52 protein-coding genes (2 of these 52 running past the window's edge) are annotated in these 57,671 nt (G+C 74.5%); 26 read left to right on the top strand and 26 right to left on the bottom strand.

Features of this window, described 5'->3' with window-relative positions:
* From AC6JBM_RS30405 to AC6JBM_RS30390, 4 genes are all read right to left on the bottom strand, one after another.
* Positions 1–2,487, bottom strand: the 5' portion of a protein-coding gene (locus tag AC6JBM_RS30405) for a DUF5682 family protein (protein ID WP_497977465.1). 1,107 nt of this gene lie to the left of the window's left edge; 2,487 of the gene's 3,594 nt are visible here — the first part of the coding sequence; its start codon is at positions 2,485–2,487; the stop codon falls past the left edge of the window.
* 130 nt (positions 2,488–2,617) lie between these two features.
* On the bottom strand, positions 2,618–3,775 hold the full coding sequence (locus tag AC6JBM_RS30400; protein WP_350609296.1) for an ATP-binding protein: 1,158 nt from the start codon (positions 3,773–3,775) through the stop codon (positions 2,618–2,620).
* A gap of 40 nt (positions 3,776–3,815) precedes the next feature.
* Positions 3,816–8,630: a hypothetical protein gene (locus AC6JBM_RS30395; RefSeq protein ID WP_497977464.1), complete on the bottom strand. Its 4,815-nt coding sequence runs from the start codon at positions 8,628–8,630 to the stop codon at positions 3,816–3,818.
* Entirely contained in the window at positions 8,627–9,421 is a 795-nt protein-coding gene (locus tag AC6JBM_RS30390; RefSeq protein ID WP_497977463.1) for a DUF4132 domain-containing protein, read from the bottom strand. The genes AC6JBM_RS30395 and AC6JBM_RS30390 overlap by 4 nt, the downstream gene beginning before the upstream one ends.
* A 172-nt stretch (positions 9,422–9,593) precedes the next feature.
* Here AC6JBM_RS30390 and AC6JBM_RS30385 point away from each other — a divergent pair, with 172 nt between their 5' ends.
* From AC6JBM_RS30385 to AC6JBM_RS30330, 12 genes are all read left to right on the top strand, one after another.
* Complete coding sequence (locus tag AC6JBM_RS30385; RefSeq protein ID WP_350609302.1) at positions 9,594–9,872, top strand: DUF2277 domain-containing protein; 279 nt, start codon at positions 9,594–9,596, stop codon at positions 9,870–9,872.
* 5 nt (positions 9,873–9,877) lie between these two features.
* Complete coding sequence (locus AC6JBM_RS30380) at positions 9,878–12,394, top strand: ATP-binding protein (RefSeq protein WP_497977462.1); 2,517 nt, start codon at positions 9,878–9,880, stop codon at positions 12,392–12,394.
* A gap of 96 nt (positions 12,395–12,490) precedes the next feature.
* Positions 12,491–12,742, top strand: a complete 252-nt coding sequence (locus AC6JBM_RS30375; protein WP_497977461.1) for a nickel-binding protein — start codon at positions 12,491–12,493, stop codon at positions 12,740–12,742.
* A 5-nt stretch (positions 12,743–12,747) separates the two neighbouring features.
* Entirely contained in the window at positions 12,748–12,990 is a 243-nt protein-coding gene (locus tag AC6JBM_RS30370) for a nickel-binding protein (RefSeq protein ID WP_497977460.1), read from the top strand.
* 190 nt (positions 12,991–13,180) lie between these two features.
* The gene (locus tag AC6JBM_RS30365; RefSeq protein ID WP_497977459.1) at positions 13,181–14,344 is read left to right on the top strand and encodes an ATP-binding protein; all 1,164 of its coding nucleotides are present in this window, start codon (positions 13,181–13,183) and stop codon (positions 14,342–14,344) included.
* Positions 14,329–15,138, top strand: coding sequence for a response regulator transcription factor (locus tag AC6JBM_RS30360; protein WP_497977458.1), 810 nt, complete (start codon positions 14,329–14,331; stop codon positions 15,136–15,138). Before AC6JBM_RS30365 ends, AC6JBM_RS30360 begins: the two co-directional genes overlap by 16 nt.
* A 111-nt stretch (positions 15,139–15,249) precedes the next feature.
* Positions 15,250–16,911, top strand: coding sequence for a DUF6311 domain-containing protein (locus AC6JBM_RS30355; protein WP_497977457.1), 1,662 nt, complete (start codon positions 15,250–15,252; stop codon positions 16,909–16,911).
* A gap of 35 nt (positions 16,912–16,946) precedes the next feature.
* A complete protein-coding gene (gene pyrE / locus AC6JBM_RS30350; protein ID WP_497977456.1) occupies positions 16,947–17,474 on the top strand; it encodes an orotate phosphoribosyltransferase in 528 nt (175 codons plus the stop codon).
* Positions 17,475–17,552: 78 nt separating this feature from the next.
* Positions 17,553–19,478, top strand: coding sequence for a branched-chain amino acid ABC transporter substrate-binding protein (locus tag AC6JBM_RS30345; RefSeq protein WP_497977455.1), 1,926 nt, complete (start codon positions 17,553–17,555; stop codon positions 19,476–19,478).
* A gap of 165 nt (positions 19,479–19,643) precedes the next feature.
* Positions 19,644–21,482 carry a hypothetical protein gene (locus AC6JBM_RS30340; RefSeq protein ID WP_497977454.1) on the top strand — a complete coding sequence of 613 codons (1,839 nt, stop codon included), beginning with the start codon at positions 19,644–19,646 and terminating at the stop codon, positions 21,480–21,482.
* 94 nt (positions 21,483–21,576) lie between these two features.
* Positions 21,577–22,062 (top strand): hypothetical protein, encoded by a 486-nt coding sequence (locus AC6JBM_RS30335; RefSeq protein WP_497977453.1) that lies wholly within the window; start codon positions 21,577–21,579, stop codon positions 22,060–22,062.
* Between the two features lie 158 nt (positions 22,063–22,220).
* Positions 22,221–22,508: a hypothetical protein gene (locus AC6JBM_RS30330; RefSeq protein WP_497977452.1), complete on the top strand. Its 288-nt coding sequence runs from the start codon at positions 22,221–22,223 to the stop codon at positions 22,506–22,508.
* An 11-nt stretch (positions 22,509–22,519) separates the two neighbouring features.
* Here AC6JBM_RS30330 and AC6JBM_RS30325 read toward each other — a convergent pair whose 3' ends face one another.
* Genes AC6JBM_RS30325 through AC6JBM_RS30310 form a run of 4 tightly spaced genes read right to left on the bottom strand, consistent with a single transcriptional unit; the run spans position 22,520 to position 25,360 of the window.
* On the bottom strand, positions 22,520–23,158 hold the full coding sequence (locus tag AC6JBM_RS30325) for a GNAT family N-acetyltransferase (RefSeq protein ID WP_497977451.1): 639 nt from the start codon (positions 23,156–23,158) through the stop codon (positions 22,520–22,522).
* The gene (locus tag AC6JBM_RS30320; RefSeq protein WP_497977450.1) at positions 23,155–23,550 is read right to left on the bottom strand and encodes a hypothetical protein; all 396 of its coding nucleotides are present in this window, start codon (positions 23,548–23,550) and stop codon (positions 23,155–23,157) included. The genes AC6JBM_RS30325 and AC6JBM_RS30320 overlap by 4 nt, the downstream gene beginning before the upstream one ends.
* Before the next feature lie 12 nt (positions 23,551–23,562).
* Positions 23,563–24,672, bottom strand: a complete 1,110-nt coding sequence (locus AC6JBM_RS30315) for an APC family permease (RefSeq protein WP_497977449.1) — start codon at positions 24,670–24,672, stop codon at positions 23,563–23,565.
* Between the two features lie 34 nt (positions 24,673–24,706).
* On the bottom strand, positions 24,707–25,360 hold the full coding sequence (locus tag AC6JBM_RS30310; RefSeq protein WP_497977448.1) for a GOLPH3/VPS74 family protein: 654 nt from the start codon (positions 25,358–25,360) through the stop codon (positions 24,707–24,709).
* Positions 25,361–25,696: 336 nt separating this feature from the next.
* Here AC6JBM_RS30310 and AC6JBM_RS30305 point away from each other — a divergent pair, with 336 nt between their 5' ends.
* Positions 25,697–26,749 carry an NAD-dependent epimerase/dehydratase family protein gene (locus AC6JBM_RS30305; protein ID WP_497977447.1) on the top strand — a complete coding sequence of 351 codons (1,053 nt, stop codon included), beginning with the start codon at positions 25,697–25,699 and terminating at the stop codon, positions 26,747–26,749.
* On the opposite strand, the gene AC6JBM_RS30300 is transcribed toward AC6JBM_RS30305, so the two are convergent.
* Positions 26,697–27,239 carry a GNAT family N-acetyltransferase gene (locus tag AC6JBM_RS30300; protein WP_497977446.1) on the bottom strand — a complete coding sequence of 181 codons (543 nt, stop codon included), beginning with the start codon at positions 27,237–27,239 and terminating at the stop codon, positions 26,697–26,699. The two genes, AC6JBM_RS30305 and AC6JBM_RS30300, sit on opposite strands and share 53 nt — an antisense overlap.
* Positions 27,236–28,651: an NsdA family TPR-like regulatory protein gene (locus tag AC6JBM_RS30295; protein WP_497977445.1), complete on the bottom strand. Its 1,416-nt coding sequence runs from the start codon at positions 28,649–28,651 to the stop codon at positions 27,236–27,238. The genes AC6JBM_RS30300 and AC6JBM_RS30295 overlap by 4 nt, the downstream gene beginning before the upstream one ends.
* Positions 28,652–28,823: 172 nt before the next feature.
* Between AC6JBM_RS30295 and AC6JBM_RS30290 the strand changes: the two genes are divergently transcribed.
* From AC6JBM_RS30290 to AC6JBM_RS30250, 9 genes are all read left to right on the top strand, one after another.
* Complete coding sequence (locus AC6JBM_RS30290) at positions 28,824–29,657, top strand: class I SAM-dependent methyltransferase (RefSeq protein ID WP_497977444.1); 834 nt, start codon at positions 28,824–28,826, stop codon at positions 29,655–29,657.
* Positions 29,658–29,662: 5 nt separating this feature from the next.
* On the top strand, positions 29,663–30,619 hold the full coding sequence (locus tag AC6JBM_RS30285; protein ID WP_497977443.1) for a hypothetical protein: 957 nt from the start codon (positions 29,663–29,665) through the stop codon (positions 30,617–30,619).
* Positions 30,620–30,627: 8 nt separating this feature from the next.
* Positions 30,628–31,176 carry a DEAD/DEAH box helicase family protein gene (locus tag AC6JBM_RS30280; protein WP_497977442.1) on the top strand — a complete coding sequence of 183 codons (549 nt, stop codon included), beginning with the start codon at positions 30,628–30,630 and terminating at the stop codon, positions 31,174–31,176.
* Complete coding sequence (locus AC6JBM_RS30275; protein WP_497977441.1) at positions 31,173–32,357, top strand: NUDIX domain-containing protein; 1,185 nt, start codon at positions 31,173–31,175, stop codon at positions 32,355–32,357. The genes AC6JBM_RS30280 and AC6JBM_RS30275 overlap by 4 nt, the downstream gene beginning before the upstream one ends.
* A gap of 7 nt (positions 32,358–32,364) precedes the next feature.
* Positions 32,365–33,003 (top strand): nucleoside/nucleotide kinase family protein, encoded by a 639-nt coding sequence (locus AC6JBM_RS30270; protein WP_497977440.1) that lies wholly within the window; start codon positions 32,365–32,367, stop codon positions 33,001–33,003.
* 91 nt (positions 33,004–33,094) lie between these two features.
* Positions 33,095–33,340 carry a hypothetical protein gene (locus AC6JBM_RS30265; RefSeq protein WP_497977439.1) on the top strand — a complete coding sequence of 82 codons (246 nt, stop codon included), beginning with the start codon at positions 33,095–33,097 and terminating at the stop codon, positions 33,338–33,340.
* A gap of 54 nt (positions 33,341–33,394) precedes the next feature.
* Positions 33,395–34,345, top strand: coding sequence for a hypothetical protein (locus AC6JBM_RS30260; protein WP_497977438.1), 951 nt, complete (start codon positions 33,395–33,397; stop codon positions 34,343–34,345).
* Between the two features lie 41 nt (positions 34,346–34,386).
* Positions 34,387–35,913, top strand: coding sequence for a hypothetical protein (locus tag AC6JBM_RS30255; protein WP_497977437.1), 1,527 nt, complete (start codon positions 34,387–34,389; stop codon positions 35,911–35,913).
* Positions 35,914–36,039: 126 nt separating this feature from the next.
* Positions 36,040–37,101, top strand: a complete 1,062-nt coding sequence (locus AC6JBM_RS30250) for a hypothetical protein (RefSeq protein WP_497977436.1) — start codon at positions 36,040–36,042, stop codon at positions 37,099–37,101.
* A 147-nt stretch (positions 37,102–37,248) separates the two neighbouring features.
* Here AC6JBM_RS30250 and AC6JBM_RS30245 read toward each other — a convergent pair whose 3' ends face one another.
* The 10 genes from AC6JBM_RS30245 to AC6JBM_RS30200 form a co-directional block, all read right to left on the bottom strand.
* Positions 37,249–37,656 carry a hypothetical protein gene (locus AC6JBM_RS30245; RefSeq protein ID WP_497977435.1) on the bottom strand — a complete coding sequence of 136 codons (408 nt, stop codon included), beginning with the start codon at positions 37,654–37,656 and terminating at the stop codon, positions 37,249–37,251.
* A gap of 231 nt (positions 37,657–37,887) precedes the next feature.
* Positions 37,888–39,069, bottom strand: coding sequence for a hypothetical protein (locus AC6JBM_RS30240; protein ID WP_497977434.1), 1,182 nt, complete (start codon positions 39,067–39,069; stop codon positions 37,888–37,890).
* 42 nt (positions 39,070–39,111) lie between these two features.
* On the bottom strand, positions 39,112–40,527 hold the full coding sequence (locus AC6JBM_RS30235) for a glycine hydroxymethyltransferase (protein ID WP_497977433.1): 1,416 nt from the start codon (positions 40,525–40,527) through the stop codon (positions 39,112–39,114).
* A 66-nt stretch (positions 40,528–40,593) separates the two neighbouring features.
* Positions 40,594–42,066: an arabinofuranosidase catalytic domain-containing protein gene (locus tag AC6JBM_RS30230; RefSeq protein WP_497977432.1), complete on the bottom strand. Its 1,473-nt coding sequence runs from the start codon at positions 42,064–42,066 to the stop codon at positions 40,594–40,596.
* A 205-nt stretch (positions 42,067–42,271) separates the two neighbouring features.
* Positions 42,272–43,117, bottom strand: coding sequence for a MerR family transcriptional regulator (locus tag AC6JBM_RS30225; protein WP_497977431.1), 846 nt, complete (start codon positions 43,115–43,117; stop codon positions 42,272–42,274).
* Positions 43,118–43,150: 33 nt separating this feature from the next.
* A complete protein-coding gene (locus AC6JBM_RS30220) occupies positions 43,151–43,909 on the bottom strand; it encodes an endonuclease/exonuclease/phosphatase family protein (RefSeq protein ID WP_497977430.1) in 759 nt (252 codons plus the stop codon).
* Positions 43,910–43,972: 63 nt separating this feature from the next.
* Positions 43,973–44,419, bottom strand: a complete 447-nt coding sequence (locus AC6JBM_RS30215) for a group II truncated hemoglobin (RefSeq protein WP_497977429.1) — start codon at positions 44,417–44,419, stop codon at positions 43,973–43,975.
* A 55-nt stretch (positions 44,420–44,474) separates the two neighbouring features.
* Positions 44,475–45,410 (bottom strand): LysR family transcriptional regulator, encoded by a 936-nt coding sequence (locus AC6JBM_RS30210; protein WP_497977428.1) that lies wholly within the window; start codon positions 45,408–45,410, stop codon positions 44,475–44,477.
* Between the two features lie 32 nt (positions 45,411–45,442).
* Entirely contained in the window at positions 45,443–46,819 is a 1,377-nt protein-coding gene (locus tag AC6JBM_RS30205) for an FAD-binding oxidoreductase (protein WP_497977427.1), read from the bottom strand.
* Positions 46,816–47,613 carry an alpha/beta fold hydrolase gene (locus AC6JBM_RS30200; protein ID WP_497977426.1) on the bottom strand — a complete coding sequence of 266 codons (798 nt, stop codon included), beginning with the start codon at positions 47,611–47,613 and terminating at the stop codon, positions 46,816–46,818. Before AC6JBM_RS30200 ends, AC6JBM_RS30205 begins: the two co-directional genes overlap by 4 nt.
* Positions 47,614–47,661: 48 nt before the next feature.
* Between AC6JBM_RS30200 and AC6JBM_RS30195 the strand changes: the two genes are divergently transcribed.
* Complete coding sequence (locus tag AC6JBM_RS30195) at positions 47,662–49,299, top strand: DUF6461 domain-containing protein (protein ID WP_497977425.1); 1,638 nt, start codon at positions 47,662–47,664, stop codon at positions 49,297–49,299.
* On the opposite strand, the gene AC6JBM_RS30190 is transcribed toward AC6JBM_RS30195, so the two are convergent.
* From AC6JBM_RS30190 to AC6JBM_RS30165, 6 genes are all read right to left on the bottom strand, one after another.
* Positions 49,296–50,063 (bottom strand): SDR family oxidoreductase, encoded by a 768-nt coding sequence (locus tag AC6JBM_RS30190; protein ID WP_497977424.1) that lies wholly within the window; start codon positions 50,061–50,063, stop codon positions 49,296–49,298. The two genes, AC6JBM_RS30195 and AC6JBM_RS30190, sit on opposite strands and share 4 nt — an antisense overlap.
* The gene (locus tag AC6JBM_RS30185; RefSeq protein WP_497977423.1) at positions 50,060–51,118 is read right to left on the bottom strand and encodes a pyridoxal-phosphate dependent enzyme; all 1,059 of its coding nucleotides are present in this window, start codon (positions 51,116–51,118) and stop codon (positions 50,060–50,062) included. The genes AC6JBM_RS30190 and AC6JBM_RS30185 overlap by 4 nt, the downstream gene beginning before the upstream one ends.
* Entirely contained in the window at positions 51,115–52,560 is a 1,446-nt protein-coding gene (locus AC6JBM_RS30180) for a M81 family metallopeptidase (RefSeq protein WP_497977422.1), read from the bottom strand. Before AC6JBM_RS30180 ends, AC6JBM_RS30185 begins: the two co-directional genes overlap by 4 nt.
* Positions 52,557–53,819 carry an aspartate aminotransferase family protein gene (locus tag AC6JBM_RS30175; protein WP_497977421.1) on the bottom strand — a complete coding sequence of 421 codons (1,263 nt, stop codon included), beginning with the start codon at positions 53,817–53,819 and terminating at the stop codon, positions 52,557–52,559. Before AC6JBM_RS30175 ends, AC6JBM_RS30180 begins: the two co-directional genes overlap by 4 nt.
* On the bottom strand, positions 53,816–54,196 hold the full coding sequence (locus AC6JBM_RS30170; protein WP_350609367.1) for a RidA family protein: 381 nt from the start codon (positions 54,194–54,196) through the stop codon (positions 53,816–53,818). The genes AC6JBM_RS30175 and AC6JBM_RS30170 overlap by 4 nt, the downstream gene beginning before the upstream one ends.
* A 192-nt stretch (positions 54,197–54,388) precedes the next feature.
* A complete protein-coding gene (locus AC6JBM_RS30165; RefSeq protein ID WP_497977420.1) occupies positions 54,389–55,180 on the bottom strand; it encodes an IclR family transcriptional regulator in 792 nt (263 codons plus the stop codon).
* A gap of 166 nt (positions 55,181–55,346) precedes the next feature.
* Between AC6JBM_RS30165 and AC6JBM_RS30160 the strand changes: the two genes are divergently transcribed.
* The 3 genes in view from AC6JBM_RS30160 to AC6JBM_RS30150 are tightly spaced (each overlapping or abutting the next) and all read left to right on the top strand, a layout consistent with a single transcriptional unit that may run on beyond the window.
* Positions 55,347–56,252 (top strand): dihydrodipicolinate synthase family protein, encoded by a 906-nt coding sequence (locus tag AC6JBM_RS30160; RefSeq protein WP_497977419.1) that lies wholly within the window; start codon positions 55,347–55,349, stop codon positions 56,250–56,252.
* A complete protein-coding gene (locus tag AC6JBM_RS30155; RefSeq protein ID WP_497977418.1) occupies positions 56,249–57,001 on the top strand; it encodes an MBL fold metallo-hydrolase in 753 nt (250 codons plus the stop codon). The genes AC6JBM_RS30160 and AC6JBM_RS30155 overlap by 4 nt, the downstream gene beginning before the upstream one ends.
* Positions 56,998–57,671, top strand: the 5' portion of a protein-coding gene (locus AC6JBM_RS30150) for an SDR family NAD(P)-dependent oxidoreductase (protein WP_497977417.1). Its footprint extends 70 nt past the window's final position; the window shows 674 of its 744 coding nt (coding positions 1–674); its start codon is at positions 56,998–57,000; the stop codon falls past the right edge of the window. The genes AC6JBM_RS30155 and AC6JBM_RS30150 overlap by 4 nt, the downstream gene beginning before the upstream one ends.

The raw sequence follows: 57,671 nt of genomic DNA, 5'->3' as shown, positions 1-57,671 counted from the left end.
GGCCTTGTCTAGCTTGTCGGCCTTGTCGGGTGCGGTCGTGGCGGGCTCGGCCTTGTCGGGTGCGGTCGCGGCGGGCTCGGTGGCCTCCGGTGCGGTCGCGGGTGGCATCAGGCCGAGCGACTCGGCCGCGGCCCGGCCCGCCCGGTCCGCGAGCAGGAGTCGCAGCAGGGCCGACGGGTCCACGTCGGCGACGTCGGCCGGGGTGGTGTCGCCGAGGCGGTCGCGTACGACCGCCAGCAGCCGGTCCCGCCCCGCCGGGCTCACCGCCTGGAACCCGCCCCGCAGCGCCGGCAGCCGGGCCAGGAACGCGTCGTCGGGCAGCGTCGCGACCCGGTCGAGCAGCCCGTCGAGCGCATCGGGGCCGGACTGCAGCAGCGGCTCCGCGGCGGCCAGGAGCCCCCGCAGGTGCCCGAGCAGCCGCCGCCGGGCGTCGTCGTCGGCGGCCGCGTCCACCCAGGACGCGACGCGCGCGCCGAGCACGGCCGGCTCCGCGAGCCCGAGCAGCACCTCGACCGCGCCGGCCGCGGCCGCCATGGTCGGCGTGCCGTCCGCGGCCAACCGGCGCAGCGCGTCCGCGAGCCGCAGCCCCACCCCAGCGGCGTCGGCGCGCCGGCCCAGCGCCACGAGCGCGTGCACGTCCGCGAAGTCGTCGGAGCCGGCGAGGCCGTCGACCTGCCGCACCGCCGCCGCCTCCAGCGCATCGCCCAGCGTCCCGAGGTCGGCCAGTCCCGCCGCGACCGCGGCCGGCAGCCCCGGGACGTGCCCGAGGCGCAGCCGGTCGAGCAGGCCCAGGGCGGCCATCAGCTCCTCGAGCGTGGCGCTCGCCGGGACGTGCTCGGCGACCTCGGCGAGCCGCTCGGCCGCCAGCCCCGCCAGCCCGCACTCGGCCGCCGCCGCCAGCCCGCCGATGATCTGCGCCGCGGTCGCGCCCTCCGCGCCCTCCTCGCGCCGCCGCCGCTCCCGCAGCGCCCCCTCGGCCGCCTGGGCGAGCGTGACCCCGCGCACCCCGGCGACGTCGAGCATCGCCTCCGTCCCCGCCGTCCACTCCACGCTCCACCGCGTGGTGAGCGCGTCGACCCCGGCCGTGCCCTCGACCCCGGTGGACTCGGCGTAGGGGATCCGGCACGCGGCGAGCTGGCGCAGCGCCACGTCCCGGCGCCGGTCGAGCTCGGAGCGCAGCGGGTCGAGCCGCAGATCCTTGACCGCCGCGCCGGCCACGGGCAGCCGCAGCTGTTCGAGCAGCGCGGTCACCGCCGGGCGCAGTCCCGACCGCGGCGCCCCCGCCGCCAGCGCGCCGCGCACGTCCCCGACGAGCACCGCCTCCATCGCGGTCGCGACGACGCGCCCGCGCCCGAGCACCTCCCCGTGCGCGAGCACGCTCTGCAGCGCCTCGACGAGCTCTCCCCGCCCGGGCGCGGGCAGCCCCCGCAGCCGGGCGAGATCGCCGGCCAGCCGCACCACCTCCCGCGCCTCGGCGGGCCCGGCGGGATGCCCGCCGGCCCGCACCCGCGCGCAGACCTCGACGACGGAGGCCAGCGCGGCCGCCTCCACGCCCTCGGCCCGCCCGGCGGCGTCGACCACGGCCTGCTGCCACCGCGGGTCCCGAATCCCGGCCGGGTACCCGGACCGCGAGTCGAGCAAAGCGAAGCTGTACGGCACCAGCGACGTGACCACGCCCGAACCCGCGTCGCCCCGCTCGCTCGCGAACGCCTCCTCCGCACCGGGGCCGGTGCCGGCGGCGTCCGGGCCGGTGAGCAGCGCCGCGGCGTGGAACGAGCCGACGACGGCCGCCACCCGCCGGTCCCCGGCCGCGGCCAGGCACCGGCGCATCCAGGCCTCGCGGCGCAGGTCGAGCTCGGACACGCCCGGCCCGGTCGCCGCGTCGGTCCGCATGGCCCACCCGACGAGCAGCGCCGCCCGCCGCACCGCCTCGGGATCCGACCCGGGCGCGCGGGCCTCGACGACCCGGTCCCACATGTCCTCGTCGGGCCGCCCGCTGGCCGCCTGCCGGAGCGCGTCGCCGAACGCCGACCCCGGCGCCGGCGACCCCGACTCCGACTCCGACTCCGGGGAGTCCACGACCGCGAGCGACGCCGACGCGGGATCGTGCCAGACACGGGACGCGAGCGGCAGATCGCACGGCACGACCTCGACCCCGTGCTTCGCCGCCCACCGCACGGCCACGAGCTCCGGCGAGAAGTCCGCGAACGGGTAGAACGCCGGGCTCCCGTCGGCCCCGCGCACGCCCGCGAGCGCGACCGGCGCGGCGGTGCCCGGGTCGGCCAGCCAGGGCAGCCAGGACGCGAACTCGGCCGGCAGTTCGAGCAGCAGCACCTCGGGCCGGAACCGGTCGAGCAGCTCCCCGATCACCACCGACAGCGCGGGGGAGTGGTGCCGCACCCCGATGAGGAACGGCACCGTGGCCCCCGCCAAGGCCGCGATCGCCTCGTCCGGATCGACCCCGGCCCCCGCAACGCCCGACGCCACCGAGCGCAGCGCGGCCGAAGCGGCACCAGTCAAGCGCGGCGGAGGCGCGCCATCCCCGTAGGGCGAAGGCGTGCTGTCCCCGTGGGGCGACGGCGCGCTGCCCGGGAGCGGCGTGCCGTCGCCGATGGCGTCACGGCTTGAGGACATCGCGCAGTTCCCACAGCCGGCTCCACAGACGGGCGCCCTCCTCGGCGCGGCGGCGCACCGCGCCGTCCCAGTAGCCCAGCAGCTTCGCGCCGTCGGCCGGGTCGTCCTTGCACACGACGCCCTGCAGGTGGGCGGGGAGCAGGGAGAGGACGTCGCGGTCGCCCGGGAAGTATGCGGCGGCGAGGCCCAGCGACGTCGCCACCGCGACCGCCTCCGCCGTGCTCATCACCGTCGACGGGCGCTCGACCTCCCAGCCCTCGACCGATCGCCCGGCCCGCAGGTCGCGGAACGCGGTCACGAGCGCCTCGAGGACCGCCTCGTCCACCTCGAACGGCGTCTGGACCCGGTCCAGGGCCGCCCGCGCCTGCCGGCCGACCAGCGCGGTCTCCTGCGCGAGGTCGGGGATCGGGCCGACGGTCTCGAAGTTGAAGCGGCGCTTGAGGGCCGCCGACATCTCCGACACGCCCCGGTCGCGCAGGTTCGCGGTGGCGATGAGCGTGAAGCCCGGCGCGGCGTGGACGGTCGCGCCGTCGGTGCCGGACAGCTCGGGCACCGCGATGCGCCGGTCGGACAGGATCGACACCATCGCGTCCTGCACCTCCGGCAGGCACCGCGTGATCTCCTCGATCCGCGCCACCTGCCCGGCCCGCATCGCGGTCAGCACCGGCGACGGCACGAGCGCCTCCGGGCTGGGGCCGTGCGCGAGCAGCAGCGCGTAGTTCCAGCCGTATCGCAGCTGGTCCTCCGTCGTGCCCGCGGTGCCCTGCACGACGAGCTCGCTCGTGCCGCACACGGCGGCCGCGAGCAGCTCCGACAGCATCGACTTGGCGGTGCCGGGCTCGCCGACGAGCAGCAGCCCGCGCTCGCCGGCGAGGGTGACCACGCACCGCTCGACGAGGGCGCGGTCGCCGACGAACTTCCGGGCGATCTCCAGCTTCGCCGGCACGCCCTCGGGCCGCTTGCCCTTGGGCAGGGCCAGCTCCCCGTCGCTGCCGACGATGAAGGTGACGACGGCCCGCGGGGTCAGCCGCCAGCCGGGCGGCCGCGCCCCGCCGTCGAACGCGGCGAGGAACGCGAGCTCGGTCGCGTGCGCGTGCTCGGCGGGATCGACCTGCCGGGGAGCGGTCACAGTGGCGGTCATGAACGGCCCTTCCAGAAGAACGCGGACAACGAAACAGCACTCATCGACGGCCCCGCGTCTGCAGCTCCTCGAAGCGCGGCGTGTCGCCGGACGTGATCCGCTCCCAGGCGATCGCGAACAGCTGCGGCGCCGGCGCGACCGGGACCACGGCCCCGAGCGCGGTGCCGTCCTCGCCCGCCCCGATGAGCAGCGGCAGCTTCCACCGCTCCAGCGGCGGCAGCGGCGCCTTCCACGCCATCCACCCGCCGGGCAGGAACAGCGACCGTCCCGCGCGCGGCCGCTTGGCCTCCACGACGAGGTCGGTGCCGATCAGCTCGGCGCGGGCGGCCTTGAGCCGGGCCGGCTTCCATCCGGTCCACCCGGCCACGTTGCGGTCGGTGGGGTCGGGCAGGGTCAGCAGCTGCAGGTAGAGCGTGGCGGCGTCGGCGCTGAGCCCGTGCCGGTCGGCGACCTCGGCGACGAGCTGCGGCGCCGAGCGTGACGGGTCGTGCGGCGCCTCGACGTCGGGCGCGTCGAGCCAGCGCGCGATGTCCTCACCGAGGATCGCCCGCAGCGCCACGATGCCCTGCGGCGCGCCGTCGAGGGCCGCGATGAGCGCGTCGACCCGCCGGTCGCCGGGGCCGTCCATGCGGGCCGTGCGGACCCGGGCCCGCCGCCAGTAGCCCTGGGCGGAGATCACGAACAACCCGGCGTCGAGCTCGTGCTCGCCGCGCTCGACGTCCAGCCCCAGCTGGGCGAGGGCCTTGTCCATCGCGGTCTCGTCGGAGCCGGCGACGGCCACCTCGAAGGCCGGGTCCCGCGTGAGCCGGCGCACGGCCTCCAGCACGCCGGGCAGGTTGGCCCGGATCGGGTCACCGGCCGGGAGGCGGCGCACCAGCCAGGGCAGGCCGCGGGCGACGGCGAGGAGCAGCTCGGCGCCGTCGACGCCCTGGTCGGGCGCCTGCAGCCACTTGCACGTGCCCGGATTGGCCACGCCGTGCAGGAACGACGACGGGCTCAGGGTGGACTGGGTGACGGCCCGGCGGAACTCGGTGATGAGCTCGTCGCTCACCGGGGTGCGGGCGCCGACCTGCTCGGTCCGCCAGGCGCCGAACCGCACCGGGTCGGGCCCGGTGGTCCACAGCTGCGCCGGGTCGGCGGGCACCAGCGCCGCGTGGGCGCCGCTGATCTTCGGGGCCAGCGTCGGGTCCCGCCGCAGGTGGTCGATCGCGGTCTCGATGGCGTAGTCGGTGACCGTCGGGTCGGCGGGCTCCCAGCCCTCCTTGGTGGCCGACCACTGCCGCGCGTCGGCCGCGCCGGACAGCAGCACCGTGGCCTCGGCGAGGCTGATCCCGCCCGCGGCCGACAGCGCGCGGACCGTGTCCGGGTGCAGCAGCGCCGCGGACCCGCCGCCACCGCCGGCGGCGAGGGCCCGGCCGGCCGCGACGAACCGCAGCACGCCGTCGCGGTCGATGCCGTGGCGGTCGTATTCGCGCGCGAAGCGGATCTCGTGCCCGTGCACCGCCCCGAACCGGCCGTCGGCCGAGTGCTCGACGCCGTTGGCCGCGCCGTCGTGCGGCGAGACCTGGAACGGCAGGAACGTGCGGCCGGGGCCGGACTCGTAGGGCTGCCCGACCGTCATCTCGGGCCGCCCGCTGTCCGGGGCGACCCCGACCCGGCGGGTGCGCCCGGCGCCGTCGAGCAGCCCGGCGCCGGCGATCACCCCGAGCGCGTCCAGCAGCGCGGCGCGGTGCTCCGGCTTCGTGGCCGGGGACGCCGCGCGCAGGATGACCGAGGGCAGCACGCCGAGCGTGTCCCACCAGTCGAGGTCGCCGTTGGGGCACCAGGCCTCGAGCGGGGTGCGGGGCTCGCCGCCGGTGAGCGCGGCGCCGCAGTCCATGAAGTGCCTGACCCACTCGCGGCCGTGGTCGTAGCAGCTCGGGATCAGGCCCGAGAGGGCGTCGTTGAGCACGCCGTCGGCGGCCAGATGGGCGTCGGGGTCCTGCAGCGCGGCGGCCGCGGGGCCGCCGGCCAGGATCTCCTCGGTGACGCCGGTGAGCCGGGCCAGCCGCAGCGCCGCCCGGGCCGCGTGCCGCACGACCCCGCCGACGCCGGCGAGCAGCGCCGGGTGGCTCAGCTCCGGCAGCGCCGCCCGGACCGCGTCGCGCACGGCCTCGTCGGCGATGGTGGCCCGGTCGGCCTCGGCGCCGGCCAGGGCCGCCACCGTGGCCATCAGCGTGCCGGCCGCGTCGTCGCCGAACGCCCGCAGCGCCCGGGAGCCGGCCTCGTCGCGGGGGCGCAGCTGGTGCCAGAACGCCACGTGCGGCACCAGCGCGGTGGCCTCCGCGAACGGGCCGCTCTCGCCGGTGGTGCTGGTCCGGGCGAAGCAGAACCCGTCGGGCGTGTAGAGCTGGACGACCACGGACCGCCAGGCGCGCTCGATGTAGAGGCCGTGCACCGTGTCGGAGCCGGGGAAGCGGATGCCGCCGCCCAGCACGCCGGCGTTGCCCGAGCGGGACGAGGGCGGGTCGGCCATCGCGAACGCGCGGCCGTCGACGCCCTCGCCGGCCTGGCCGCCGCCGGTGCGCCGCACCCGCCAGCCGACGAGCCCGTCGTGGGCGCCGAGCGGGCTCTGCGCCATGCGCGGCGAGGCCGGCCGGATGCCGCAGTTGCCGGCGTCGAGCTGCTGGCCGTCGGCCGCGCCGTCCTCGAAGAAGCGCGGCAGCGAGGCGCGGCCGCGTTCGCCCGTGGCGGCGTCGTACTCATACCACCGCGACGAGTAGTCGGGCTCGTGCCGCAGCACCCAGTGGTGCCGCCCGTCGCTCACGACCGCGCCGAGCTCCTGCGCCTTGCGGTCACCGGCCCGCAGCGGCCGCCCGCCCGCGGTGCGCCCGCCGCCGGGCAGCGCGAGGGAGTGCTCGCCGAGGTCGTTGAGCCCGTCCTCGGCGGCGGTGAACACGTCGTCGGGGGCGCCGCTCCAGTAGCCGGCCCGATCCCCGTCGCGGTTCCAGCCCACCAGCAGCTGCCCGTCGACGTAGCGGACCGCGACGTGCCACGAGTAGCGCAGCTCCTCGGCCGGGACCCGCAGCGTGTGGTCGAGCTCGACGCCCTCGTCGCCGATCACGAGCACCCGGTCGTTGCGCCGCAGCACCAGTGCCGGCCACTGCGGGGTGATGAACAGGTTCTCGGTCAGCGCGCCGCGGTCCAGGCCGCCGAGCATCTCGGTGGCGGCCTCCAGCGCGGGCCACCCGAGCTCGTCGAGGACCCCGGCCCGCAGCGTCCGGCCGAGCACCGGGCCGAGGTCGAACGCGGTGATCCGGGCGATCGCCTCCGGGTTGACCGCGAGCCCGTCCGGGGAGGCGACGAGGGTGAGCCGGTCGAGCTCGTGCCCGATCGTGGTGAGGCCCTGCGCCTCGACCCGGTCGGCGAGGCGGTCCAGCCACCAGTGCAGCGCGGTGCGCAGGCCGGGCACCGCGACCACCTGGGTGACCTTGGCCGCGTCGACCTTGGCCTCCTGCGAGCGGTACCACGTGTGGAGGTGCCCCTCGATGCTCGCGGCGACCAGCGCGCGCAGGCGCTCGTGGCCAGCCACGGCGCTGAGGTCGCGACGGCCCTCGCCGTCGTCGCCGAGCCAGACCCCGACGTCGCACCGCGCGTGCTCGTGGGCCTCGGCCAGCGGCACGTCCAGGCTCAGCAGGAGGTCGGCGAGGTCCAGGTCGACGCGGCCGTGCGAGGTGGCCAGCTCCAGCGGCGTGCCGTCGGCGATGAGCCGCGGTGCCATCCGCTCGGCCAGCGCGAGGTAGCGCGCGTTGCGCCGCTTGCGCCAGCCCCGGCTCCGGTCGGCGCGCACGAGCCAGCCCGCGGGACCGTCCGGCGACTCGGCGGCCGCGTCGACCGTGCCGGCCGCGCCGGCGAGCGCCTCGGTGGCCCCGGTCTCCTCCAGGATCTCCAGCCACGTCTCGAACGGGCAGTCCTGCGGGAACATGCCGAGCAGCTGGCCGCGGACCTTCGGGTCGCGCCGGGCGATGCGCAGCAGGGCCGGGCGATACGCCTTCCAGAATCCGCCCGGCGCCCGCAGCAGCGACGGCGCCGCGAGCAGCTCGGTCAGCAGCGCCTCGTCCTCCTCCGGGCCGAGCTTGGCCGCCTTGGCCAGCCGCCCGAGGTCGACGTGCATCTGCGCGTAGGGCGGCATCCCGCCCAGCGTCCGCTCCAGGCACAGCCGCCGGAACCGCTCGTAGGCGACCGCGGGCGTGCACCGCCCGGCGAGGTCGCGGGCGTGCTGGGCGAGCGACTTGGCGGTCAGCGCGCCGGCGAGGGCGAACTCGAGGAAGACGGTGTGCTGCCGCTCCTCGTCGATCTCCAGCGCGTAGGTGCGCTCGGCCTCGCGGGCCTTGCCGAACATGCTCGCCGCGTAGGTCTGGCTGTCGGCGGCCAGGAACGCACGGGCCGCCTCCTCGTAGAACGTCGGCAGGAAGTGCGGCACCGCGCGGGCCAGCCGGTCGCCGAGCTCGTTGAAGCCGTCGCGGGCCGGGCCGATGCGGGACTTCGCGACCCGCACGAGCCGCTCGATGTCCTTCACCAGGGCCAGCGCGTGGTGGCCGTTGGCGGGGTCGTGCACGAGCGCCCAGGCGGGGAAGCCCAGCGCCTGCTGGCGGACCAGGCCGACCTCGGCGACGGTCTGCGGCGCGGCGAAGCCCAGGAACTCCATCGTGAGGTCCTCGGCCTGCCCGAGCGTGCCCGGCACGAGCCGGACCACCTTGCGCTCGCCGAGCACCGGGTGCGCATACTCGCGCGTCGTGAGCGTGTCGACGGTGTCCTTCTCGACCTCGGACCCGAGCGGCAGAACCGCGCCCGCATCCAGCAACGCCTCGCTCACGCGTCCTCCTCCTTGCTCTCCTCGACGACCCGGCCGGCGTAGAGCGCCGCGGCCATGCGCATGCCTTCGGACCACGCGACCGGCCCCACCTCGGCGAGCGGGATCGACTTGCCGTCGGGGTGGACGAACACCAGGTCGCCGGTCTCGGCCTCCGTGTAGGGGTCGTCGGCCCCGACCCAGCTGCGGGCCTCCAGGCCGCGCCCGTCCTCGAACACGCGGCAGACCGCGTAGCCGCCCCGCACCGGATAGCCCAGCGAACCGGCCCGGGCGAGCAGGTGCCGCAGCTCGGCGAAGCGGCCGCCGGCGTAGTCGCGCACGCTCGCCGCGCCCGGCTCCAGCTCCGCCGGGCGGGTCCAGGTCTGGCGGAAGAGCTGGTCGACGGACTGCTTGACGCCGAGGTCGGCGGCGAACTCGCGCAGGTCCTCCAGGTCCGGCAGGCGCGTCGGGTGCGGCACCGCGACCCGCTCGGCCGGGAGCCGGACCGTCTCGCCGTCGAGGTTCACGACGCCGATCCCGCCGGCGGTGGCGTCGCGCAAAAACCCGGCCTCGTCGGGGTCGAACGAGCCGTCCTCGTCGAGCACTGCGACCACGAGGTCGGTCAGCGCCGCGCGCCACGTCTCGTCGGCCCAGACCCGGGCCAGCAGCTCGGCCGGCACCGGCAGGGAACGGATCATCCACAGGTCGACCTGCTCGCGGACCTCGGCCTCGTGCCGGCCCAGCCACTCGGTCAGCTGCCGCAGCCCGGCCACCACCGGGTCGTCGCGCAGCACCGGAGGCAACGACCTGAGCACTTTGCCCTTCTGATTACGGCACGCTATGCGCCCTGCATCCAGGGTCACCTCATAGCCGCCGCCGGCCGCGAGCCACGCCATCCGGGTTGCCTCCGTTCCCTCGTCCATCGGATGCCCGGCAGACTAGCGAGGGGGTGCGACATTTTTCCGCGGGCCTGGCATCGTGGACGGCATGTGCAGGAACATCCGCGTGCTGAACAACTTCGAGCCGCCCGCGACCGAGGACGAGATCGAGGCCGCCGCGCTGCAATACGTGCGCAAGGTCGCCGGCATGACCCGCCCGGCCGCGGCGAACCAGGAGGCCTTCGACGCCGCCGTGCAGGCGGTCACCGAGGCGACCCGGACACTGCTGGACAATCTGGTGACCCGCACCCCGCCGCGCGACCGAGAGGTCGAGGCCGCCCGGGCCCGGGCGCGTGCCGAGCAGCGCTACGGTCCGCGCGACCGGTAGTAGCCGTGCGGTTGCTGGAACGGGAGTCCGCGCTCGCGTCGCTGACCGAGTACGCCCGCGAGGCGCACGCCGGCGAGGCCCGCCTGGTGCTCGTCGGCGGCGAGGCCGGCGTCGGCAAGACCGCGCTCGTCGAGGCGTTCACCGAGGGCCGGCCCAACGTCGTGTGGGGCCTGTGCGACGGTCTGTTCACGCCGCGGCCGCTGGGCCCGCTGTTCGACATCGCCGACCAGCTCGGCCTGGACCTGCGCACGGCGGACCGGGACGAGCTGTTCGCCGTGACCCTGCGCGCGCTGCGGGACGTCGACGTCCTCGTGGTCGAGGACCTGCACTGGGCCGACGAGGCGACGGTCGACTGGATCCGCTACCTCGGCCGGCGCCTGCGCGGCACCGTCGCCGTGCTCACCTACCGCGACGACGGCCTGTCGCGGGGTGACCCGCTGCGCCTCGCGCTCGGCGACCTCGGCACCCAGCGCGGCACCCGCCGCATCGGCCTCGCCCCGCTGTCGGAGCCGGCCGTGCGCGCCCTCGCCCGGGAGCGCAGGGTCGACCCGGCCGAGCTGTACCGCCTCACCGGTGGCAACCCGTACTTCGTGACCGAGCTGGTTCGCGACGGTACCGCCGGCATCCCCGCGTCCGCCGCCGACGCCGTGCTCGCGAGGGCCGCGCGCCTGCGGCCGCAGCCGCGTGCCGTCCTGGACACCGCCGCGCTGATCGGCACCCGCGTCGACCCGCGCCTGCTCGCCGAGGCCACCGGCGCCACCCCTGAGGCGCTCGACGATCTCGTCGCGTCCGGCCTGCTGACCGGGGACGGCGCGGGGCTGCGATTCCGTCACGAGCTGGCGCGGCTGGCGGTGGAACAGGCCGTACCGCCGCATCGAACCGCACCCGCGCACGCCACGGTGCTCGCCGCGCTGCAGCGGCTCGGCTCCGGCGACGACGCGAGCCTGGCCCACCACGCCGAGGCGGCCGGCGACCGGGCCGCCGCCCTGCACCACGCCGTGCGCGCGGCCGGGGCCGCGGCCGGGCTCCGCTCGCACCGGGAGGCGGCGGCGCAGTACCACCGCGCCGTGCGGGCCGACGGGAACGATCCGGAACTGCTCGACGCGCTCGCCTTCGAGCTGTCGATGATCGACGCCTGGGCGGGCGTGGCGGAGGCGGCCGAGCGGGCCCGGGTGCTGTGGCGCGCGGCGGGCAACGGCCTGCGCGAGGGCAACGCGCTGCGGATGCGCTCGGCCGCCGGGGTCAGCCTGTGCCGCGGCGAGGAGGCGCTCGCCGACGCCGAGGCGGCCATCGCCGTGCTCGAGCCGCTCGGCCCGAGCGGCGAGCTCGCCCTCGCCTACGGGCACCTCGCCAAGCACCACATGCTCGCCGACCGCCACGCCGAGGCGATCGAGCTGGCCCGCCGCGCGCGGGCGATCGCCGCCCCGCTGGGCCGCTTCGACCTGGTCAGCGACACCCTCAACACCGAGTCGGCGGCCCGGCTCATGCTGGGCGGGGAGTGGATGCCGCTCATGCGCCGCGCGCTGGACGTGGCGATCGAGCACGGTCACGACGAGAAGGCCGGGCGGGCGTACACGAACCTCTACGGCATGCTCTGCCGGGCGCGCCGGTACGCGGAGGCCGAGCCCGTCTACCACGAGGCGATCGCGTACTGCGACGAGCACGACGCGGACACGTACGGCACCTGCCTGCGCGGCGAACGCGCCTCCTCGCTCGCCCGCACCGGCCACTGGGACGAGGCGATGGCGCTGTGCCGGCAGGTGCTCACCCGGGTCGAGGAGGCGTCCCCGATCAACCGGATCTATCCCTTGTACGTCCACGCGACGATCCGCGCCCGGCGTGACGAGGACGGCGTGTGGGTGGCGCTCGACGAGGCCGCCGAGGCGGCCGACGGCACCGGCGAGCCCCAGTGGATCATCAAGGCGCGGCTGGGCCGGGCCGAGGCGCACTGGCTCGCGGGCAAGCACTCCGACGCGCGCACCGAGGCGGAGCTCGCCGACGACGTCTGCGCCCGCGCCGACGGCTGGCTGCGCGGCTGGGTCGCGACCTGGCTGCGCCGCACCGGCTCGGACCGCCCGGCGCGCGGCGAGCTCGCGGAGCCGTTCGCGCTCGAGCAGGCCGGCGACCACGCGGGCGCGGCCGCCGTGTGGGACGCGCTCGGCTGCCCGTACGACGCCGCCCTGGCCCGCCTCGGCGCCGGGGACGAGGACGGGGTGCGCCGCGCCCTGGCCGCGTTCGACGACCTCGGCGCGACGGCGGCGGCGCGGGTGGCCCGGCAGCGGCTGCGTGACCTCGGCGCCCGCTCGATCCCGGCCGGCCCGCGCACCGCGACCCGGGCGCACCCGCACGGCCTGACGCGCCGCGAGCAGCAGGTGCTCGACCTGGTCGCGGAGGGCCTGACCAACGCGGAGATCGCCGCGCGGCTGGTCCTGTCGGTGAAGACGGTGGACCACCACGTGTCCGCGGTCCTGGCCAAGCTCGGCGTGGCCACCCGCGCCGAGGCCGCGCGCAAAACCGGGTAGGCACCGACCCAAACCTGGGGAATGCTTCCCGATTCGCGGGCACCCCCGCCATCCGTACGGTCGGTGCATCGCTCGAACCGGAGGAGGCGCTGGCAAATGCCGCTCTACATGGACATCCACAGCATCGAGGGCGGCGTGTCCGTCGACGACGTCGTCAAGGCTCACATGGCCGACCTGCGCACGCAGGGCCGGTACGACGTGAGCTACCTGCGGTACTGGGTCGACGAGGCGCACGGCAAGATCTTCTGCCTCGCCGAGGCGCCGACGGCCGAGGCGGCCGCGGCCGTGCACCGCGAGGCCCACGGGCTCGTCGCCGGCGAGATCTACCAGGTCCAGGAAGGCTCCTGACGCCGATGCCGACGTTCATGGACGTGCACGCCGGCTACGCGGACGTCACCCCGCAGGAGCTGATCGCGGCGCTGGACGCCGACCGCGAGCACGCCGTCGCCGAGGGTGTCCGGTTCGACCGGCACTGGCTCGACCGCGCCTCCGGGCTGGTGTTCCGGCTGGCCCACGGGCCGGACCGGGAGGCCATCCTGCGCGTCCATGAACGCGCGGGACATCCGGCCACCGATGTGTACGAGTTGCCGCAATAATGTCGTTGCACCTCTCCCGCCTGTGCCGTACTGGGGGCACGCCGAGGGGGCGGGAGCGCGCCGGCCGTGTCACCTTGAGGTCCGCCCTGGAGGCCCCTTGGTGACACGGCCTGGACGCGACCCGGACACGGAATGGATGGGCCGACGTGCCGATGCCCGGCGATGGCGAAGACGGGCACGATAGGCGTCGATGGGGTTGACGGAGCGGGTGCGGGCCGCGCTGGACTGGTCGCGGATCCCGGACGGGTCCGGCGAGGAGATCGTCCGCGCCAACGAGCAGCGCCTCGCCCGCATGGTCGCCTACGTCCGGCTGGCGACGGTGCCGTTCCTGGCCGTACCGCTGGTGGAGTGGCGCGACCTCCCGAGACCCTGGCTCGTGCTCCTGGCCCTGCTCGCCGCGGCCGCCTGGGCCCTGTTCGTGCTGCGCCGCGTCCGCCGCAACGAAGGGCTGCGCGACGACCAGCTCCTGGCCTTCGCCGACGCCGCGTTCTGCGTCGCGCTCATGGCCGCCGGCTCCCGGGCCGGCGTGCCCGAGCAGCGCAACGCCGTGCTCACCGAGCTCGTCCCGGTCAGCCTGGTCAGCCCCGTCGTGCTCGCCTTCGCGGTCGGGTTGCGGTGGCGGGCGGCCGCGGCCGTCGCGCTGCTCGGCGCCACCTGGGTGGCCTCGGTCTGGCCCGACGTCTCCCAGAAGCTGGGCTCCGACCTGCTCGGGTTCGTGGTCTGGTACGTCGCGGGACTGGCCGTCGCGACCCTCATGCGCGGCATGGCGGCGCAGACGGCCGCGGCCGTGGCCCATGCCCGCCGCCTCGACCTCGCCCTGCACCGGGAGGGATTCCGGCGCTCCCTGCACGACGGCGTGCTGCCGATCTTCGACGGGATCGCCCTGGACGAGCGCGTCGGGCGTGACACCCGCCGGGCCGCCCGCCGCGGCGCGATCCGGGCCCGGGCGCTGTTGTCCGCCGACGCGCCCGCCGACGGCTTCGAGGCCCGCGTCTTCGAGCTCGCGGCCACCTTCGCCGACCTCGGGCTGCTGCTGTTCCCGCGGGTGTACGTCCACGAGGAGCCCCCGCCCGAGGTCGCCGCCGCCCTGCTCTCCGCCGCGCACGAGGCCCTCGCGAACGCGCTGAAGTACGCCGGTGCCGACGCCGAGGTCGTCCTCTTCGCCGAGGCGACCGCGGACGGCGTGGAGATCTCGGTGCTCGACAGCGGGGCCGGCTTCGACCCCGGCAGCACCCCGCGCGGGCGCGGCTACACCTCGTCGCTGCCGGCCGTCACCGCGGCCGGCGCCGGCTGGGACGTCAGCTCGGAACCCGGCCAGGGGACCAAGGTGGTGCTGCGGTGGCCGGCCCCGTAGTCGTGGTCGACGACCACCGCCTGGTCGCCGGCCCCCTCGTCACCGTGCTCACCCCGCTGCTGGCCCGGCACGGCTTCACCCTCCGGCCCCTCGCGACGAGCGTCGCGGCGTGCCTGGCGTCCGGGCCGCCGGGCCTCGCCGTCTGCGACGTGATCCTCGAGACGGGGCTGTCGGGCGCGGAGGCGGTCAAGGCGCTGGTCGCGCACCGGTGGCGGGTGCTGCTCATCTCCGGGTACGCGCCCGAGGAGCAGACGCTGGACGCCATCGCCGCCGGGGCCGCCGGCTACGTGGAGAAGTCCGAGGACGCGGCCGGCCTCGTCGCCGCCGTGCGCGCCGTCGACGCCGACGGGCTGCACCTGTCCGCCGCCCTCGCCGCGATGTTCTACGCCGACCTGCGCCGCCGCCCCCTACCCTCCGGCGCCGAGCTGGCCGCCGGTGACCTGCGGGTGCTGCGCGCGTGCGTGCAGGGCGAGCCGCTCGGGCGCGCCGCGCGGGGCTGCGGGCTCACCCCCGGGCAGGCCCGGGAGGCCGTGGCCCGGATCTTCGCCGCGGCCGTGGCCCGGCGCCAGCAGCACCAGCTGACCCCGCGCGAGCTGGAGGTGGTGCGGCTGGTCGGCTGCGAGCACCTGTCGACGGCGGCCGCGGCCCGGCGCCTCTTCGTCTCGATCGACACCGCGAACACCCACCTGCGCTCGATCCGCCGCAAGTACCACCTCGTGCACCCCGAGGCCCCGCGGAACCTGCCCCAGCGCACGGCCGCCCAGCTCTGGGCCCGGGAGCTGAACCTCTGCTGACCCCGCTCACCAGGACTGGGGAGTGCGACTCCTACCCCCGAACCGGGAGAATCGAGGACACGGCGCGGTGGTCGCGCGGGGGGTGTGACCACCGCCCGGTTAGACTCGCCCGTGACCCGCCGCCGGGCCGATCTTCTCGCCGTGGCGAGCTACGTGCTCGCCGCCGTCGTGCTCTGCGGGCGGCTGCTGGCCCATCCGGGGCAGCGGCTGCCGTACACGCCCGGCGACCGCATCCAGGCCGAATGGCACCTCGCGCTGGCCGCCCGGCTGCTCGGGCGCGGCGGGAACCCGCTGCTCATCGACCGGATGAACGCGCCCGTCGGGGTCAACGCGATGGCGAACACGACGCAGTACGGCCTCGGGGTGCCCATGGCCCCGATCACCTGGCTGTTCGGCCCCGGTGTCGCGTTCGACGTGCTGATCGTGCTGGCCCTGAGCGGTACCGCGGCCGCCTGGTTCTGGCTGTTGTCCCGGCACGTCGTGGACTCCCGGCCCGCCGCCTGGGCCGGCGGGCTGGTCGGCGGGTTCGCGCCCAGCGTCGTCGGCCACGCCACCTTCCACCCCAACCTGGCCGCGCAGTTCCTCGTGCCCGTCATCGCGTGGCGGGTCGTGCGGATGCTCGATTCGCGGCGGTACCTGCGCGACGGCCTCGTCCTCGCCGCGCTGGTCGTGTGGCAGGTCTTCATCAACGAGGAGACGCTGTTCATCACGGCCCTCGCGCTCGGCGTGTTCCTGCTGCTGTGGCGCGGTGTGCGCTGGCGTCCCCTGCTGCCGGGCCTCGGCGTCGCGGCCCTGGCGGCGACCGCCGTGCTCGCGTACCCGCTCTGGTACCAGTTCTTCGGCACCGGCGCCTACCGCGGCGGCGAGCGCCAGATGACCGCCTTCCACACCGACCTGCTCGGTGTGACCTCGTTCTCCCGCACCTCGGTCGCGGTGCGCTGGAGCGAGTACCCGCCGGCCCCCGGCTTCTCCGCCGAGCAGCACGCGCACCTGGGCTGGCCGATCATGCTGGCCGCGCTCGCGTTCGTGCTCTGGCAGCGGCGCGACCGCCTGACCCGCTCGCTCGCGATCACCGGCGCGGTCTTCCTCGCGCTCTCGCTCGGCACCGGCCTGACCCTCGGCGGCCGCTCGCTCGGCATCCCCGGCCCCTACGCCCCGCTGGCGCGCCTGCCGCTCTTCGACACCCTGCTGCCGACCCGGCTCGGCGAGGTCCTGACCTGGTGTCTCGCCCCGCTCGCGGCCCTGGCCGCGGCCCGCTGCCGCCTGCCGTCCCGCCTGCTCACGATCGGCCTGGCCGCCGCCCTGCTCGTCCCCGCCGCCCCGACGCCCACCCCGGTCGAGCCCCGCCCGGCCGTCCCGTCGTTCGTCAGCGGCGGCGCGTGGCGCGGCTACGTCGACGCCGATCATTCGGTACTGGTCGTGCCCCTCGCCGACTTCGAGCACTGGACGGCGCTGTCCTGGTCGATCGCGACCGGCCTCGACATGCGCCTCTCGCACGGCTACTTCCTCGGCCCCGAGGGCGGCGTCACCGGCCACCACGCGATCGTCGGCCCGCCGTCCCGCCCGCTGGACCGGCTGCTGCGCGATCCCCGGCCGGTCACCGCCGCCGACCGCGCCGCGGCCCGGGCCGACCTCGCCTACTGGCGCACCGCCATCGTCCTGGCCCCGCCCGGCCCCGCGTACGCGGCCCAGCGCCGGCTCCTCGACGACCTCTTCGGCCCCGGCCGGCTGATCGGTGGCGTCTGGCTGTGGGACGTCCGCGGGGTGCGGTAGGAAGCCCCGGGCACGGCGTACGCGACACTGATCGCATGACCAGCCCGCTCGCGCGCCGCGTGTACGAGACCTGCCACCTGACCGGCTCCTTCCGCCTCCGTTCGGGGCAGGTGAGCGGCGAGTACTTCGACAAGTACCTGTTCGAGGCCGAGCCCGTCCTGCTGCGCGAGGTCGCCGCGGCGATGGTCGAGCTGCTGCCCGAGTGCGACGCCCTCGCCGGGATGGAGATGGGCGGCATCCCCATCGCGACCGTGATGTCGCAGCTCACCGGGTTGCCGACGGTCTTCGTGCGCAAGGAGGCGAAGGCGTACGGCACCGAGAAGGCGGCCGAGGGCTTCCCCGTCGTCGGCCGCCGCATCGCGGTGGTCGAGGACGTGGTGACCACCGGCGGCGCGCTGCTGGCCTCGTGCCGGGCGCTGCGGGCCGAGGGCGCCGAGATCGTCGCGGTCGTCTGCGCGATCGACCGCGAGCAGGGCGGCCGCGACAACCTGGCCGCCGAGGACCTGCAGCTGCGGCCCGCGCTCACCCGGACCGATCTGGAGGCGGCCGTCCGGGCGTCGTGATGCCCTGCCGGCGTTGAGCTCGCGACTGGCGCGGCGGCGGTACCGTCGTGCTCCACGGCAGACGACAGTGGAGCGATCATGATCGGTCCGTGGGAGATCGGGCTGGTGGCGGCCCTGGCCATCGCCGGCGGCTACGCGCTGTGGCGCATCGCCGCGCGCGTGCGGTTCCGGCGGGCCGCCGGCGCGCGGGGCGGGCCGGCGGGGCCGCCCAAGGCCGAGGCGGTCACCGCGGACCGGCTGGTCAAGCGGGCCGAGGCGGCCGTGGCGCGGCTGCGCGAGCAGACCGACTCGCCCCGCGACCCGGTGCTGCGCGCGCAGATCGGCGACGTCGACGACCACGCCGCCGAGGTGCTCGACGACCTGCGCCGCTTCGCCGAGCAGGTCAAGGCGGTCGAGCGCTCGCTGCGGGAGATCCCGGTCGACCGGCTGCGGCGGGACCTCGGCACGGCGACGGCCCAGCGCGACGAGGCCGGCGACGAGGCGCTGCGGGCCGAGCTCGGCCGGTCGGTGCACGCGCTCGAACAGCAGCTCGCGGTGGCCGACCGGCTCGACACCACCCGGCGCACGCTGCTGGCCCGCATCGAGGCGGCGGTCTTCGACCTCGAGGGGCTCGGGGCGCGCGTCGCCGAGCTGATCGTCATGCACGACGCGGCCGGGGCGGGCGACACCGAGGCGCGCCTGTCCGAGCTCACGGGCGACCTGGAGGGCATGCGGGCCGGCCTGGCCGAGGCGCGCGGCCTGTCCAGCACCGTCCTCGGAGGCTCGCAACCGGCTCCCAAGGAGCGCGCGTCCGCGCCGGCCCCGCCGCCCGAGCCCGAGCCCGCGCCGGTCAAGCCGGGGCGGGCCCGCTGGGACCTCGTCGCCGTGGCCGTGGCCGTCGTCCTGGGGCTCACCTGCCTCGCCAACGACGTCATCCCGCACGCGAGCAGCCCGTCGGGCGGCGCCACCTGGGGGCCGGACGAGTGCGCCCGGACGATCGCGTTCCTGGGCGAGCTGACCGGCGACGACGCCGGGGACGGGCCGGGGGAGCTCGACGCCGTCACCCTGGCCGTGACCCAGGACAACGCGGCGCACCCGGACGAGTGCGAGGTGCGGCTGCGGCAGTACGACACAGCGATCACCGGCGACGTGGCGGAGTCGGCGAGGCAGATCGCCGGGGACGCCTCGATCGTCGCGGTCGTCGGGCCCACCTACGGCCACGAGGCCGAGTCCGCGGTGCCGGTCCTCGAGCCCGCCGGGCTGGCCGTGATCAGCCCGTCCGCGAGCGACTCGGACCTCACGGCGAAGGGCTGGACCGTCTTCCACCGCACGCTGCCGAGCGACGACGACCAGGCCGACTCCGCGGCGCGGTACCTGCGCGACACCCTGAAGGCCGGGCACGTCTTCGTCATCGGCGACGACACCGCCTTCGGCAAGGACGTCTCGGCCCGCGTGGCCGCCACGCTCGGCGCCCCGGCCGTGGCCGGGCAGGCCGCCGTCGCCGAGGACAGCACCGACTGGGCGCCGGTCGTGGACCAGATCCGCAACAGCGGCGCCGACGCGGTCTACTTCGGCGGCTGGGCCGACGACACCGCGCCGTTCGTGCAGCGGCTGCGGGCGGTGCTGCCGAAGATCCCGCTCGTGACCGGCGACAAGGTCATCACCGAGACCTTCCGCAAGACCGCCGGCGACGCGGGCCACGGCACGTACGCCACCTGCCCCTGCCTGCCCGTGACCCAGGGCCTGGAGACGTTCCGCTCCCAGTTCAAGGCCCGCTTCGGCGACACGCCCGAGTACTACGCGCCGGAGGCGTACGACGCGGCCCGGATCGCGCTCGCGGGCCTGCGCGCCGGGAAGACCACGCGGCCGGCGATGCTGCAGTTCGTGGACGCCTGGGACGGCGACGGGCTCGGCCGGCGCATCCGGTTCGGCCGCGACGGGGGCCTGGCGGGGCCGGCGCTGAACGTGTGGGCGTACCAGTCCGGCAGCGACGGCTACTTCGCCCCGAAGGGCCCCGTCGCCTGACGCCGCCTGGCTCCTTTTAGCGCACCGCAAATCCCCGTTATGCCTTCCTTCGCCGCCCGCTGCGGCCCCTGACCCGGCAGTACGGTCGGGCCGTAGCCGTCGAGGTTGCCGCACGGGCTCCCGGCCACGCCGATGCCCGTGTTCCGCCAGGACAAGGAGCGCGGCGTGTTCGACCAACGCCCGGCCGGTCGGCCGGGTCATCGCAGCCCGGGGCCCGAGTCCACCGGTCTTCGCCGGTGGCTGGGCCGGCCACTGCTGACCCTCGGCGTGCCCGCGCTGATCGCGGCGCTCGGCGGCATCGCGCTCACGTCGCAGGCCGCCCTCGCCGGGCAGGACGCGCCCGAGGTCGCGTGCACGCTCACCGTGCCGGCCGACCCGCTGAGCGCGAAGGGCCTGGCGACCCCCTACCGCCTCGAGGCGCCCTGCCACGAGGCCGACGCCGGCTCGGCCGCCTTCGTCCAGGCCACGATCGTCGACCCGGCGACCGGCGCCATGTCGGTCTACAACCCGCTGGTCGTCGACGCCGGCGCCCGCCCCGCCGTGCCGCCGGCCCCGCCGAAGCTGCCCGCCGGCGCGGTCGTGGGCCTGTGGTTCGGCTTCAACGGCGACCAGCTGCGCCTCGCCGGCGACCACGGCAGCCTCGCGGCCGGCCGGTGCGTCAACGGCGAGCGGGACTCGATCTTCGGCCAGTTCGCGTACTGCAACGCCCCCGCCGTGTTCACCGCCGCCGGCAACGCGATCGCCGCCGGCAAGCTGAAGGTGCCCGGGCTCGGCACCGCCGCCGACGGCCGCCCGTGCCCGTCGACGCGCGACTTCGGCCTGGTCGACATGGACCAGAGCGACAACGTCACCACCACCTACCTGGTGCTCGCCGACGGCACGACCGCGCAGAACACCGCGGCGAACCGCGCCGCCCTGGCCCGCCGCGGCGCCCGTGTCGCGGTCAACGGCAGCGACAACGCCCTGCTCGACGCGCACGTCTTCCCGGCGCTGGGGTGCACGCCGTACCGCGCGCCGGACCTCGCCGACGCCGGCGCCCCGGCCACGGCGCTCGCCCTGAACGAGCTGCAGGCCGCCGCGCACCAGGCCGCCCCGGTGGCGCTGGTGCCGACCTCGGACCCGATGACGCGGGTGGCCGGCAAGCCGAGCGTCGCCAAGACCAACCTGTACCGCGCCGGCGTCGGCCAGCCCGCCGTCGCCGCCGCGACCGAGACGCCCAAGGCCTACTGCGCCGACCTGCTGCGGGTCGGCCCCGACCGCATCGAGCTCGACCGGAGCCTGACCGTCCGGGCCGCGTCGCCGGACCCGGCGGCGGCGAACAGCCTGTTCACGTTCCTGGCCCAGCGCTTCAGCGGCGCGTACGACGCGCTGGACTGCCCGCGGCTGCTGCACACGAAGAACCCGGTCGCGGTGACCACCGACGCGAAGGGCATCGTGGTGAGCGCCCGCTTCGGCGGTCCGTCCCGGCCCTCCGCATCCCCGCCGGCCTCCGCCGCTTCGCCGGCCCCCGCCACCACCCGGCCGGCGGCGGCCGGACGGCAGCCCGAGCACGGCCGGGCGTCGGCGCCCGCGACGACGACCGAGCCGCCGCAGACGGCGGTGCACACCACCGAGCCGCCGCAGACGGCGGTCCAGACCACGCAACCGCCGCAGCCGGTGCGCACGGCCACGCAGGCGGCGCACCCGGTCCAGACCGGTCAGGCCGGCCCGCCGGCCGCCACCCAGCCGGCGACCACCGCGACGACGCCGGCCCCGCCGCCGGCCGCCGACGCACCGGGGGACGACGCCCCACCGGCGGCCGACGCGGGCCAGCCGGACCTGGCCGTCGACGCGATGCGGCTGAAGGCCCCGGACCCGAAGGCGAGCGTGACGGGCACCTCGGTCGCGAGCACCACGGTCGGCGTGGTCCTGCTCGTCGGCGGGACCATCGGCTGCACCGCCGCGATCGTGCGCGCGTACCGCCGCAACCGCGGCAAGTACTTCCCCGAGCCGGCCGCGGAGTAAGCCCGGGTGCCGCGCGGGCGTGCTTGCGATCGAGAGTGATGAGTCTCAATATGTGAGGCGTTGGCTGCTTCCCGCCTCCCGAGAGGACTCGGTGATGATCAGAGCTCGCTCCGCCACGCTGCTCGCGGCCGCCGCCACGGCCGCGGTCGTCGGGGTTCCCGCCGCCGCGCACGCCGCCGTCGTCAGCCAGGCGTTCGCCGCCGACTCCGGGGACAGCTGCCGCTACGGCTCCAGCAGCGGCACGTTCAGCTGGCCGCAGGGGCCGGTCTCGCCGCTGCCCGCGCCCGGCGTCGGCGTGTCCGGGAAGGTCGCGGACCGGCCGCTGCCGATCGATCCGGGGCCGGTGTGCCGCGACGACGGGTACAGCAGCACCGTCACGTTCGTCGCCTACCTCGGGACGACCGAGGTCGCGAGGCAGAGCCGCACCGCCGACAACGGCACGGTGTCGTTCTCGTTCGTGCTGGGCGGCGCCTCGGCGGACAAGGGGATCGACCGGATCACGGTGCAGGTCTGCCGCAACCCCGTCGTCACGCTGCCGCCGAGCTACTGCGGGCGGGCGGTCACGTACGTCGCGCCCTGACCCCGCCGGCCCGCGGCCCCCGAATCGGCGTGCAACCGATTCGGGGGCCGCGGCGCACCTATGGGGCAGGGAGATGGAGGCGGGGATCCCGCCGGGGCCGCGCGGCCGGATCGGCGACGACGCGGTGACCGCGTGGGCAGCGCTGGGCGATGAGGTCGGTGAAGCGGGACATCATCAACACGGTGGCCGACATCCTGCTGTTTCGGGCGGGGAAGGGCGCGCAGGCCGTTCGGGCGGCACCGGCTGGAGTGGACGTGGAAGTTCGGTCGGCAGACCGGCTCGCCGCAGCAATCAAGATCTGCAGTGCAGTGCAGTGCCGCGACGTGCACACCCTCACTGCCTGCACCGCGCCGGGCTGCGAGGTGGACGCGGCGCAGGCGGCCCTGGTGTGGCGGGCGGCCTCCTATCGATCCCGAGATCGACAAGGCGGCGCGGCCGCCATATAGCCGCACCCGACTCAGGACGGGCTGTGTCGGCCGTGCGGCGGCTGGCGCGGCGCCGGGTCGGGTTCGCGGTACATCGGGTGCAGTGCGACGTCGTCACCGATCGGGATCGGTGCGAGCTCCCGGAAGCCGTGTCGCTGGTACAGGGCGGCGTTGCGGTCGCCCGTGGCTTCTAGATAGGCGGTCCGGCCGGTCGCGTCGAGGTGGGTCAGCCGATGCCGCAGCAGCCGAGAGCCGATGCCTTGGCCCTGGTGTTTGGGGACGACCGCCAGGTAGGCGAGATACTCGTGCGGTCCCAGGGGGTGATGGCGCTCCATCGCCGCGTCGAGGACGGCGAATCGGTCCGTGTGCGGGTCGCAGCAGGCGGCGAGGCGCCGACCGTAGTCGTGGATGGGGAGGCTGAACCGGGTCGTGACCTCGGCCCAGATCGCCACGCCGTGGAAGCTGCCGGCCACCTCGATTTGTACGTTCGGCCGTGCGAGGAAGCCGTCCAGCAGCAGCCCGAAGTAGCCGGGGTAGATGGCGGCGCGCTCGTGCGGGTCGGGGACCAGCCAGCCGGCCAGGTCGCCGTCGTGGAACGACTCGGCCAGCGCGGCGGCGAGCAGGCTGTGATCGGCCCGGTCCGCGGTCCAAACCGCTTCGGTCTCGTTCACCGGCTGCATCCCTGCTCCCCGATCTGGTCCCCGGCGCCGAGGTCTGGGGCGCCCTGGCCGATGCCGGCGTACACCGAGGGCCGAGCGGCGCGCAGGTAAACGGCACGAGCGGCGCCCATCGCCGCCGCGACGGCGAAACTCACCGGCAAGGTATACCGCCACGTCGACGTCGCCGGTACGCCGACCAGCAGGTCGAAATGCCACACCGTCAGCATGGTCACGAGCGCGAGCAGGACGGCGGACACGACCGGCGCCACGAACGTCGGCCAGCTGCCGAAGTTGTCGCGGCGAGAACGCTGGCGAGTGAAGTAGACCATGACCGCGACCGACGTCATGGTCATGAGCAGCAGCACCCCGAACCCGCCGAGGACAGTGCCGGCGAAGAACAGCACAAGGAACGGATCCTAGCCCTGCGCTGCGAACACCACGATTGCGGCGGTGGCCAGGAGCGTCTGGGTCAGCGATCCCCACACCGGTGCCCCGGCGCCGTTGAACCGTTCGTACCCGGCCGGCAGCACCCGCTCCCGGCCGAGGGCGAAGGTGTAGCGGGCGGCGGTGTTGTGGAAGCTGAGCATGGCCGCGAACAGGCTGGTGCAGAACAGGATGTGCCCGGCGTCCAGCCACACCGCGCCCAGGTACGGCTCGGCCAGGACGAACGGCAGTTCGGAGAAATGGGTGGAGGCCAGGGTGACGACCTGATCCGGTCCGGCGGCGTCGGCCATCGCCCAGGACCCGATCGCGTACACCACCATCGCCACGGTCAGCGTGATGAACGTGGCCCGCGGCACCGCCCGGCGGGCATCACGCGCTTCCTCGGAGTACACCGGTGCGGACTCGAACCCGACGTAGCCGGCGATGGTGACGCACGCGGCGACCGCGAGCCCGGCCAGGGACAGGTGCGCCGGGGACAGCGCGTCGAAGGTCGTCGTCCCGCCGGCCGGGTGGGCGACGTGCACGGCGGCGAAGACCAGCACGATGACCAGCTCGGCGGCGAGGAGGACGGCCAGGATCGTCCCGGACAGGTCGACACGCAGCAGGCCGAGCACGGCCACGACCAGGCACGCCATGCCGGACAGCAGCCACCAGGGGACGTCGTGGCCGAAGGCGAGGAGGGTCTGGTGCAGGCCGTAGCCGAATCCGCCGGCCAGGCCGATCTGCATCACGGTGTACGCCTGCAGGGCCGTCAACGCCGCGGCGACGCCGGGTATGCGGCCCAGACCGGCCGTGATGTAGCTGTAGAACGCGCCGGCGTTGACGATCTGCCGCGACATTGCCACGTACCCGACCGAGAACAACGCCAGCACGACCGCGACCGCGATGTACGCCAGGGGCATCTGCACGACCCCGGTGACGGCCCAGCCTCCCGTGGCGCCGCCGAACACGACGGTGGCCGGGGCGACCGCGGCGAATGCCGAGGCGACCAGCCGGCCCAGGCCGAGCCGGGTGCGTTCCAGCGACGCCAGAACGTTGCTGGGCCGGCCGCGCTCGACCGGCGCCTGCATAGGGACGGACACGAGGTACTCCATTCGACTCGGAGGATTGACTGGGTCAGCGGCCGGTCATGACTGCGGACCCGACGACGGCCGCGGTGTGCGTGAGCAGCTGTCGGTACATCGGCTGGAGCGCGGCGAGCTGCGCGTCGAGGTACCGCTCAGCTGCGGGTCCGCCGCCCTCCAGCGCTCGGACGTGCAAGCCGGTGACCTTCGCCAGCCCGGCCAGGATCAGGTCCGCATCGGTGAACACCCGCTGTTCGAGCAGGAAGATGTGCAGCCGCGCCGCCGGCCACCCGAAGGCATTGGGGTCAACCGGTCGGTAGACAGTGCGCGAGCGGCCCAGCAGCCGGCGATCCTCGACCCGCACGACCAGCCCCTGCCGCACCATCCGTCCCGCGACCGACTCGTACGCTGTCTGCGCCAGGTGCCGCAGCCATACCGGCACCGGCAGCCGATCCTCGCCGTACAACTGGTCGAGCACGTGATGCGCCACCGCGTCCCGCGGCGGAAACACACTGACCGGCACGACTCGGTACTCCTGGTCGAACCCGATCAGGTCCTCCGCGAGCAGCTCGGCCAGGAGCGCCGCCGCCAACCCGATCGCCACCACCCGCCGCGGGATCAAGAGGTGGCCCGAGCGTTCGTGATGGCTCAACATCCAGTAGTCGGTAGCCGCGAGGGCCGCGGGCGACCGGTACGCGTGCGTCATCGCAGCTCCATGTTCCTGCCGCGGCGAAGCGCCGACTCTCCGCAGCGGTGAATGGGACGTCGTGGGTGGCGCCGAGGCGGGTGGGCCTTGCCGAACGGGCCGCGGGAGGCATGGGGTCCGTGCGACGCCGCACCCGCCCCGGGCCGGCTCTGTCGGTCGGCCGCCGAATGCATGTGGCTGGCGGCGGCGTTCGCGATGACCAGTTGATCAGGAGTACGCGAGCCGGGGAACCATTGATGCTCGTGAACAACGGGAACGCTGCAGACGTCCGCATGAAGTCCGTGAACACGTCGCCCGGACGCACTGCTGGCCGAGGTCAGCGACGAGAATGGAGTGGTGCGGGTACTGGTGTTGGGCGGTTCGTGGTTTGTCGGCCGGGCCGTGGTCGAAGCGGCGGCGACTCGAAGTCACGATGTGACGGTGTTCAACCGGGGCTTTACTCCAGCAGCGCTCCCGGTCGCGGTGCAGCGCATCGCCGGGGACAGGGAGTCAGCGGCTGATGTTCGGACGCTGGCGCGGTATGGGCCCTGGGACGTCGTCATCGATGCGAGCGGGAGCATTCCGGCAGTGGTCCGGCGGAACGCGCAGGTGCTCGCCGACGTTGCGGAGCATTGCGCGTTCGTCTCAACAATCTCGGCCTACCGAGATTGGCCGCACGCCGAAGTGGACGAGGACTCTGCGGTCTGGGACGCCACTGCCGACGATGACCCGGGTGTGCGCCGCTGGGATCCCGATGCGTACGGTCCGCTCAAAGTCGGATGTGAAATCGCCAGTGAGGAGGCGTTCGGGGCGCAGCGGCTGCTCGTGCTTCGGCCGCACGTGGTGCTGGGCCCCTACGAGTACGTGGGACGACTGCCCTGGTGGCTCGGCCGGATGCGACGAGGCGGCCAGGTCGTGGCGCCGGGCCCGGACCGGACGATCCAGCCGGTCGATGCGCGCGACCTGGCGACATTTCTGCTGGATTGCGCCGAAACGCTAAGGTCAGGGCGGTTCAACGTGGCGCCCCAGCCGCAGGCGGCCACATACGGCGGAATGCTTCGGGCGTGCATCGACGCGACCGCCGGGTCTGCCGAACAGCCGGTGGAGCTGGTCTGGGCCGACGAAGATTGGCTCATGGGCCAGGGAGTCACGCAGTGGACGGAACTGCCGCTGTGGCGCAACGCCGCAGCTCCGTGGGGTATGAAAGTCGATCGTGCGCACGCCGCCGGGCTGCGATGCCGGCCAATCGCCGACACGGTTCGTGACACGTGGGCGTGGCTGCGGGACGGCGGTCGTGCCGTGGAACATGAGCGGCTCGCAGAGCACGGGATCGTACCGGTCAAGGAGGCGGCGATCATCAGGCGGTGGCTCGAACAGGTCGAAGGAGTGCGCCGGTCAGGGCCTTCGTGAAGGCCCGGTTGATCGCCGGGTCACGTCCGGAGACGTACGGTTCCGCTGGCTCGTATCCGAACTTGGCGAACAGCTGGAGCGCGGCCGTGTTGCGAACGCCGGTCTCCAGGATGGCGCGGCGCGCGCCCGACGCGACCGCGGCATCCTCCAGGCAGGCAAGCAAGGCGTTGCCGATGCCCCAGCCGCGAGCGCCCGGAGCCACAAACGTCTTTTTCAGCTCGACGGTGGCGGTCGCCCGGTCGTACCAGCGCCACCCGCCGCACCCGACTGGCCGGCTGTGCCGGTAGGCGACGAAGAAGAATCCGTTCGGCGGCATGTATTCGTCTGGTGCGAGGCCGACGGAGTCAGCGAAGCCGTATCGGTCCTGTTGTTCCTGGTAGAAGGCGGCCAGCAGCCTCGCGGCGTCGGGGTGGTCGACCGGGCATCGGACGAGGGAAGCCTCACCGGCCGGCTCCGCACAACTCGCCGGTCCGGGGAGATCGGTCGTCATACAGTTGATAATGCCTCATCGAACTGCGGAAGAAGCTCGGCGACGACCGGCGAACGGGACCTGCGCGCCAGTGCAGGCCGGAGTTGCCGCAGGTAGTTGCGCCCACGCGGCGACTGCACGACCGGTAGAAGGCCGATCCCGGTTCGCAGCGCGTCGACCGCTTCGGGCAAGTCGCCGTTGATCAGTTGGGCCCGGGCCAGGAAGGTCGTGTGCAGCAGGGCCGACCGGGCGTACGCAGGGTGCCCGGCATCGCTGGGCGCGGTCATCTTCGCCACCGAGTCGGTGAGGAGTCCGATGCCCTCGGAGAGCAGCCGCTTGCGGCTCGTGGTGGTGCGATCGGCGAGCACCACCAGGCCCTGACCGGCTTCAGCGGCCAGCTGCATCGGATTGAGGTAGTACAGGAACGATGGCCCGTTGTACGTGCGTGCGCGTTCCAGCAGTTCGGCGGCCTGTTCGGCACAGCGGCGGTACCGGGCCAGGTCGCCGTCGGCGGCTGCCGCTGTGGCTTCCCGGCCGAGCAGGCGGGCCCGCAGTGTCGGGTCGGTGGTACGGCATTCCGCGGCGGCAGCCTCAGCGAGCCGCACGGCCTGGGGTCCATGGCCCGCGAACGCCGACACGTAACTGAGCATCCCGATGACGTTCGCTGCCCGGTCCCGCGCTTCGAGTGCCCGGCACACACCCACGCTGAGCAGCAGATACCGCTCGGCCGAACCGTAGCGGCTGGAGTCGAAGTGCAGCCAGCCGAGCAGTTGGGCGAGATCGGCAACGATCGCCAAGAGCCTGCGGCCGGTCGTCAAGTCGTAGTTGGCGTACTCGACGAGTTCCACGACGTTGCGCAGCTCGGCACCCACATAGCGCAGGCTGAGCGCGCCGCCGCCGTGCCGGTCGTCCAACCGGCGCAGCGCGGCAACGTGCGCTTCGATCAGGTCGACCTGCTCGGGTAGCACCCGCTCGCGACCGGCTCGGTTCCGGGCGACCAGGACGGCGCCCCGCAACTGGTCCAGGACCGCAGCGGTGAGATCCGCACCTGAGGCGTCCTCGATGGGACTGCGCGGTGTAGGTGCGGTCGTGGTCAGCCGGCTGAGTTCCCGAACGAGATCGTCGAGGTGCGTGAGTGTGTCCAGGCCAAGTGCCGCCGATCGTGTACCGGGAGTAGACCCGTGCGTGGGCCACAGTTGTTCGACGGTGACGGCGAACCCGAGCCGCTCGGTCAGCACGGCGGCAGCCGCGTCGGGGATGGGCGGGCGCGGCCGGAATCCCCTGTTGACCCATGAGTAGCCGGCGGTCGGGTCCAGTCGCAGGCGGTCCCGGCCCTGGCTGGACAGCCGCGCGTTGATCGCGTTCACCAGTAGGCGCGGTCCCCAGTCGGCCAGCCGCAGCAGGTCGGCCAGCGGTGTGGGCGGATCACTCATCGGTGCCTCCCGATCGATGTCATCGCACCGTAGCCGAACCGTGACAGCAATGCGGTGCCCGATTTAGCAGCGGACCGAAGTTCACGACGTTCACGGGTTGGTGTTCGCAGTTCCCGGTGTTCACCGCTGGTCGGCCTGCCTCGAACGAGCTGGCTGCTGCTGGACTCGATGCATGACGAGAGGGGCCGTCGACATGGCCGTGAACCAGACCCGCGAACGGCAGCTGTCCGAAGACGGGTACGGGCAGATGATCCGAGCGCTCAACCAGCTGCACTACGCCGGTGAGACCGACTTCTACAGCAACGCACCCCTGCGTCCGTGCGAGGAACGCCTCTTCGATCGATACGGCCGTAACGCGAACATCTTGGACGCCGGGTGCGGTGCCGGCCGGGTTACGAAGGCGATCACCGCGCGCGGTGGCCGGATCGTCGGCGTGGACATCAACCAGGCCGCCGTCGACGTCGCCCGGCAGACCTGTCCCGACGCCGAGTTCGTCTGCGCCAGCATGACCGACCTTCCGCTGCCCGACGAGAGCTTCGACCAGGTGTGGTGCCTGCGCTTCTCGTTCAATGCCCTGCCAACGCTCGCCGAGCGCATCGGGGCGTTGGCCGAGCTGTGGCGGGTCTGCGCGCCCGGCGGCTGCGTGCTGGTCGAAGCGTTCAACTGGCACTACCGGGGCCGGTTCGGGCTGGTGCGGCTCGCGAACGTGCTCGACCAATGGTCACGGCGGCTGCGCTGGCACGGCGACGGTGGGCAGCGCTCGACGCCGATCCCGGCGCGGGACATTCTCTACCTGGCGAACAAGGCCCATGGCGCCGCGCCGGGATACGCCCACCTCACCACGGTCCGCGAGCTGCTCCAACTCGCCGCCGCAACGAAGCTCGGCCCGCACGCCATCGTCACCAGCGAGGCGTCGCTGATGGCCGGTACGCTGGTGCCGGTTCGTCCGCGTCACGGCGGCTACTCGATGTGGCTCGCGGCAACGAAACCGGGCCGGCCGTCATGAGGCTGGTGGGCATCGGTGACCTCGGCGTCGAACTCCACCTCGACCGTCGCGCCCATCGCAGTGTCGGAGCGTTCGTGGACCGCATTTCCGACGAAGCTGCCGATTCGGCCAGCAGCTATCACCTGGTGGCAACGGCCGGCGAACAGGCCCGGCTCGTCATGGACCCGGACCGCAAGACCATGTCACTGACCCTTCCGCCTGCCCGAACCGAGCGTGAGCAGGCCACGATCGAGATCGGCCTGCTGCAAGCACTCGCCCGAGGCGTCGCCTTCCTGGAAGCAGCCGACCCGCAGGCCGCGATGCCGACCGCACTGCTGCACGGCGGCGCGGTCATGATCTCCACCGACTGTGCGATCGCCGTGGTCGACGGCGGCCGCGGTCAAGGCAAGACGTCACTCGCGATGGGACTCGCCGCCCGGCACGGACAGCTGATGGTTGACGAGTTCGCATTCGTCACGATCGCTGGCCAGAGTGTCACCGTGCTGGCTGCACCGCAATGGCCGTGGCACGTCCGCAGCGACATGGCAGCGCACCTCGTACCCGGCAACGTCGACCGCCGGTTGCTGTTCGCGGGAGACTTCACGGGCATCGCCACCACGGCGGTCAAAGCCGCCGCCGTGCGGATGATGCTGATCCCGGATCGAGGACTACCAGCTGGTGAGACCGTAGACGTCTCCCCGATCGAGGCGCGCCGACTGCTGCGCTGTGCAGTCACCGACCACCTGCGCAAGCTCGTCGATCCGCGCCTTGATCACGTCTCGATCTTCGACTCCCCCGATCACCTCGCCACCGCCGATGGTGCACCCTTGCACACCCGGCCGGCCGTCCTCGTGCACGACGCCAAGCGGGTACTCGACGCGCTTGTGACCGTGCCGGTCATCCGGGTCGGCATCGGCGCCCCGGCCGACCTACCCATCAGCGTCACCGCCGCCAGCGCCCGGTGTATGGAACTGCTGGCATGACACCGCCTTTGATCCTGCTCGCCGGTACCAGCGAATCCGGCAAGAGCAGCGCCGGGAGCCACCTCGCCCAGCAGCGCCACGCCCGCCGCATCAAGATCCGGTCCATCCTCGCCGAACTGAACACCGGCCGGCCGGTCACCCACGAGGGTGTACCAATGCGCGAAGGCTTCGACCACCAGGAGTTCCTGGAGCTGGTACGTCGGCTGCCCGAGCCCGGCGATCCACGCACACTGGTGATCGAGAGCTTCATCGACGCCGAACTCGCCGAAGCGACCAGACGAGCCTGGGCCGGGGCGGCTCGCGTAGTCTTCATCACAGCGACCCGCGCCAACCGCATCGCCAGGCTGACGGCAGCCGCTGGGATCAGGCCGGACGAGGCCGCCGCCATCATCGCGCAGAAGGACGCCCGGAAACGGGTAGCCGAGCAGTGGCCGCGGTGGCGTTCGATCGCGGACGAATGGATCGACAACGACGGCGACTACGCGGCCTTCACAGCCAGGCTCGACGCCGTCATAGCCAGAGCAACGAGCGGCCCGAACACTGAGGAGATGACGTGATCCGCCAGTACGCCTCCGCCGGGGCGATCGTCGTGACCACGGACCTGCACCGACCCCGCACCCTCCTGCTGGACCAGGTGCGCGCCACCGGCGAACGACAAACGGTCGCGGCGAAGGGCCGGCTGGAGCCGGGCGAGGCACCGCTGGCCGCCGCAGTGCGCGAGGTCGCCGAGGAGGCCGGCCTCCACCACACCAGCTACGCCGGCTATCTCGGCCAGCAGGCGTACCGCTTTACCGACAACGACGGCACCCCGGCCGCGAAAACCGTCGACTGGTTCCTCTTCGCCGCCGACGACACCAGCACCCTCGCCCGCCGGGAAGAAGGCTTCAGCGCCGCCCGCTGGGTCGACCTCGACGCCGCCGGCCACGAGGCCAGCCATGCCGGATTCGGCGAGTACCTGTACCGCGCTGCGGACATCATCGCCTGGCGGCAACATCGCCCGTTGGCGTTCAGCGCCCTGCTCGACCGGGCGATCCGGGACGTCGCCGACCACGCCGCAGCGCTCCTCGCCGACCAGCCGGAGGCAGGCATCGGCGTGTGCGGCTCAGCCGCCCGCGGCGACTACGTCGAAGGCTGGAGCGACATCGACCTGATCGGCTGGGGCCTACCCGCCGCCGCGCCGCTCACCGCCGCGCTGACGGACATGGTCAACGAGATCGGCGCCCGCCATTGCACGAGGGTCTCGCTCCACCTCGCCGACGAGCGCGGGCATGACGTCCGGTCCGCGGGGGCGGTATACGACATGAAACTGCAAGCCGCGCTCCGCCGTGTCGGCATTGACCTGCCCGTGATCGCCGGCGTGGCCCCCGCGATCGCCCCCGAGACTGTAGACCTGCACCGCGGCCTGCAGCTGTTGCACCGTCTCGCCACCGACGGCGACGTCCGGTTGAACAACACCCGGCGCCAGCTGTCCCTCGCGTGCAGCATGGCGCGCACCATCGTCACCAACCATGATCCGGACGGTTCGCTGCGCCTACCGGAGGTTGTGCGGACCCTCGAACAACGTTGGCCGGGCAGCCAGCTCGGCGCCCTACTCAACGACTACGACGCCTTCCGGCGAGCCGGTGCCGAACCGGCCGGCACCGCCGTCGACCTCGCCACACGAGTCCCCGACGCCCTCGCCGAAATGCTCGACCTCGCAAGCTCCGACACCGCCGCCACCACGTCACCGACCGGGTGAGCGCTCGATGCCGGTCGTCTTCGTTGACGGCGTCGACGGTGCCGGAAAGACCACCCTGATCCAGCACCTTGCGCGAGCGCTACCCGCCCAGTCGGTGCACATCGCCGATCCGCTCTGGCATTACCTGCCAGCGGTCACCGACGCAGCAGACTTCGGCCCCTGGGTCACCAGCACTCCTGCCGAGGAGGTCGCTGCGGCCCTTATCGACGCCTGCATCCACCGCCTCGACCACATCCGACGCCACCTCGGATCGGCCGAATCCGGCAACGTAGTCCTCGTCGACCGGGGACCACGGACAGTCGCTGCATCAGCCCGAGCGCACCTGGCCACCGGACGCTCAGTCAATGCCGCCTACGATCCTCACCCCGCCATCGGACGGTTGAAGGCGGCCGTAACGCAAGCCGCGAACGCCACCGCTTGTATCTCGGCCGAACTCCGCGTCACCAGCTACGATGCCATCCTGTACCGCCTCGGCTCCAGCGAACGGACCGATGTTCGGTACCTGCACTACCTCAGGACATTCCTGCACCACTTCGAGACCGACCCATCGTGGCTCGGCGTCCAGCGGATCGAACTCGACGCCACCGCGAACATCACAGTCAACGTAGAAACCATCCGGAAGGCTCGTTGGCTCGCGGTGCAGTGAGCAGTTCGGCTACCCCGCTGCAACCTGGACCCAGGCCGACCCGGGCCACACGCTCCCGTCGAGCTACGAGTACTTCGACGGCGACGCGTACGTGGCGGCCGACGGCACCCACGTCGCGGCCTCCCCGCGCCACCGGCCGCAGCAGTGGTTCACCAGCCGCGACGGCGCCGCCTACCGGGCCGGGCGCCCCGACGGGCTGGGCGAGAACCTCAACGCCACCGGCGAGCACCCGCCGGTCGTCGCCCGCCCCGGGTTCTACCTGGCCTTCGACGACGAGGCCATGTACCGCTCCGCGGACGGGCTGCACTGGACCCGCATCCCGATCAAGGCGCCGTAGCCACCCCTGGGCGCCCGGGTCCGCTCGCCGCGGGCCCGGGCGTTAGGCTGACGTATGTCGATGCTCGAGACCCTGGGCGTGCTCGCGCACCGCGGCGGCCTGATCGTCGAGCACCCCGAGCTGACCGTCGGCGTGGTCCGCGCGATCTCCCGGCCGACCGGCCTGGAGCTCGAACTGCTCGCCCGCCGCCCGATCGACCGGCGCGACGCCCTGCGGCGCCAGGCCGACATCCGCGCCGGCCGCACCGGCCCGCCGCCGGCCCCGAGGCGCCTGCTGCCCGCGTTCGACGAGGGCATCGACCTGCGCGTGGGCTGGCTCGACGACACCGGCCGCGCGCACTGGGAGTTCGGCTCGTGGGAGTCCAGCAGCGACTACGACGGGTTCCGCCTGCGCACCCGGCTGCAGTTTCCGCCGCGGTACTCGCACGTGCCCGTCGCCCTCGCCTGGCCCGAGATCGGCTTCCCCGAGACCGTCGTGGACCTCGCGCTGCCGGACCGCGCGACGGTCGAGCGCGGCAGTGTGTCGATCTGGGACGCCCCGCTGGACACCGCGATCCCGCCGTCGCCGCTGCGCTACCGCGCGGACGGCACGATGCTCGGCGAGCCGCGCGTCGAGGCGGGCCGGATCGTCGCCGAGCCGCGGGTCCTGCACCGCGGCGAGGACGCCGCCGTGGTCCTGACCCGGCTGACGGCCGTCGCCGGGGTGCTGTCCCTGGAGATCGTGAGCATCGCCCACGGCGAACGGGCGCGGGCCGCCACCGCCGCCGACTTCCCGCCACGCGAGGCGCATGTCGCGACCGGCGCGTCCGTCGCGACCCTGGACGGCCACGCGGCGAGCCGGGCCCGGCCCTACGCGGCGTCGTCCGCGGGCGGCGCGACGGCCTTCCAGTCGCGGGCCGAGTTCGCGCTGCCCGCACCCGCGGGCGACACCCTCACGCTGCTCGTCGCCTGGCCGGCCGCCGGGCTCGCCGACGCCGTCGCCGCCGTGCCGGTGCACGGGGCCTGAAGCGGGCCACGGCGCGCTCGCCCGGGCGGTAGCATGCCGCCGTGACGACCGAAGCCGCCCTCGCCGAGCCGGTTCCGGCCGGGCCCGGCCCGGCGCCGAAACGGTGCACCGGCGACCGGCGGGCGCTGAGCGGGCTGCTCGCGCTCTGTGCCGTGCCGATGACGATCTCGGCTCTCGTCCATCGGTACACCCGCATCCCCGACGGCGACGAGCCGCACTATCTGGTCATCAACGAGTCGCTGCGGCGGTACGGGTCGATCCACGTCAAGCGCGTCTACGACAACTGGGAGTTCAAGGCGTTCCACCCCGGCCCGCTCGACGCGCACCTGGCCGCCGCGCCGCACCAGACGCTGCCGTGGCACGGGATCGGCGGGCCGCTGCTGTGGCACGTGCCGTACGTGCTCGGCGGCCGCCTCGGCGTGCTGCTGTTCATGGTCGCGGTATCGCTGCTGACCGTCGCGAACGTCTTCTGGCTCGTGCGCGGGCTCGGCCTCGGGCGGCCGGTCGCGTTCCTCACCGGCCTGGGCATCGGGCTCGGCTCGACCGTGCTGACCTACACCGCCAAGGCCTTCGTGGAGCCGCTGGCGGCGCTGGCGGTGCTGTACGGATTCCGCGTCCTGACCAAGGAAACCCTGCGCGTCCGCGATCTCGCGCTCGCCTCGGCCGCGCTGGGCACGCTGCCCTGGGTGCACAGCCGCTTCATACCGCTGGAGGTGCCGCTGGTGCTCCTGCTGGCCTGGCGAATCCGCCGCGACGGCGCCCGGCACCGGCTCGCGCTCCTGGCACCGCTGGGCGCGCTGACCGCGGGCCTGTTCACCTACCTGTGGCTCGTCTGGCACAGCCTGAACCCGTCGATCAACCAGGCCGGCGACACGTCGCTGCTCTTCGGGGCCGACCCGGCCACCAACCTCGTCGGCGTGCTGCTGGACCAGGAGCACGGCGTGCTGTTCTCCTACCCGATTTTCCTCTTCGCGCTCCCGGGCCTGATCCTCGGCTGCGCGGGCGAGCACCGCGGGCTGCACCTGCGCCTGCTCGCCGTCATCGGCCCGTACTGCCTCGTTCTCCTGACCTCCCCGGGCTGGTGGGGCGGCTGGGCCCCACCGGCGCGCCTGTGGGCCGCGGTGCTGCCCATGTTCGCCTTCCCGATCGCGTACGCCCTGCAGCGCGCCGCCCACTGGACGACCACGACCTGGGCGGCCGTGTGCGTGCTCATCAGCGTCGGCCTGGACACGCTGTGCCGCTTCAGCCCGAGCAACGGCTTCTCCGCGGACTTCGGCTACCTGGTGCCGCTGCGGGTGCTCGACGACTGGACGGGCTGGTCGCTCACCGCGCTCCTCCCGGCCTGGCAGACCCGCAACGCGGCACCGTGGCCCTTCGCGTGGTGGGGCCTGGCCACGCTCGCCTTCACCGCGGCCCTCGTCATCGCCGCCCGCCGGCACCGGCACCCCGGGTCCTCGGCCGGCGCCGCCCCTGGCCCAGGCCTCGTAGCGCCCGTCGACACCCTGGGCCTGCAGCCGGCGTCCGGCGAGGCGGCCGACGGCGCGTACGTTTCGCACGCGGGTTCCTGACCGGAAGGGGAACACCGGGCGCGGCCGCACTCGCCTATCCTTCGGCGGACCGACCTCATACCCCCTCCGAGGACTCCCGTGAAGCTGTTACCCCGGCGCCGAACCGCGGCGCGAATCCTCCGTACCTTGGCCGCGCTGATCCTCGCCGTGCTCGGCAACGCCCTGTTCGCAAGCCGCGCCGCGGCGGCGGACGGCGTCGACCTGCACCCTGTCGTCACGAGCGTGACGTTCGGTCCGGGCAGCGCCGTGGAAGTCAAGCCCATGCAGCTCACGAATGCGGGGCCGGTGAAGGCGACCGGCGTCGTGCTCACCATCGACCTGGTGACCGAGTCCGGCCCGGCGCCCCTGCGCTTCGTCGCGGACCGCGGCGGCTGCAGTTACACCGGTGACACGCACGTCGCCTGTCCCATGCCCGACGTGCCGGCCGGCGCCACGATCGACGCGCCACAGCACGAGCTGTACATCCTGGCGCTGGAAACGCACCCAGTGCCCGGACCCCCGAACCCGGCGCCTATGCCGGCGCACCTCAAGGTCAGTCTCTCCGCTGCCGAGCCGGAGCTGAACCCCGCCGACAACACCGTCGACTCGCCGAGGATTCTGCGGACCGTGACGGTCGGAGCCATGGACTGGTTCGTGTCGGCTCAGCCGGTCGACGGCAAGGTCGGCGACGTGGTCCAGGTGCCGGTCAGCGTCCAGAACAGGGGCCCGGGCGGCTACCCGATGGGCCAGATCGTCACCCATGTCGTACTGCCGGAGGGCGCCACCTTCTGGGACAAGAATCCGGACGGGTGCGCCGACGCGCCGTCCGGCCGGGAGCGAGTGTGCGCGTCGCCGGTCTACAACGAACAGCCTGACGAGCACCCGTCCACGTTCTACATCCGGGTCAAGATCGTGAGCCCGATCGTGACGGACGGCGAGATACACATCGGGAGCATGGGCGGTGACCTCAAGCCCGCCGACAGCACCTCGAAGATCGTGATCAACGTCGAAGGGGTTGTACGGCCCACGCCCACGCCCACGCCGTCGGCCTCGGCTTCGCCGGGCGCCTCGGCCGCACCGGGCCTGGCGGTCACCGGCGACCGGACCGCGCTCGTCGTCGTCATCGGCGCGGCCGTGCTCACCGCCGGCGTGGCACTCGTGCTCCTCGGCCGGCGGCGCCGCGTACGCCTCGAGACGCCGCGCGACTGATGATCATGGTGGTCCCGCCCACCGCGGCGGGACCACCACACCACCTCAGGACCGGGTGGGCGGTGTCCCGACGATGCTCGCGAGCGGCCCGGCGAGGGCGTCGACGTCCACGATGCGGGGCTCGAACGGGTCGGCGCTGGTTGCGACTCAGGCGAGGCCTGCCGCGGCCCGCCACGAGGAGCGCTCAGCGGGCAGGCGAAGCCGCGAAAACGTCCGGTCCCAGGCCTGGGCGTCGTGCGATGCGAGGTAGCGGTGCTGCGGTGACAGCGCCCGGAAAATCGCGCTGCCTGGCGGGATCGTGCCGGGCGACCGCCGCGGCGAGCCGGCGCTGCGCGGGCGTGGCCGTGGACCGCGAGGGCAGGCCATCCGGGAAGACCACGCGCAGCGCAGGTACGGCTCGCACAGCGCGCCCGGCTTCGGGTACGCCTCGCCGACGTCGGGCAGGAACTCGGTCATCGCCGGCTTCAGGTCGATGACCGGGGTGCCCGAGACCGCGTCGAGGCCCACCACCGTCAGCTCGCGGCCGTGGACGGACTCGACGGCGCAGCAGGTCACGCCGATGCGGTTCGGCCTGCGGGGCCCCGGCCCGCGAAGATGCCGACCGGCGGGGCTTCCACCCGGACAGCGAGCTGCGCGAGCTGTCCGCCGAGGTCATCTGGAGCGCCCTGCACGGCATGGCCGTCCTGTCCGAAGGCGGCCGCATCCCGCCCGGCGGGCAGGCGGAACGAGTCGGCTTCCTCATCACCCGGTTCGCCGACGTCCGGTAGCCCGGTCGTCGCGCACGCGTCAGCGGTGGTGCGCCGGCGGCGCGGCGGGCTCCTCCCAGGGGACCGGGGCGTCGCACGGGGCCGGGCGGCCCGCTCGGCGCGCCGCGGCGCGCAGGCGGTTGCGGGACGTGTCCCACGGGGGCAGGCGGGCGGTGTACGCGCGCAGGCGGGAGCCGTCCGGATCGGTGGCGTCGTAGCGCTGCCACTGGGCGGTCAGGAACAGGAAGGCCGGGAGGTCGCGGCGGTCCTTCGGGGTGTGACCGGCCGCCGTCACGATCCGGGTCGCGTCCGGGTCGCCGTGGATCGCGAGGGTGCACAGGTACTCGCGGGCCTGGGCCTTCGCCTGGTGCAGGGCCTCCGTCGCGGCGGTGCGGGCCGCGGCGGGGGCGTGCTCGTCCAGGTGCAGCAGGACGTCGACGGTCCGCCGGGCGCGGTCGGGGCGGGCGAAGGCGGTGGCGTGGCAGTACGCGTACAACCGGCGCCCTTGCGGGTCGAATGCCGTGAAGTCCTGCCACTGCCGGGTCGCCAGGAGGAAGAAGGCGGCCTCGTCGGGGTGTTCGGGGCGCAGGCCGGTGGTGACGACGGCGGCGAGGGCGGCCGGGTCCTCGTCCAGGGCCCGCTCGCACAGGGCCTCGCGCGCCGGGCCGGGCGGGAGCGACTCCAGGACGCCGTCGCACGCGGCGCGAACGGCCGGCGGCCACGGGTGCAGCAGGGTGTCCACCAGGCGCTGCGGGTCCACGTCGTGCGGGCGGCCGGCGAGGACGAGCAGCACCGTCCGGTCGGGCGGCCCCTCGGCGGCGGCGCGGGCCGCGTGCGGGTTGGCCAGGGCCAGGCCGAAGTCCAGCGTGTCGGCGCCGTGGCGCAGGAGCGCCTCGACGAGGGCCGGGTCGTCGGTCTCGCGCAGGAAGGCGGCCAGCTCGGGGCGCGTGACGAGCTCGCCCGCGGCCGGGGCGGCGGCGACCGACAGGCCGGTCAGCAGCCGGGCGGGCGCGGTGTCGTCGGGGGCCAGCAGGAAGTCGAGCGCGGCGGGCGGCACCGGGGACTCGGCCCAGATGGCGTGCCAGACCGGCTCCGGGTCCGCGCGCCACAGGTCCGCCAGCGCGGCCGTCGCCGCCGCGGCCCGCCGGCGGCGCGGGGACGCCATGAGCCGCAGGAGGTCCGGCGCCGAACCGGCGGCCGTTCGCGGCACCATCCCGAACATGGGTAGATGGTGCCGCAAACGGCCGGTTCAGCGCAGGCCCGTTCAGCCCAGGTCGACGCTCGGGTAGAGCGGGAACGGGGCCAGCAGCTCCGTGGCCTGCTTGCTCACGCGGTCGGCGAGGGCGGGGTCGAGCTGGTACTTGGCCTTGGAGCCCTCGGCGGGGGAGGTGCCGGCGAGGACGGTGTGGATGAGCTCGGCGATCTGGTCCATCTCGGCGACCCCGAGGCCCCGGCTGGTCAGCGCCGGGGTGCCGACGCGGATGCCCGAGGTGTACCAGGCGCCGTTCGGGTCGCTCGGGATCGCGTTGCGGTTGGTGACCACGCCGGAGTCGAGCAGGGCCTGCTCGGCCTGGCGGCCGGTGAGCCCGAACGGGTGGACGTCGATGAGCACGAGGTGGTTCTCGGTGCCGCCCGAGACCAGCTGCACGCCCCGGGAGAGCAGCCCCTCGGCCAGCGCGTGGGCATTGTCGACGATCTGCTGCGCGTAGGCGGCGAAGGAAGGCTGGCGGGCCTCGGCGAACGCGATCGCCTTGGCGGCCATGACGTGCGACAGGGGACCGCCGAGGACCATCGGGCAGCCGCGGTCGACCTGGTCGGCGAGCTCGGGCTGGGCCAGCACGGCGCCGCCGCGGGGGCCGCGGAGGCTCTTGTGCGTGGTCGTGGTGACGATGTGGGCGTGCGGCACCGGGTTGAAGTCGCCGGTGAAGACCTTCCCGGCGACGAGGCCGGCGAAGTGGGCCATGTCGACCATGAGGGTGGCGCCGACCTCGTCGGCGATCTCGCGGAGGGTGGCGAAGTTGACCTTCCGCGGGTAGGCGGAGTAGCCCCCGACGATCACGAGCGGCTTGAACTCGCGGGCGGTCTCGCGCAGGGCGGCGTAGTCGATCAGGCCGGTGGCCGGGTCGACGCCGTAGCTGCGCTGGTCGAACATCTTGCCGGAGATGTTCGGCCGGAAGCCGTGGGTGAGGTGGCCGCCGGCGTCCAGCGACATGCCGAGCATGCGCTGGTTGCCGAACGCGGCCCGAAGCTCCGCCCACTCGGCGTCGGTGAGGTCGTTGACCTGCCGCTTGCCGAACTTCGCCAGGTAGGGCACCTCGACGCGGTCGGCGAGGATGGCCCAGTAGGCGACCAGGTTCGCGTCGATGCCCGAGTGCGGCTGGACGTAGGCGTAGGGGGCGTCGAAGAGCGCCTTGGCGTGCTCGACGGCGACGGCCTCGACCGTGTCGACGTTCTGGCAGCCGGCGTAGAACCGGCGGCCGATGGTGCCCTCCGCGTACTTGTCGGAGAGCCAGTTGCCCATCGCGAGCAGGACCGCGGGCGAGGCGTAGTTCTCGCTCGCGATCAGCTTCAGCGACTCGCGCTGGTCGGTGAGCTCCTTCGCGATCGCATCGGCGATCCGCGGCTCAACGGCGCGGACGGCCTCCAACGCGGCACGGAATGCAGTCGACTCGGCGTTCAAGAAAACTCCAATAAGCGGGGCACCGGGGCGGTCAGCTCCATCGTACCGACCGCCCCGGATCAGGTATTACGAGGAGAAGGACCAGAGCTGGCAGGTGTTGTTCAGCCACATCCACATCTGGACCTTGGTGCCGTTGGCGGTGCCGCAGTTCTGGTCGTCGAGCACCATGCCGCTGTTCTCGACCACGAGCTCGTAGCGGCCGTTGCCCGCCGGGATGACGGCCCACTGCTGGCACGTGTTGCCCAGCGACTGCCACAGGTTCGTGGCGGTGCCCAGGGCCAGGCCGCAGTTGACCGCGTCCAGGACCTTGTTGGCGTTCACGTTCGTGATGGTCCACTTGTTCGGGCCGACGTTGGTGAAGCGCCACTGCTGGCAGGAGTTGCTCAGGTTCTGCCACATCTGGATGCCGGTGCCGTTGGCCGTGCCGCAGTTGACCGCGTCGAGGAGCTTGCCGCTGGCCAGGTTCGTCAGGCGGTACGCCGCGCCGTTCACCGGGAACGTGACGCTCTTGCTGTAGCCGACGGAGACGATGTTCGACTGCACCGAGCTCTCGGTCGCGTCGGACGGGTACCCGCTGGTCATGACGCCCTCGAAGAAGGAGCCGACGGACCCGTTGCTGTTGTCGCCGCCGATGCCGAGGATGATCGCGCCCTGCTTCGTCATCGGCATGTAGCCGGACTGGGTCGGCAGGGAGCCGTTGTAGCGGGTGGCGAGGCCGCCGGACTGGGCGTTGCCGTCCTTGATGGCGTACGTCGTCGTGCCGTTGTTCTTGAGCATGGCGGTCACGAACGCGCTGTTGCGGCCGGTGTTCGCGGTCCAGGAGCCGTTGCCGCCGGCGAACAGCCCGTTCTCGAGGTCGGCGGCGACCCGCGGCCCGGCCGAGCACGGCGAGAACCAGCACAGGTTGCCGAAGTAGATCGCGTCCATGTCGCCGTTGCCGGTGTCGTTGTTGTTCGTCTCGGCGTTGCCGTAGTCGAAGCAGCACCGGTCGTTGACGTGCGTGCCCTCGGTGACCATGTAGAGGCCCTCGGGCTGGCTGCCGGTGGCCACGCCGTTGGTGGTGTTGTTGCGGTAGCCGTTGCCGGCCGAGATGTAGACGCCGTAGACCTTGTGGCCGCCCGCGGACACGGGCAGGGCCGCGGCGTTCGCGCCCTGGTCGGCGGTGGGGTTCGCGCCGCCACCGGGGGCGATAGTCAGGTCGTTGTGCCGCGAGGTCTGGTCGTAGATGCGCACGATGGTGCAGTACGTGCCGGAGCAGAACGAGTCCTGGGCCGCCGCGTTCGCGTAGCCGCCGGCGCTGAGCACGCCGATGTTGGACGTCGCGCCGTCCGACCAGCGCCGCACCTGGTAGAGCGAGCCGTTGTACGAGCCGAACAGCGCTCGCGTGGTGCTGTGCGCGGCGACGCAGGGCGTGCCGCCGCCGGCGTAGATGTCACACGGCAGCGTGCCGGCCGCCTCGGCGGTGCCGGGCAGGGCGACGAGCGCCGCGATGCCGAGCACCGCCGTGGCGGCGCCGGTGAGGAGCCTTTGCAGGCGCATGGGGAAGCCTTTCGGGGTGTGGGGAGCGTTGCGGGGGTTGTTAACGCTCACATCGCGCTCCGGACCGTGGCGGCGGCCGAGCGAGCGCGCCCACGAGTGTTACCGCTAACATTGATGGTGTCAAGTACGTGCGCCGGCCGTGCGCGAGGGACCCACCACCGGCGGCGGGTCCCTGATCACCACCTAGGTCACCACCCAGCGGCGGCTACTCGATCGGCTGGGCGATGTCGCAGCACAGGTCGTCGGGGCCGGCGGCCATGAAGTCGGCGAAGTAGACCTCGCGCGGGGAGCCGAGCGGGACCTCACCCTCCCGCTCGGTCCACGCCTGCACGGCGTCGTAGGCGGAGAGGATCTGCGGGAAGGCGACCTGGGCCTTGGTGATGCGGGTGTACGCCTCCCGGTGCGCGGGCTCGACCCGCGTCGCGGCCTCGACCGGGCCGTCGCCGGGCGCGATGGGCAGGCAGATCTCGACCGGCCCGTCGGACTCCTCGTTCACCGCGCCGTGGTAGATGATGAAGCACGGCCCCGCCATGCCGTCGCCGTGACCGGCGGCCGCCTTCAGCAGCCGCCCGATGCCCTCGTCGATCCATGCCGGCAGCTCCTGCACGCGCACGTGCCGCTGCTCCGTCAGGACCAGCTGCTCGGGCACGTCCCGCACCTGGATGTCGTACATCGAGAGATCCCCTTCCTCGCCGAGTAACCGGATACGCAGGTGGTTCACGAGCTCGCGCCGGGCCGCGGCCCGGTACTCCTCATCGGTCCAGAAGGCGTCGAGGAGCGCGACGGCCTGGGCCGGGTTCCGGGCCGGGTTCCGGGCTGAATCCGCCGCCACGATCGCGGTGATGCGCGCCAGCGGCATGTCGAGCCGGCGCAGGCGGGCCACCAGCCGGGCGGTGCCGAGCTGCCCGGGGCGGTACCAGCGATACCCCGTCCGCTCGTCGACCAGCGCCGGCACCAGGAGGCCCTGCTGCTCGTACAGCCGCAACGCGCGCGGCGAGAGCCAGCTGCGCCGCGCGAAGACCCCGATGCTCAGCAGGTCGCTCGTGTCCACCCCGAAACCATGCGCCTTGACCCCGGGTGAAGGTCAAACACGCAGGTCCGCCGCCACCCCGTAGTGGTCGGAGAGGTACACCGAGCGGCCGTCCGGCAGCGTGACCGCGTCGTCGGTGAGGACCAGCTCGCAGGAGGCGGTGACCGGGCCGCGCAGCAGCACGTGGTCGAACGCGGGCGGGTCGGGCCACTGCGGCGTGGGCCGGTAGGTCGGGCGCTCGTCGCCGGCCATGGCGTCGCGGAGCCCGGCCTCGGCGCAGAACCGGGCGAGGGTTTCGGCGTCGCGGGGCAGGTTCAGGTCGCCGGTGACCACGGCCGGTACCGATGCCGGGATCGCGGCCAGGGCGGCGGTGAGCGCCGCCAGCTCCGCGCGGGCTACGGCGCTGAAGCGGTTTTGCGGCGACCAGTCGTCGTCGCGGTTGGCCGACAGGTGCGTGTTGACCACCGCGAACGGCCCGGCCGCGGTGTGCAGGAGCGCGACCTGGGCACCCTTGCGCATCAGCAGCTCCGGGCGCAGCGGGCGGGTGAGCGGATAGCGCACGAACCGCCGCTCGGCGATGGGCCGGCGCGACAGCAGCACCAGCCCGCCCTTGACGAGGGTTCCGCCGGTGTACTGCCGGTGCGGGAACGACCCCGCCAGCCGCGCGAGCAGTCGCGCCATGCCGGGCGCCATGACCTCCTGGAGGCACACGACGTCGTAGTCCGAGCGCTCCAGCAGCGCCCCGATGGCCTCCATGCGGGGCCGCACGTCGCCCTTGAACAGCGCGTTGAAGGTGAGCAGCCGCAGTTCCACGTCACGACCCGTCGCGTTGGGCAAGGTTGACGGGCCCACGCTAGCGGCCGCGGGCGAACACCGTCAGCCGGGCCAGCGCCACCGGGGGACCTCGCGCAGCGGGTGCAGCTCGTCGTCCGTCGTGGCGTGCGAGTTCTGCGCCGCGACCCGCGAGCCGAACTCCACGTGCGTGCGCAGCGCCTCCCGGAACGGCTCGTCGTCCGGCAGCCCGGCCTCGTCGGCGGCGCGCAGGTACAGCTCGACGAAGCGGGCCCGCTGGGCCTCGGTGATGCGCAGGCCGCGATGGGCGGCGATCAGGGCGTCGAAGCCCATGGTGCGGCTGAAGGTGTCGGGGCCGCCGAACGACTCGGCGTCGAAGTCGGTGAGGTGGGTGACGTGCTGCGGGCGGCCCGCGCCGAACAGCGGGCCGAGCACCGGGTCGGCCAGCACGCTCGCGTAGAACACCGTGACGAACCGGTGCAGCGCGGGGTGACCGCCGGCGTGCTCGTACAACGTCTCGCGCTCGGGCATGCCCCCAGCTCAGCACCGCCGGGCCGGGGCCGTCCAACACCCGTTGCCGCCGCGGCTACCACCATCGGTTGTGGGCCCGGGCCGGCAGCCAGCCGTCGCCGGGTTCCCAGCGGCCGGCGGCGGCCAGGAACGCGAGCAGGGCGTCGCGGCCCGGGTGCGCCGGGGCGTCGGCGGCGACCACCGCGTACCACGGGAACAGCGGCACCGGGCGCAGCGGCACCAGCCGCACCCCGTCCCCGGCCGGCACGCCCCAGCCGGGGTCGTAGAGGCTGACGTCGCCGGGCCGCGCCGCGATGCCCGACACGAGCACGTCCACGCCGAGGTTGACGCCGTCGGTGCGGACCGGCACGCCGAGCGCCGCGGCGTACTCGGTGACGAACGCGGCCAGCTCCGGGCTGCTCGCCTCGAACGGCATCCAGAGCCCGCCGCCGAGGTCGGCCGCGTCGAGCACGGCGTGGCCGCCCAGCGGGCCGGCCGCGTTGACCAGCGCCATCAGCGGCGTCAGGGTGACCGGCCGCGCCCGCAGCCCGTCCGGCAGCCCGCCGGGCAGGCTGGCCACGTTGCCCAGCGCCACGTCCAGCTCGCGGCGGCGCACGGCCGCGAGCGCCTGCACGAGATGGCGCCGCATGCTCAGCTCGACGGCGGCGTCCGGATGCCGGTCGGTGAACCGGCGCACCAGGCGCAGCGGCTCGTGGGCGTGGCCCCAGACGTCGACGCGCAGCGGGCCGGCCGCGGCGCCCCGGGCCGCGCGCAGGGCGGCGTCCGCGGCGTCCAGGAGCCGCTGGGCCGCGGGCAGGAAGCGCCGCCCGGCCTCGGTCGGCCGCACCCCGTCGGGCAGGCGGACGAGCAGCGGCCCGAGCCGCTCCTCGAGGCGGCGGATGCGCTTGGACAGCGCCTGCTGCGAGAGGAACAGCTCGACGGCCGCGCCGCTCATGCTGCCGTGCCGGGCGGCGGCGACGAACGCCCGCACCTGCGCCAGATCGAGGTCCATGCCATCGGCAACCTACCGCAGCGGCGCGGCGGCTACGGCAGCCCCACGACCTTGCCGGGATTGAAGAGGTTCAACGGGTCCAGGGTGCGCTTCACGGCCTCCTGCATCGCCAGCACCGCGGGCGCGAGCTCCTGGCGCATCCCGCCGCGCTTGAGCAGCCCGACGCCGTGCTCGCCGGTGACCGTACCGCCGAGCGAGATCGCCGCCGAGAGCATCTCCTCGAACGCCGCCTGGGCCGCGGCCCGCGCCGCGTCGTCGCCGATCGGGGCCAGGATCAGCGGGTGCAGGTTGCCGTCGCCGGCGTGCGCGATCGTGGCGATCGTGGTGCCGTGCCGGGCCGCGATCTCCTCGATCGACGTCAGCATCAGCGGCACCCGCGACCGCGGCACGCACACGTCCTCGGTGAGCACCGGCCCGAGCCGCTCCAGCGCCGGATAGGCCAGCCGCCGCGCCGAGAACAGCGCCTCCGCCTCGAACTCGTCCGTCGACTGCTCCGCCCACTGCGCCCCGGCGTCGCGGAACACCCCCGCGACCGCCGCGGCCTCCTCGTCGCCGGCCCGCCCCGGCGTGTCGAGCTGGGCGAGCAGCAGCGCCGCCGCGTCGGCCGCGATGCCGAGGTGCTTCCACTCCTCGACGGCCCGCAGGCACGTGCGGTCCAGCAGCTCCAGCGCGGCCGGGAGCAGCCCCGCCCGCGTGACGGCCGCGACCGCCGCGCCCGCGGCGACGACCGAGTCGAACGCGCCGACCACGGTGCGCGGCGCCTCCCGGCGGGCCGGGCGCAGGCGCAGGGTGACCTCGGTGATGACGCCGAAGGTGCCCTCGGAGCCGGTGAAGAGCCCGGCGAGGTCGTACCCGCTGACGCCCTTGGTCGTGCGCCGCCCGAGCCGCACGACGCTGCCGTAGTCCCCGGCCGGCCCGCCGACGACGGCCTCCAGCCCCAGCACGTAGTCGCGGGTGACGCCGTACTTGAGGCAGCACAGCCCGCCCGCGTTGGTCGACACGTTCCCGCCGATCGTGGACCACGGGGCGCTGGCGGGGTCGGGCGGGTACCACAGCCCGTGCTCGGCCACGGCCCGCTTCAGGTCGTCGTTGACCACGCCCGGCTGCACGACCGCGACCATGTTCTCCGCGTCGATCTCCACGACGCGGTTCATCTTCGACAGGTCCAGGATCAGCCCGCCGTCGACCGCGTTGGCCCCGCCGGACAGGCCGGTCCCGGCGCCGCGGGGCACGATCGGCACCCCGCGCTCGGCGCACGCGGCGACGATCCGGCTCACCTCGGCGGTGCTGCGGGGCCGGACGGCGGCGACCGCCTTCCCCGCGGGCGCCCACTCGGCGTCGTCCCGCGAGAGGCTGGCGAGCACGTCCGGGTCCTCGATCACGTCGAGGCCGCCGAGCAGGTCTTTCATCCCAGGAACTCCAAGATCGCGGCGTTGGTGGCGTCGGGCTGGTCGAGGTTGGCCGCGTGCCCGCAGTCCGACAGCGTCACGACCGACGCGAGGGGGTTGGCGGCCGCGGCGGCGGTCGCGTGCTCGCAGGGCCAGAGCTGGCTGTCACGGCCCGCGATGAACAGGCTCGGGACCTCCATGCGCGCGATGACGTCGCGCCAGTCCTGCTCGGTGTGGCTCTGCAGCAGCGCCCGGCGCTCGGGCGTGCGCGGGTCGGCGAACGCGGGCAGGCCCCCGAGCGCCTCGGCGACCTTCGCGATCCCGGCGGTGCGGGGCTCGCGCAGGCCGCGCCCGGTGTCGGGGATCCCGGCGTCGAAGAACGTGCCCACGTTCGCCTTCGTGAGGCCGTAGAAGCCGTGCTCCCAGCCGTCGCCGTTGACCATCCGGGGCGTCTGGTCGATCGTCACCACGGCGCCGACGCGGTCGCGGCCGAAGAGGTCGTAGCAGGCCCAGATCGCGCTCGCGCCCTGCGACCCGCCGACGAGCACGGCGTCGTCGAGGCCGAGCGTGACCAGCAGCTCGTGCAGGTCGGCGCCGTGGCGGGACAGGCGCTGGCCGTGCGCGGGGGACTCCGAGCGGCCGTGCGAGCGGCGGTCGAAGCCGATGGTGCGCAACCCGGCCGCGGCCAGGGCGCGCCGCTGCAGCTCCCAGCTCTGCAGGGGCGCGCAGAATCCGGCGACGAGCACCACCGGCCGCCCGGTCCCCTCGTCCTCGTAGTGCAGGCGGACGCCGTCGGTGGTGGTGAAAGTCGGCATAATCCCGAATCTACAGACGTTCGGCGCGAAGCGATCGGGGAGCGAACGATGGACGATCTTGCGGCTCTGGCCGTGCGCACGATGCCCGCGCTCATGCGGCGCGTGCCGCTCACGCCCGCCCGCGTGCTCGGGCGCCTCAACGCGCCCGTGGAGGAGCCGGCACGCCCCTGGACGCGCGCGCCGGAGCCGGCCGTGGACGCGCTGACGGCGGAGCGGCTGCTCGGGGCCCTGGAGCGGTTCGTCGCCCGGCAGGACTGGGGCGTCGAGGAGGACCTGCTGACGGGCGTCGAGCGGCCACCGGCCGGGCACCGGTACGCCTTCGTCAGCGCCGGCGGGCACGAGAGCGAGGCGTTCGCGGCCGCCCGCCTGCTCGACGGGCTGCGCAAGGGCACCGCCGGGCGCGTCGCCGCGCTGGTCCGCGGGCTCGCGACCCATCCGGGCGTCGCGCCGTTGCTGGCGGTCGACGGCGGCGACGAGGCCGCGATCGCCGCCGCGCACGGGGCGGCCCACCTCGCGCTGGCCGTCGCCGTCGCGGGCGCGGTCGTGCACCAGGTGGAGCCGCCGGCGCTCGTCGACCCGGCCGCCGCCACCGTCGGGCTCGGCCTCGGCGCCGCGTCCGCGCTGCTGCGCGACGCGCCCCTGCCCGCGGCCTACGCCGGGGCGCTGCTGGCCAAGATTCGCCAGGAGTACCTGCTGCCCCGCCACATGTCCGGCTCGGTCCAGGTCGAGGCGCACCGGTTCGGCCTGGCCGAGGGCGACCCGCCGGATCTCGCGGACTTTTCCGCCACCGGCCTCGTCAGCGGCGGCGACGGCGGCGCGGTCGTGCGCACCGGGAGCGCGCAGGGCCACGTGCGCGTCGAGCTGGCCGTCCTGGCCGGGCCCCCGGCGGGGGTCGAGGACGACTGGGAGGAGGCCGCGGAGGTCAGCTGGCGCGCCCTCGAGGGCCGGGCGGCGCTCGGGCACCTGGGCCGGCAAACGCCGCCGTGGCCCGGGGACTACCGGCTGCGCGTCTACGCCTGCGGGCGCGACGAGGCCGAGGCCGGCTTCGAACGCTACAAGCTCGTCGTCTGGGCCGCGCCCGCCGCGCCCCCGCTCGTCCTGCGGCGCACCGACCGGCTCGGCCACCGGCTGCGCGGCGAGCCCGAGCCGCGGCGGGCGCCGCGCCCCGAGCACGCCTACCGGTGGCTGCACCGCAGCGAGCTGGAGGTGGCCGCGACCGTCACGATCGTCACCGGCGCGACGCTCGCCGAGGTGGTGCGCGCGTTCGGCGCCGACCCGGACCGGCCCGAGCCGATCGCGCAGGACGCCACGGACCACCTCATGGCCCTCGACGCCGGCGCGGCCGTGCTCGTCGTGGAGAACAACGGCTACCTCGGCTCGCGCCGCGGCGTGCTGGAGGCCGCGTCGGCCGGCGGCCGGGCGGCGAGCATGTACTGGAACGTCAACGCGGTCACCCGCCTCTCCTTCGCCGAGCGCGGCCGGCTCATCGCGCAGCACGAGCCGTGGGGCCGCGAGACGTGGCCGCAGGAGCTGGCCGCGGTGCTCGACGGCATCGACTTCGCCTCGTCCGGGGAGCGCCCCGGCAAGGGCCTCGCCGCGGTGGAGCGGTTCACCGGCCGGGGCATCACCGCCGGGGACCTCGCCGCGATGCGGGCCACCGGCGTCGGCTATCGCGTCCATGGCTAGTGGGCGGTGAAGCCGCCGTCGACCGGCAGCGTCACGCCCGTGATGTAGGCGCCGGCGTCGGAGACGAGCAGCAGCAGGGCCCCGGCCACGTCCTGCTCCCGGGCGAGGCGGCCCAGGGGCGTGCGGGCCTCGTACCGCCGCACGAACGACGCCGGCTGCGTGCCGTCGGCGAGCCCGCCCGGCGCCAGGCAGTTGACCCGGATGCCGTGCGGGCCCAGCTGGCACGCCAGGTGGCGGGTCAGCCCGGCCATGCCCGCCTTGTCGTAGGCGTAGAACAGCGGCATGGTCATCGCGGTGCCCTCGTACAGGCCGAAGTCGGGCCCGGTGATGCCGTAGATCGAGCCGATGTTCAGGATCGCGCCGCCCGAGCCGCGCTCGACCATCCGCCGGGCCACGGCCTGGGTCGCGAGGAACAGGCCGCGGGAGTTCGCGGCCGAGGTCGCGTCCCAGTCGGCGGCGGTGGTGCCGAAGAGGTCGCCGCCCTGCCGGTGCACGGCGTTGTTCACGAGGACGTCCGCGTCGACGCCGCCGAGGCCGGCGATCGACTCCGGGTCGGTGAGGTCGAGCGCCAGGCCGGAGGCGGCGAGCCCGTCGGCCCGCAGCGCCGCGGCGGCCGCGTCGGCCCGGTCCCGGTCGCGCGAGGTGACCACGACGTGCGCGCCGGCCTCGGCCAGGGTGCGGGCGATCGGGGTGCCGTAGAGGCCGGTGCCCCCGGTGACGACCGCCGTGCGCCCGGCGAGCGAGAAGATGTCCAGGACGCTCATGCGAGCAGCTCCTCCAGATCGGCGCCGTGCGGCAGCGGGCCGGGGCCGGCCAGCGACGACAGGGCGTGCACGTCCTTCCAGCCGGCGCCGGTGGCGACGAGCACGACCCGCGCCCCGGCGGGCAGGCGGCCCGCGTCGGCGTCGGCGAGGAGCCCGGCGAGGGCGGTGGCCCCGGCCGGCTCGACCGACACGCCGAGGCGGACCAGGCGCGCGTGGGCGGCCGCGACCCGCTCGTCGGTGACCTCGGTGAGGTGCCCGCCGGAGCCGGCGACGGCGGCCGGCACGTCGTCGTCGAAGAGGGTGGCGACCTGCAGGCCGGAGATGCCGGTGGTGCTCGGCTCGGTCAGGACGCCGGGGCCGCCGGCGAGGGCGTCGCGGACCGTCGGGCAGCCGCTGGGCTGGACGGCGACCAGCCGCGGCACCGCGCCGCCGAGGTCGCGGTAGCCGCGCCACACGGACGCGTAGAGGCCGCCCCCGCCGATCGGCGCGTAGACGTGCGTGGCGTCCGGCGCCTGCTCGGCCAGCTCGTAGGCGATGGTCCGGGCGCCGTACATGATCTCCGGGGCGTACCGGCCGCCGGTCAGCAGCGCCAGCCAGCCGTGGCGCCCGGCGGCGGCCCGCACCTCCTCCGCCACCCGGAGCGTGGTGCGGGGGTCGTGGCCGAGGCCGTCGGTGAGGTGCACCCGCGCCCCGGCGGACCGGATCTGCACCAGCTTCTCGGGCGGGGCGGTGGCCAGCGCGAGCAGGATCACCGGGCGGCCGGCCCGGGCCCCGTAGGCGGCCGCGGCCGCGCCCCCGTTGCCCGACGAGGTGCCGACGACGCCGCGCAGCGACCGCTCCCGCACCAGCGACAGGGCGACGGCGGCGATGCGGTCCTTGAACGAGCCGGTCGGGTTCAGGTGCTCGGCCTTCACGTGCACCGTGACGCCGGCCGGCAGGCCGAGCGCGTCGGTGACGTCGAGCAGCGGGGTGCCGCCCTCGCCGAGGCTCACCGCGTGGCGCGGGTCGCTCAGGGGCAGCCGGTCGGCGAAGCGCCAGATGCCGGGCGGGGTCACGCGACGACCCGGGCCGGGACGGTGGTGCGCGGCAGCGTGGTCACGTCGACCGGGCAGACGCCGGGCGTGGCGACCTCGATCGCGTGGGCCGCGTCGGGGAAGGCCGAGCGCCACGCGACCGCGCCCTTGGCGACGATGACCGCCACGGTGGCCGGGTCGATGCCGACCGACGTGAGGTGCTCGCGGTGGAACGGCGGGGTCGCGCGCTCGGTGACGACGATCCGCAGCCCGGCGGTGCGCAGCACGACCGTCGTGCCCATCTGGAACGTCTGACCGGTCATCCACGAGCCGGCCGTCGTGTAGGCGCCGTCGGTGACGCCGACGATCTCCGCGGTCAGCTCCACGGGGCTGCCGTGCCGGGCGTCCGCCTTCGCCCCCAGCGCCGCGGTGATCGTCCCGCCCGGGCCGATCCCGGCCGCGGCGCGCGCGACCTCGGCGTCGGCGATCACGACCACCGCGTCCGGGGCGCCCTGGGCGAGCAGCTCGGCCAGCAGGGCCGTGCCGTCGCCGGGGCTCCCGCCGCCGATGTTGTCGGCCACGTCGGCGAGCACGACCGGTCCCGGCGTCGCGAGCGCCTCGCGCACGGCGGCCCCGGCATCGGGGCGCTCCACGGCGAAGTCCTGCGCCTCGACGTCGGCGACCGTCTCGTTGGCGACCCGGGCGGCCGCGTCGGCGAGGTGCGCGTCGGCGACGACGAGCACCCCGATGCCGGCCCGCTCCACGTCGCTGTACGCGAACCCGGGCGTCAGCGAGACCCGGGCGCACCCGGCCGCCGCGGCCCGCGCGCGGGCGCGTTCGAGCAGCCCCCGCATCGGCTCGGCGTCGGTGGACTGGGCGAGCGGGCAGGTGAGCAGCGGCGCCTTGGCCAGGGTCGTGCGCAGCGCCCGGCCGCCCAGGACCTCGGCCAGCAGGGCGGCCGCCTCCCGCCCGCGCTCCCACATGTCGACGTGCGGGTACGTGTCGTAGGCGAGCACGACGTCGCAGGCGCCGACGAACTCGGGGGAGGGGTTGGCGTGCAGGTCGAGCACGGCGGCGACGGGCACGGCGCCGACGATCGCGCGGACGCGCCGCAGCAGCAGCGCCTCCACGTCCGGCGTGCCCTCGGCGACCATCGCCCCGTGCAGGTTCAGCAGCACCCCGGCGAAGGGCGCGTCGGCGACGTCGGCGGCGAGCGCGGCGGTGAGCCGGTCCAGCAGCGTGGTGAGGGTCGCGGCCGGGGCGGGGCCGCTGGGCCAGGCGCCGGCGGAGTACACCGGCACCGGGTCGAGCTCGGTCGCGGCCAGGAAGCCGCTGATGACGGAGCGGTCGCCGTGGTGGTGGCGGCGCACGTCCTCGCCGTCGACGAGCTCGAAGGCCTCGAACGCGGCCAGGTCGGCCGGGTTGGGGCCGTACGTGTTGGTCTCGTGCCACAGCCCCAGCACCGCGACCCGGGGCGGGGTCATCCGGCCTCGCTCCGCAGGGCGCGCTCGAACCGGCTCAGGGCGTCGGCCAGCTCCTGCTCGCCGTGGGCGGCGGAGACGTACCAGATGCCGCGCCCGGCGACCCAGATCCCGTGCTCGGCGAGGACCCGGCCGAAGCGGGTGTACCGCGCCAGGTCCAGCGACTGCAGCGAGGCGTGGTCGACCACGGTCGTGTCCGGCCGGTCCCCGGCCCGGAAGGACACGTGGAACGCGGCCGGGAGCCCCTGCACGTGCAGCGGCACGCCGTGACGCTCGCCGATCGCGCGCAGCCCGGTCATGAGCGCGGTGCCGTGCTCCTCGACGGTGACGTACGGGGTGCCTTGCCCCAGCACGTCCATGGTCGCCGACACCGCGGCCGAGGCCATGACGGAGGCGTTGAACGTGCCCGAGTGGTTGACCCGGCCGTCGCCGAGCAGCTCCAGCAGCTCCCGGCGCCCGGCGATGGCCGCGACCGGCCAGCCGCCGGCCACCGCCTTGCCGTAGATGGCGAGGTCCGGGGTGACGCCGAAGCGCTGGGCGGCGCCGCCGAACGCGAGCCGGAAGCCGGTGACGACCTCGTCGAAGATGAGCACGGCGCCGTGCTCGGTGCACAGCTCCCGCAGGCGTTCGAGGAAGCCGGGCCGCGGCGCGATCGCCCCGCTGTTGCACATCATCGGCTCGAGGATGACCGCGGCGATCTCGCCCGGGTGCGCCTCGAACCTCGCCCGCAGCGCCTCGGCGTCGTTGAACGGGGTGACGATCCAGTCGGCGAGATACTGCGGGGGCTGGCCGAGCGAGCCGGGGCCGGACCCGTCCGGGCCGTGCGCCATGAGCACCGTGTCGAGCCAGCCGTGGTACTGCCCGGCGAACCCGATCACCTTCCGGCGCCCGGTCGCGGCGCGGGCCAGCCGCAGCGCGCCCTGCACCGCCTCGGTGCCGGAGACGCCGAGGCGCGCCATGTCGGCCCAGCCCACGGCGGCGAGCAGCTTCTCGACCGCCTCGACCTCCAGGGCGTGCTGGGCGCCGTAGACCATGCCGCGCGTGACGGCCTCGGCCACGGCCGCGTTGACCTCGGGGTGCGCGTGGCCCAGGAACGCGGGTCCCTGGCCGAGCAGGTAGTCGACGTACTCCTTGCCGTCGACGTCCCACAGCCGCGGGCCGCGGCCGCGCGCGAAGAAGGTCTGGGCGGTGGGGAGCCGGACGTTGGAGTTCACGCCGCCGGGCAGGATCGCCGCGGCGCGCTTGACGAGGTCGGCGCTCATCGCGCGTCCTCGCCGGCGGGCGGGATCCACAGCACGGCGTCGACCTCGATGTCGAAGCCGGGCAGGGCGACGGGGACGGTGGTGCGGGCCGGCAGCGGGGCGCTGAGGCGCTCGGCGCAGATCGCGTTCCACTCGGCGAAATGGTCCAGGGTGCTCAGGAAGCAGCCGAGCCGCACGGTGTGGGCGAGGCTGGTGCCGGCGGCCTCGGCGAGGGCCGCGATGTGGTCGAGGACGGTGCCGGCCTGGTCGCGGAAGGCGGGGCCGGCCATGGACCCGTCGGGCCGGAACGGCCCCTGTCCGGAGACGAACAGCAGGTCGCCCACGCGCACCGCGGGGCTGTAGGGCCCGGCCACGGGACCGATGGCGGGACTTGTCACGGGCGTTGGGTACCGCACGAACACCACCGTTTCACTAGCTGCAATTGATGTTCCGTTTCGACACCCTGCCGCCCCGCCCCGCCTCCCGTCAACCCCTCAGCCCGCGAAAGATGATCTCGTCTCCCGTGTCCCGCCTGGCGCTTCGCGGCTCGCCGCCGCGTGCGGCCACCCCGGCGCGCGGCCGGCCCGGCGTCAGCGGGGCACGGCCCGGGCCGCGTCGGCCAGGGCGGTCATCTGCTTCTTGAGCAGGTGCGCGATGCGCTGGGCGTCCTCCGAGGCGAACCGCGACGCGGGCGCGCTGAGGCTCAGCGCCGCCGGCACCGCGAGGCCGTCGACCGGCACCGCGACGCAGCGGCCGTCGGGCTGGTTCTCGCAGTCGTCGAGGCCCCAGCCCCGCTCCGCGGTGAGCTTGACCTCGTTGAGGAACACGTCGATCGACGTGATCGTGTCGGCGGTGAACACGGGCATGCCGGTCTGCTCCAGGATGGCGCGCAGCCGGGCCTCCGGGATCTGCCCGGCCATCACCTTGCCGGTCGCCGTCGAGTGCAGGCAGGCCCGCTCGCCCCGGCTGGCCGCCAGGCGCACCCGCCGCTCGCTCTCGACCACCTCGACGTGCACGACCTCGATGCCGTCGAGCACCGCGAAGTTCATCGTCTCCTCGAACCGGTCCCGCAGCTTGACCAGGGGCGGCAGGACCGCGTCGCGCAGGGCGGCGAGGTAGTCGAAGCGCTGCGGCCGGAACGCCAGGCCGAGCCGGTAGCCGCCGTCGTCGAGGTCGCGCTCGACGTAGCTGCGGGCCTCCAGCGCGGAGAGGTACCGCAGCGTGGAGCTCTTCGGCAGCGACACCGCCTCCGCCAGTGCGGCCAGTGACATCCCCGTCTCCGGCTGTTGCTGCAGGGCGTCGAGCAGGTCGCACACCCGGTCGACGGCGCGGATCGAGTACGCCGCCCCGCCGCCCTGGCCTGCGGCGTCGTCGTCTTGCATGGATTGCCTCCCCTGTTGACGGTCCGCTCATTGTGCGCTGCCCATCGTGTACCAAGCCTGTTTCGAGCATTGACATGATCCACGCGGACGACTAGAAGGTATACCACGTGCTAGAACGACAGTTTCATTCTCGTCGCTATATTGCCGGCGCCGAAGGGAGCCACCAGTGCCCGAGGTCGTCCCGCCCCTGATCACTCCGCTCACGGCCGCCGGTGCGCCGGACCTGCCGTCCCTGGACCGGCTCGTCCGCCACGTGGTCGCCGAGGGCGCCGACGGCGTGCTCGTGCTCGGCTCCACCGGCGAGGGCGGCCACCTGCTGCCGGCCGAGCAGGAGGCCGTCGTGGCCACCGCCGCCGCGACGGGCCACGAGATCATGGCCGGTGTCCCCGCGCTCAACACCCGCCAGGCCGCGGAGCTGGCCGCGCGGTTCGCCGCCGCGGGCGCGCACACCCTGCTGGTCCCGCCGCCCTCGATGTTCCCCCTCGCCCCGGTCGAGCTGGCGGCCCACTTCGCCACCGTGGCCGAGGCGGGCGGACGCCCGGTGATCGCCTACCACGTGCCCTCGCGCGTGCCGAGCCCCGTCGGCCCGGCGCTGCTGGCGGACCTGGTCGCGAAGGGTGTCCTGGCCGGGGTCAAGGACAGCTCGGGCGACCTCGGCGGCCATCGGGCGGCGGTCCTCGCGGTCGGCCGCGACGCGCCCGGCGTCCGGCTGCTCACCGGCTCCGAGACCTGCATCGACGCCGCGCTCCAGCTCGGCTTCACCGGCGCCGTGCCCGGCCTGGCGAACGTGTTCACCGCCCTGCACCGGGCGCTGGCCGACGCCGCCGGGCGGGGCGAGTGGGCCGAGGCGCGCCGGGTGCAGGACCGGCTGGCGTACCTGCACCGCATCTACGAGGGCCCGCACGGCGAGGCCTCCTTCACCGCCGGCGCGATCGGGGCGCTCAAGGCGGCCCTGGTCGAGCTCGGCGTGATCGAGACCGCGACCCTGAGCGCCCCCTTCGTCCAGGTGGGCGCGGAGGCGGCCGGGCACGTCCGCGCCGTGCTGCGCGAGGCCCGCGAGGAACCGCGGTGACCTGGCCGGCTCCGGTCCGGCTCACGCCGCGGGTCACCCTCGTCGGCAGCGGCACCCTCGGCTTCGGGCTCACCGACGCGCACGACTCGCACGTGTACCTCCTCGACGGCGGCACCGACGCGGTGCTGGTCGACGCCGGCTGCGGGCTGGCCGCCGACCGCATCGCGGCGAACGTGCGGGCCGTGCTGGGCGCGCGGCCGGTGTCGCGCATCCTGCTCACCCACGCCCATGCCGACCACGCCGGCGGGGCCGCCGGACTGGCCCGGCTGCTCGGCGCGACCGTGCACGCGCTCGCCCCGGCCGCGGCCATCGTCGCGGCCGCCGACGAGGACGCGTCCGGCCTGCGCACCGCCCGGCGGGCCGGCGTCTACCCGCCGGACCTGCACCCGCCCGCGGTCCCCGTCCATCCGCTGGACGCGCCGCGGATGTCCGTCGGTGCGCTCACGCTCGAGGTGCACCCGACGCCCGGGCACGCCGCCGGCCACACCTGCTTCTCCTACCGCGACGCGGGCGTGCGGGCACTGTTCAGCGGCGACCTCGTGTTCGCCCGGGGCCGGGTCGCGGTCCTGGCCACGCCCGACACGGACCTGGGCGAGCTCGCCGCGAGCCTGCGGGCCGTGCGGGACCTCGCCCCGGACGTGCTCCTGCCCGGCCACGGCGCCCCGGTGCTGCGCGATGCCCGCACGCACCTGGACACGGCGGTCGGGCACCTCGATCGCGGCGCGCTGCCGCCGGGGCTGCTGCCGTGACCGCCCTGGCCGGCAAGGTCGCGGTCGTCACGGGCGGGGCGACGGGCATCGGGGCCGGGATCGTCGCGCGGCTCGCCGACGACGGGGCCGAGGTCGTGCTCGGTGCCATCGACGAGGCCGAGGCGCGACGGGCCGCGACCGGGCTGGCGGCCGACGGGCGCACGATCCATCCGGCCGGGGCCGACCTCGCCACGGCGCAAGGGTGCCGGGCGCTCATCGACGCGGCGCTGCGGTACCGGGGCCGGATCGACATCCTCGTCAACAACGCCGGGATCACCGGCCCCGCGGCCTCCGCGCGGTTCGAGGACTACGGCGACGACCGGCTCGACGCCGTGATCGACGTGAACCTCAAGGCGCCCTTCCGGTGTGCCCGTGACGCGGTACCGCACATGCCCCCCGGCTCCGTGATCGTCAACATCACCAGCGTGGCGGCGTACGCCGCGCAGACGGACGCCTCCGCGTACGTCGCCGCGAAGGCGGGCCTGGCCGGGCTCACCCGCGCGCTGGGCTTCGAGCTGGCCGCGCGCGGCATCCGGGCCGTGCACGTCGCGCCCGGCGACATCGTGGTGCGCCCCGGCGGCCCGGCCCCCGGCGACGGCCCGTTCGACCGGCGCACCCCGCTCGGGCGCCGCGGCGACCCGGCCGACATCGCCGCGGCCGTCGCCTGGCT

It is taken from the genome of Dactylosporangium thailandense, assembly GCF_059739745.1.
The sequence above is the reverse complement of the archived record's forward strand: the minus strand, read 5'-3'. Positions and strand labels throughout refer to the sequence as shown.

Coding starts and splice junctions, on each gene's coding strand:
- AC6JBM_RS30195 (WP_497977425.1), top strand. CDS start 47,662: ATGGACGATCTTGCGGCTCTGGCCGTGCGCACGATGCCCGCGCTCATG.
- AC6JBM_RS30205 (WP_497977427.1), bottom strand. CDS start 46,819: ATGAAAGACCTGCTCGGCGGCCTCGACGTGATCGAGGACCCGGACGTG.
- AC6JBM_RS30190 (WP_497977424.1), bottom strand. CDS start 50,063: ATGAGCGTCCTGGACATCTTCTCGCTCGCCGGGCGCACGGCGGTCGTC.
- AC6JBM_RS30240 (WP_497977434.1), bottom strand. CDS start 39,069: ATGTTCGGGATGGTGCCGCGAACGGCCGCCGGTTCGGCGCCGGACCTC.
- AC6JBM_RS30365 (WP_497977459.1), top strand. CDS start 13,181: ATGGGGTTGACGGAGCGGGTGCGGGCCGCGCTGGACTGGTCGCGGATC.
- AC6JBM_RS30165 (WP_497977420.1), bottom strand. CDS start 55,180: ATGCAAGACGACGACGCCGCAGGCCAGGGCGGCGGGGCGGCGTACTCG.
- AC6JBM_RS30270 (WP_497977440.1), top strand. CDS start 32,365: ATGCCGGTCGTCTTCGTTGACGGCGTCGACGGTGCCGGAAAGACCACC.
- AC6JBM_RS30300 (WP_497977446.1), bottom strand. CDS start 27,239: ATGACGACCGATCTCCCCGGACCGGCGAGTTGTGCGGAGCCGGCCGGT.
- AC6JBM_RS30230 (WP_497977432.1), bottom strand. CDS start 42,066: ATGCGCCTGCAAAGGCTCCTCACCGGCGCCGCCACGGCGGTGCTCGGC.
- AC6JBM_RS30290 (WP_497977444.1), top strand. CDS start 28,824: ATGACGAGAGGGGCCGTCGACATGGCCGTGAACCAGACCCGCGAACGG.
- AC6JBM_RS30200 (WP_497977426.1), bottom strand. CDS start 47,613: ATGCCGACTTTCACCACCACCGACGGCGTCCGCCTGCACTACGAGGAC.
- AC6JBM_RS30375 (WP_497977461.1), top strand. CDS start 12,491: ATGCCGCTCTACATGGACATCCACAGCATCGAGGGCGGCGTGTCCGTC.
- AC6JBM_RS30370 (WP_497977460.1), top strand. CDS start 12,748: ATGCCGACGTTCATGGACGTGCACGCCGGCTACGCGGACGTCACCCCG.
- AC6JBM_RS30260 (WP_497977438.1), top strand. CDS start 33,395: ATGTCGATGCTCGAGACCCTGGGCGTGCTCGCGCACCGCGGCGGCCTG.
- AC6JBM_RS30295 (WP_497977445.1), bottom strand. CDS start 28,651: ATGAGTGATCCGCCCACACCGCTGGCCGACCTGCTGCGGCTGGCCGAC.
- AC6JBM_RS30210 (WP_497977428.1), bottom strand. CDS start 45,410: ATGGACCTCGATCTGGCGCAGGTGCGGGCGTTCGTCGCCGCCGCCCGG.
- AC6JBM_RS30215 (WP_497977429.1), bottom strand. CDS start 44,419: ATGCCCGAGCGCGAGACGTTGTACGAGCACGCCGGCGGTCACCCCGCG.
- AC6JBM_RS30335 (WP_497977453.1), top strand. CDS start 21,577: ATGATCAGAGCTCGCTCCGCCACGCTGCTCGCGGCCGCCGCCACGGCC.
- AC6JBM_RS30385 (WP_350609302.1), top strand. CDS start 9,594: ATGTGCAGGAACATCCGCGTGCTGAACAACTTCGAGCCGCCCGCGACC.
- AC6JBM_RS30175 (WP_497977421.1), bottom strand. CDS start 53,819: ATGAGCGCCGACCTCGTCAAGCGCGCCGCGGCGATCCTGCCCGGCGGC.
- AC6JBM_RS30180 (WP_497977422.1), bottom strand. CDS start 52,560: ATGACCCCGCCCCGGGTCGCGGTGCTGGGGCTGTGGCACGAGACCAAC.
- pyrE (WP_497977456.1), top strand. CDS start 16,947: ATGACCAGCCCGCTCGCGCGCCGCGTGTACGAGACCTGCCACCTGACC.
- AC6JBM_RS30345 (WP_497977455.1), top strand. CDS start 17,553: ATGATCGGTCCGTGGGAGATCGGGCTGGTGGCGGCCCTGGCCATCGCC.
- AC6JBM_RS30400 (WP_350609296.1), bottom strand. CDS start 3,775: ATGACCGCCACTGTGACCGCTCCCCGGCAGGTCGATCCCGCCGAGCAC.
- AC6JBM_RS30310 (WP_497977448.1), bottom strand. CDS start 25,360: ATGACGCACGCGTACCGGTCGCCCGCGGCCCTCGCGGCTACCGACTAC.